Consider the following 57,671-nt stretch of genomic DNA (forward strand, 5'->3'; position numbering starts at 1 on the left):
TCTCCTTACGTCGAAATGACATACTTTGTCTTGAGTTATTTAAGCTTAATTTCCTTTTTTTCGATTTTCAAACATACTCATATACAAAAAAGTGCTCATTTTTCTGGCGCGTCTTTTGAGAGTATCAGCATTTTCGCCTTCAAAATATTCATCAATGGTCTGAAACCAGTGATTTAGCCAGATCCCAAATTCATTAGAGGTAATTCTGCCATCAAAATGAGCATCAACTTCATTATGGACAGTCAGTGGATTTCCATTATATTTTTTTGCTCCAAATAAATTCATCTCCCAGAAATCAGTCAGCTTTTCGAGATGTGCGTCCCAGTCTTTTATTATATCATTAAAATAAAAGCCGATTGCTGAATCGGCTCTTATTTTAGCATAGAACTGATGCACTAAAAGAGTAATGTCATCTCTATCTTCTATTTGTTTTTTCACAGAAAAAGGGTGTTTATTAAAATGAATAATACACTTAAAATTGAACTCAGAATTAAAAGATTAAAAACAACTTTGTGTTTCATTTGAGCCAAAATTGAAGTATTTACAAAGATACAAGCTAAAACAACTATAGCCAATTGAATCATTTGCGGAATTGAAGTTCCGTTAGCCAAAACATACATAGCTGCAGCACCTCCTAAACAGCTTTGTCCAATTACTGCCATTGCAGCAGAACCCATATAGTTTTTATTGAAAATGTCGAATGTTGTTTGATATAGTGTCATGATATTGAGTTTTTTATATCAACAAAGGTACATGCACAATACCGCTGCATTTTATGACTTAAATCATAAAACGAAAACTTTTTTATCGGTATACTTTTCTGTTTATAATTTTCAATTCGCCTTTTTTCTCCAGTGCTTTTATGGTTCTGATGATGGTTTCGACACGTAAACCTGTTAGATCTCCAATTTGCTGTCTGGTGAAATTGATGAGATAGCCATTTTTATCTTTTTGAAAATTGAAATAAGCGATACCATGATCGATTAATTTCAAAACTCTGTGCTCTGGTTCCTGGGTAGAGATTTCAGCAGCCATAACCGATTTATAATACAGTCGCTGTGCCAGATTTTCGATTATTTTAATGCTGATTTTTGAGTTTTCTTCCAGAAGTTTCCAGAAGTTTGACTTTGAAAGAAGAAAAATTTCGCTGTTTTCAACTGCAATAGCATTGGCAGGGTATTTTTGATTCAGGAACAACGGAGGTTCTCCAAAAGATTGTTCTTTATAAAATATTCCCTGGATGAACTCTCGTCCATCATCATTATAATTACTCATTTTTATTTCGCCTGAAATAATTTGATAATAATAAGCAGGTAGATTTCCTTCGTCAAAAATGACTTCGTTTTTATTGAAGAATTTCTTCAGAGCACCATATTTTTCTAATAATTCAGCTGTAATCATAATTGTTTCATTTGTTGAACTAACGCCATTACACAAATATAATTCATTCAAATAGTTCTTCTGCATTAAAAAACTTTTACTTTTACGGCTGTTATGCAGCAAAAATTACTCAACATACACCAACAAATTTTGAAGGCTAAAAAAGAGGGGCAGAAATTACTGGCTATTCTTTTAGATCCTGATAAAATTGTATGGAAAAATTTAAATCATTTATTAGATAAAATAAACCAGTCTCCCGCAACCCATATTTTTGTAGGAGGCAGCATTGTTCAGGCTACAATTTTAGAAGATTTAATTAGACAGTTAAAACAAAAAACAAACTTGCCCGTTATTATATTTCCGGGAGATCCTTCGCAGATTTCACCTCAGGCTGATGCTATTTTGTTTCTGTCATTATTGTCTGGCAGAAATCCTGATTATTTAATAGAATATCAGGTTCAGGCAGCACCTATTCTCAAAAAAACCAATCTTGAAGTAATTTCAACAGGTTATATTTTAATTGAGAGCGGGAATGAAACAGCAGTAGCACGTGTTAGTAAAACAAAACCGCTTAATCGAAAAGATTTTGATTTAGTTTTGGCAACAGCCCAGGCCGGAGAAATGTTAGGGAATAAATTAATCTATTTAGAAGCCGGAAGCGGAGCAAAGAATGCAGTGCCCTTGGAAATGATTCAGCTAATTGCCCAAAATATCCAAATACCTATAATTGTTGGTGGAGGAATCGTAAATTTAGAAGGAATTCAAAATGCTTATAATGCGGGTGCAGATTTAGTCGTAATTGGAACTGCTTTCGAAAACAATAGCCATTTTTTTGAACTATAAACAACCAGATACTAATCAAGATGATTGATTTTTTTTTAGACAGTTATAAAAATGCACCGCTATGGCATATGGCTTTAGAGTTTTTGGTGTTTGTCTGCGGAATATTGAGTGTTTGGTTTGCAAAAAAAGAGAATATCTGGGTATATCCAACTGGCTTAATAGCGACTGTAATTTCGGTTTATCTGTTGTATGTTGCCGGTTATATTGGGGATATGATTATCAACGGATATTTTTCTATTATGAGTATTTATGGATGGTATGTTTGGGCAAAGGGAGGAACTGTTGAAGATAATTTACCCATTACAAGAACAAATGATAATGAAAAAATCATAGGAATTTTATTGTTTTTTGTAACCATTTTTGTAGTTTTCGGTATTTATAAATATTTTGATTATGAGATTAAAAATGACAACTATGTCGATATGATTTCGTCAGGAATATTTTTTGCCGGAATGTGGTATATGGCCAAGAAAAAAATCGAAAACTGGACACTTTGGATTATTGGTGATATTATTGTTGTGCCACTTTATGCCTACAGAGGATTAGGAATGTTGTCACTTCAGTATTTAATTTTTACAATTTTAGCTATTTCAGCTTATTTAGAATGGAGAAAAATCTTAGACAGCAAAAAACAAATATTATAAAAATTGCCTTATTTGGACCTGAAAGCACAGGGAAAACCACATTGGCAAAACAGCTCGCGGATTATTATGAAACGGAGTGGGTTCCTGAGTTCGCACGTGATTATTTGCAGATAAAATGGGAAGAAAATAAGCAGATTTGTACTGAAGGAGATATGATGCCAATTGCGTATGGACAAGTAGCATTAGAAAATGAAAAACTGGAAACTGCTCAAAAATATCTGTTTTGCGATACTAATTTAATGGTGACCAAAGTCTTTTCTGAGGTCTATTATGGTGTCTGTAATCCACTTTTAAATGAAGCTGCCTTAGCACATGAGTACGATTTATTTTTTCTGACAGATATTGATGTTCCCTGGGAAAAAGACGATATTCGCGACAATCCAAATAAAAGAGAAACTGTTTTTTCTGTCTTTAAGCAAACTTTAATTGATAATAAAAAGCCATTTATTACTATTTCCGGTGATAGAGAAAGTCGTTTAGTAAAAGCGACTGCGATTATCGATAATCTTACAATTGCTAAAAAAAGAGGGTTTTCATCTGCTGATTTTGTGGAAATTTATAATCATGGAATACCTTTCGAAAAAATACTAAAACAACTTAATATTTTTAAAAAAGGGATTTCTAAAAGCAATTTAATAAGTCCAGCAACATTGGATAACGGAATTTTAAGTTTGTCAACTGCTGATTTTGAAGAAAAAGCAAGTTTTTTTGATATTCATAAGGAGAATTTTAAAATATGTAAATTTATTCCCGCTTCAGGTGCAGCAACCCGGATGTTTAAATTTTTAATTGCTTTTTTGAATACTTATGATATCGAAAAAGAAGCAATTAACTCTTATATTAATAGAAAAAAAGATAAAGATTTGTCTATTTTTATTGTTGCAATGGATAAGTTTCCTTTTTTTGATGCTGTTTATAAACAACTAAAAGTAATTTATCCCAATTTTGATACTTTAGACAGGGATTATAAAAATTATTATTTCATAAAAATATTATTATCTCCTGATTATTTTGATTTTGCAAATAAACCAAAAGCGGTGTTGCCTTTCCATAAATATAAAACGCATATTGCAAATCCAATAGAAGAACATTTAAACGAATGTGTGCATTATGCTGCGACAAATAATACTTCTAATTTACATTTTACAGTTTCAGAAGCACATCAGGAACTATTTGAAAAAGCTATTGCAGAAGTAAAAGAAAAAATCGAGTCAGAATCAGGTACTCAAATCAATATTAGTTTCTCTTACCAAAACAAACGTACAGACTCTATTGCGGTTGATGTAAAGGATAATGTTTTCAGAAGTCAAACAGGATCATTCATTTTTAGGCCTGGAGGACACGGAGCATTGATTGAAAATCTTAATAAAATTGATGCGGATATTATTTTCATAAAAAACATAGACAATGTTATCCAGAATAATATTGATAAAACGACACTCTGTAAAAAAGGGCTGGCAGGAGTTTTAATAGCAACACAACAAAAAGTTTTTGGTTATTTGAATGCTATAGAAAAGGAGCAGATTAAAGAAGAGGATATTGACAAGATAGTTGAGTTTTTAATGCAAAATCTCAGCATCGAAATGACTAACGATTTTAATAAGTTTACTTATGAAAATAAAATAAGTAAAATAAAAGAACTTCTCGACAGACCAATTCGGGTTTGTGGAATGGTTAAAAATGAAGGTGAAGCAGGTGGAGGGCCTTTTTGGATCAGAAATGACAAAGGAGATGTTTCACTGCAAATTGTAGAAAGTTCACAAGTTGATTTAACCAACAAAAAACAAAAATCAATTTTAGAGGATGCAACCCATTTTAACCCGGTGGATTTAGTTTGCGGGACTAAAAATTACAAAGGAGAGCAGTTTAATCTGGCAGATTTTGTAGATCATAATACAGGATTCATTGTAGAAAAAAGCGCCGAAGGTAAAATAGTTAAAAATTATGAGTTACCGGGATTATGGAACGGTGGAATGTCAAACTGGCTAACTATTTTTGTTGCGGTTCCGTTGATTACTTTTAATCCGGTTAAAACGGTAAATGATTTATTAAAGCCAGCACATCAACCACAATAATGGATTTAGAAAAAATCATATCAGAATTAAGCTTTAAAGCCATAAGAAGCAGTGGGGCAGGTGGCCAAAACGTAAATAAAGTTTCCTCAAAAATTGTACTGACTTTTAATTTGAATGATTCTCAGGCTTTATCCGATGATGAAAAAATACTTTTAAAAGAGAATATATCGACAAGATTAACTTCTGAAAATATTCTAATCTTAAATTGTGATGAAGACCGAAGCCAGTTTAAAAATAAAGAGATTGTTACGAAACGATTTGTAGAAATCATCAAAAAGGGATTATTTGTTCCTAAGGTTCGAAAGGAAACTAAAATTCCTAAATCGGTGATTAAAAAGAGAATTAAAGACAAGAAAAATATTTCTGAAATAAAACAATCACGAAAGAAACCAAAATTGGATTAAATTCCAAAAACATTCTTTCTCGGTCGTTTTGGAATTTGGAATTTCTTTTTTGGAGTTTTAAATATTTTAACATTACATTTGCACCGTCTCAAAGGGGTGCTCTAAATAACGAGCTGAGATCATACCCAAAGAACCTGAGCAAGTAATGTTGCTAAGGGAAAAACGACAATTTTAGTTTGCATTATATTTTGTCGGAAACACATTTATTAATTTAACCAAAAGAATAATTCCCCCTTTTATTCGTAATTATTTACGGATGAAAACCTATTTAAGTCTCAAAGCTGCAAAGTTTCAAAGCTGCAAAGTTTTTAAAAGCCAAAAATTGGCAAATTACAAGTCTATTTTCTTTTTTCTATTTTCTTTTTTCTATTCTCTTTTTTCTATCGCACAAGAGCAGGATTCAACCAAAGTTAATCAATTGGATAATGTATTGGTTTCGGCAGTTCGTGTCACTACAAAAACGCCGGTGAGTTTTAGTAATCTAGACAAAAAAGACATAAAAACCAGAAATCTGGGTCAGGATATTCCAATTTTGATGAACTATCTGCCATCAGTAGTAACGACTTCTGATGCCGGAAACGGAATGGGCTACACAGGAATTCGTGTACGTGGAAGCGATGCTACAAGAGTGAATATTACCATAAACGGAATTCCATATAACGATGCCGAAAGTCAGGGAACATTTTGGGTAAACATGCCCGATTTTGCTTCATCAGTAGAAAGTTTGCAATTGCAGCGTGGTGTTGGAACATCAACAAATGGTTCGGGCGCTTTTGGCGCCAGTTTGAACATGCTGACAGATAATTATGCTACAAAAGCAAATGGTGAAATCTCAAGTTCTTATGGAAGTTTTAATTCGAATAAAAATACTGTGAAATTCAGCACAGGTTTGCTAAACGATCATTTTGAATTGGCCGGACGTTTATCAACTATTAAATCTGATGGATACGTTGACAGAGCAAGTTCTGATTTAAAATCGTATTTTTTACAGGGAACCTATGTTGGTAAAACAACTTTAATTAAAGCATTGGTTTTTGGCGGAACTGAAAAGACATATCAATCCTGGAACGGAATTGATGCCGTAACTTTAAAAAAGGACAGAACTTTTAATTCGATAGGTCAAAAATACAATGACACAGGTGTTCCCGAAGGTTTTTATGAAAATCAAACTGATAATTACCAGCAGGATCATTATCAGCTGCATTGGAGTGAATCATTTTCGGACAAATGGAGCACCAATTTGGCTTTTCATTACACAAAAGGAAAAGGTTATTATGAAGAATATGCAGATGATTGGTATTTTCAAAATGTATTGTTTAGTAACGAAACCTCATTTGATTTTTTAGGATTTACTCCAATAACAGTTGATGGAAAACAAGTAAATTCAACTGATTTAATTCGACAAAAATGGCTGGACAATGATTTTTATGGAACCACCTTTTCAGTAAAATACAAAGAAGAAAAGCTGGATATTATCTTTGGTGGAGGCTGGAACAAATATGAAGGGGATCATTTTGGAAAAATAATCTGGGCAAGATATGCAACCCAAAGTGAACAAGGAGATATTTATTATAATGATTTTTCAACAAAAAAGGATGGGAATATTTTTGCAAAAGCAAATTATCAGTTAACAGACAAATTAAGTTTCTATGGAGATTTACAATACAGAAGAGTGACTTACAAAGCCAATAGTTCTGATACAGGATTAGTAGATGATAAATTCAATTTCTTTAATCCTAAAGCAGGTTTCAACTTTCAAATCAATTCAAAAAACACATTGTATTTCTCTTATGCAAGAGCTAATCGCGAACCAAATAGAGACGATTATGAAGGCGGAAATGTAAGACCGGAAAAATTAAATGATTTTGAGTTAGGATGGAGATTCAATTCAGACAACTTTCAACTCAATACCAATTTCTATTATATGGGATACAAAGACCAGTTGGTTTTAACGGGAGAATTAAACGATGTCGGTTCTCCTCTTCGTGCCAATAGTGGTGACAGTTACAGAGCAGGAATTGAGATTGATGCAACACTAAAGCTTTCAGAAAAATGGTTTTTACAGCCTAATGTTACTTTAAGTCAAAACAAAAATAAAGACTTTTATTTTACAAGAGATGGTGTTTTGCAAAATTTGGGAGAAACCAATATCGCTTTTTCTCCTAATATAATTGCCGGGAATCGTTTGACTTTTATGCCAGTTAAAAGCTTGCAATTATCGTTATTATCTAAATTTGTGGGTGAACAATTTATGGGGAATATAGATTCGGAACTTTCAAAGCTGGACAGTTATTTTGTAAATGATTTTAATGCATCGTTTGAATTCAAAACAAATAAAGTTTTCAAATCAATAATGATATCGGCTTTAGTTAATAATATCTTTAATTTAAAGTACGAAAGTAATGGGTTTTTCTACACCTTCGATGATGATTACTCTAATCCTCCGGCAGTTAAGACTATGGAGGGTGTAGGTTATTATCCGCAGGCAGGAACTAACTTCTTAGTCGGATTGACATTGAAATTTTAAAAAACTAAAATATAAAAGCCTGAAAATTTAAAACTTTCAGGCTTTTATATTTTAGTTATAAACATGAATTATAGTTCCGCTTACTTCAACACGATACTGTATCAGAGGATATTCTTTTCCGCCTAAACCTGTAAACAAGCTGTATTCTGAATCATCACAGGAACAAACTGCATTAATGCCTTTAATAGTCATAGCATTACAAGAAGTTAAAGCCTGATTAGGACACGCTGCATCAAAAGCATTATACCCGCTTCCGGCATTAAAGATAATAACCCCTTTCGCACCATAGCTTGAAATAATAACGCCGTTACTGACATATTTTAGATTAGAGTAAGCCGGTAAGTTCATATCTATTGTAAAATTCACAGGATATTTTGGGATATAAGGATTTTTGTTGTTTATATCGTTATCACTGCAGGAAAAAAGTATAGAAATAAAAAGGATTAAAAGCCAGAGTTTTTTCATTGTTTTAAAGGGAATTAGTGAGACAAAAATAATTTATTTGCTTTTGAATTCTATATCATTAACATATAATTATGTACTGTAAAAAATAATAGTATATTTGTAATAAGAAAAATCCCGTCCTGATGGGATTTTTTGTATTTATATAAACGATGAAGTTATGAGTAAAGTATCTTATTATACAGCAGAAGGGTTAAAGAAATTAAAAGAGGAGTTGGAACACTTAAAAAGTGTGATGCGTCCAAAAGCATCTCAGGATATAGCAGAAGCAAGAGATAAGGGAGATTTATCTGAAAATGCCGAATATGATGCAGCAAAAGAAGCACAAGGTTTGTTGGAAATGAGAATTTCTAAACTCGAAGAAGTGTATTCTAATGCCCGATTAATTGATGAATCACAATTAGATGTTTCGAAAGCATTGGTTTTATCGAATGTAAAAATCAAAAATCAAAGCAACGGAATGGAAATGAAATATACGCTTGTTGCAGAAAGTGAAGCTGATTTAAAAACCGGCAAAATTTCAGTGACATCTCCTATCGGAAAAGGTTTACTTGGGAAATCTGTTGGAGAAGTAGCTGAAATTACAGTACCAAATGGTGTTTTGAAATTTGAAATCCTTGAAATTTCCAGAGATTAAACCTAAAACAATGAGTTCCATATTCACAAAAATAGTCAACGGAGAAATTCCGGCCTACAAAATTGCCGAAGACGATAATTTTCTTGCATTTTTAGATGTAAATCCAAATGCAAAAGGACACACTCTTTGTATACCAAAACAAGAAATAGATAAGATTTTTGACATAGAGGATGAATTGTATCTGGGTCTAATGAAATTTTCTAAGAAGATTGCAATTGCTTTAGAAAAAACAGTTCCCTGCAAAAGAGTGGGTATTGCAGTTGTTGGTTTAGAAGTTCCTCATGCGCACGTACATCTTATTCCGCTAAATGAAATGGATGAAATGCGCTTTGTGAATAAAGTTTCACTTTCTAAAGATGAATTTGAAGCTTTGGCAAAAAGGATTCAGGCAAATTTGTAATATAGAAAGAAATAAAAATTTAAAAAGTGCAGTTCACTGCACTTTTTTATTTAATGAAATCTGAAACGTAGTTCCTTTGCCAATTTCAGAATGTAAAACCTTAATTTTTCCACTGTGATATTCTTCAACGATTCTTTTGGTTAAAGAAAGTCCTAATCCCCAGCCGCGTTTTTTTGTTGTAAATCCGGGTTCAAAAATAGTTTTGAATTGTTTTTTAGAAATTCCGGTTCCGGAATCCTTTATGTTTATTTTTACATGATGATTGTCCTGCTCAATTTGGAGATCTAAAGTTCCCTTTCCTTTCATGGCATCAATGGCATTTTTTACCAGATTTTCAATAGTCCAGCTATGAAGTATTGGATTAATTAATGCAAAAATAGGTTTACCCGGAGTTTGATACGAAAAGGTAACCTGTTTTGAAAAACGTGATTGTAAATACTCAAAAGTTTGTAAGGTTTCTTGAACAACATCATGGTTTTCAAGAACAGGAACAGAACCAATTTTAGAGAAACGATCAGTAATTGTCTGCAAACGTTCAACATCTTTTTCAATTTCAGATGTGATTGTCTGATCAATTTCTTCAGTTTTTAATATTTCGACCCAACCAATTAAAGAAGAAAGAGGAGTTCCAATTTGATGAGCAGTTTCTTTAGCCATTCCTGCCCAAAGTTTATTTTGAGTAGCTATTTTGGTACTTCTGTAGAAATTATAAATTAAAGCGGCAAACAAAAAAATAATCAATAATAGAGCAATCGGGTAATATTTAAGTTTATTAAGTAATGCCGAATTTCCGTAATACAATTGTTGGTGTTTTCCCGGAGCGTATTCAAAAATAATAGGCTCATTTTCATTTTTTAATTTATTTAAATAGGACTTAAATTTTTCTTTATCATTTAGGATTTCATCAGGAACATTCTTGGAATTAATCACTTTGTCGTACATCACCAACATTACCGGTACTGAAGAATTACTGTTTGTAATTTCCAGCGGCAAATCAAGATCTGTATATTCATCGGCGTTGATGATTGTTTTTTGTGCATTGGCCAAAATATTCATTTTCAATCGCTCTTCATTTTTGAATATTTGAAAAAAGGTATAGGTATTCCAAAGTATCAGTGAAATGATTGAAAAGGAAATAAAAATAATAATCCAACGGGTCGTATTTCTGCTTTCAGAAAAATGCATAGGGTAATTTTTGAGCTATAAATATAACGAAATAAACACATTTAATATTTTGTGAATGTTTAAAGATTTTTGTTTTTAAGCCTAAAACTATTTCTTTGGCAGAAACGATTTCTATACTTTTGTATTTGCTGAAACGGGATTCAGTTAAAAAACAAAGAATATGATTAGCATTAATCCAAAAGAGATACCAACAGCAAAATTGCAAGGCTACCTGCAAAGTGCCATTGGCCCGAGACCAATTGCTTTTGCCAGTACAATTAGTGCAAAAGGAATTCCGAATTTATCGCCTTTTAGTTTTTTTAATGTGTTTAGTGCCAACCCGCCAATTTTGGTTTTTTCGCCTTCAAGACGTGTACGTGATAATACGATTAAACACACCTTGATCAATGCCGAAGCTACTGGTGAAGTCGTAATTAATGTGGTCAATTATGATTTGGTTCAGCAAACATCATTAGCCAGTACAGAATATGGCGAGGGAGTAAACGAATTTATAAAAGCAGGATTAACACAAATTCCTTCAGATTTGGTAAAACCGTATCGCGTAAAGGAATCTCCGGTACAGTTTGAATGCAAAGTCACGCAGATTATTCCGCTGGGATCAGAAGGAGGAGCAGGAAACCTGATTCTTTGTGAAGTGGTAAAAATTCATATTCACGAATCCGTTTTAGATGCAAACGGAGTCATTGATCAGCATAAAATAGATTTGGTTTCAAGATTAGGAAATAATTGGTATTCAAGATCGAATCAGGGACTTTTTGAAGTACAAAAACCACTGACAACTTTAGGTGTTGGTGTGGATGTAATTCCAGGTTTCATCAGGGAAAGCCCTGTTTTCAACGGAAATGATCTTGGAAAATTAGGCAATATTGAAGCCTTGCCTACAACAGAAGAAGTTAGTATATTTGTGAAAGAAAATTTTTCTGTTAAGGGAGTTTTAAGCTCCGATGATCAGGAAAAAATACATTTAGAAGCCAAAAAATACCTGAATAATGACGATGTTGAATCGGCTTGGAAAGTGCTTTTAGCAAAGAAATAAGAAACGAAATAATAAATTAATATAGAAGAAGATGGAAGTTATAGGAAAAGTAAAAGTAGTTAATCCGGAACAGCAGGTTAGTGCGTCATTCAAAAAAAGAGAATTGGTCGTGACTACAGATGAGCAGTATCCACAGCATATTTTAGTCGAATTTACACAAGATAAATGCGATTTATTAAGCAGCTACAAGCAAGGTGAGGCTGTGAAAGTTTCTATCAATTTAAGAGGAAGAGAATGGGTTAATCCACAAGGAGAAACCAGATATTTCAATAGTATTCAAGGTTGGAGAATTGAAAGATTAGCACCTGAAAGTCCTGGGCAAACGCCTCCAATGCCAGCTGCAGAAGCTTTTGCTCCGGCAACAAATTTAAACGAAGACGAACCGGACGATTTACCTTTCTAAAAAAGGTTAAATACTAATAATTAAATTCCAAATTCCAAATCATGAATGTGTATTTGGGATTTGGAATTTTATTTTTGAGTTAGTTTTGTCATTTCGACTAAAATGAGAAATAGCACAAGTAACTTCACAAAGAAAGATTATGGAAGTTTGAAATTGCTATTGTTATTGAAATTGATTTTTTAAAATGTATTACGTAGATAAAGATTTATTTTTTCCACCGGTTTCTGAAGCTGATAAAGATGGTATTCTGGCAATTGGCGGAGATTTAAATTCGGAAAGATTACAGTTAGCTTACAAAAGCGGAATTTTTCCATGGTTCAATGAAGGTGAACCCATTCTGTGGTGGTCTCCTGATCCAAGAATGGTTTTGTTTTTAGATGAATTGGTTGTTTCGAAAAGTATGCGTACTATTTTGAAGCGAAATCAGTTTAAAGTTACTTTTAATCAGAACTTTGCAGATGTTATTTCAAATTGCCAAAAGATAAAACGTGATGGACAAACCGGAACGTGGATTTCAAACGAAATGATCGATGCCTATTGCAAATTAAACAAAGAAGGAATTGCAAAATCGGTAGAGGTTTGGCAGGATGATATTTTAGTTGGAGGTTTATACGGAATCGATTTGGGCCATGTTTTCTGTGGTGAAAGTATGTTTTCTAAAGTTTCAAATGCTTCTAAAGTAGCTTTTATAGTTTTGGCGAATTATTTAAAAACAGAAAAGTATAAGTTATTAGACTGTCAGGTTTATAATCCCCATTTAGAGAGTTTAGGATGCCGCGAAATTGATCGTGACGATTTTATGTCTATTTTAAAAAGTAAATAAATGAGTGCTGTTTACATTGTAAAAGAAATTTATATTTATCCGATAAAAAGCCTTGCCGGAATTAGCTGTCAGCAAGCTTTTGCTGAAGAAATGGGTTTTGAAAATGATCGAAGATGGATGCTCATTGACACAGATAATCAACTTATAACTCAAAGAGAATATCCTGTTTTGAGCCAGTTTTATCCTCAAATCTCAGACGGAAAAATCAAGATTACTTTTCAGGATTATGAACATGAATTCTCAATCAGTGAACATTTAGACGACCAGATTTATACTAAAGTGTGGGATGATAAAAGTTTTGTTTTTGAAGTAAATAAAACGACTTCAAAATGGTTTAGCGAGCATTTGGGATTTGGATGCAAATTGGTAAAAATCATTAAAGCAGGAGATCGCAAACATGAAAGTTCAAGGTCGAAAGAAACATATAATGTGAGTTTTGCAGATGCTTATCCATATTTACTAATCGGGACAAAAAGTTTGGATTTTTTGAATAATAAATTAGAAGAAAAAATAACTGTAAAAAGATTTCGTCCTAATATTGTTATTAGTACTCAAACCCCTCACGAGGAAGATAATTTTGAGCAGTTTAAAATTGGAAAAATTCAGTTTAAAAATGTAAAACCCTGCGGAAGATGTATTATGGTTAACAATGATCCGCAGAATGGTGTTGTAAAAAAAGAACCTCTAAAAACTTTGAGTAAATATAGAAATGTTAATAATTCTGTTTTATTCGGAATCAACATTGTTGGTTTGAATCCCGGAATAATTCAGGTTGGCGATGAAGTTGTTTACTAAAAATTCAATTTTGTAAAGCTATAATTCAAAGTATTAAAAAGTACCAGTTCATTTTTTAAGGTTGGTAATTCCAAAATTAATTTTAGTGTTTCGTGTGCCATCATCGTACCAATAATTCCGGGTAAAGTTCCTAAAACTCCGTTGAGGTTGCAATTCGGAACATCTTTTGGATTTGGCATTTCAGGAAATAAATCACGTAGATTTTTACTTCCGTTATGGTTAAAAACAGCTACTTGTCCTTCGAATTTTAAAATACTTCCATAAACTAAAGGTTTTTGAAGTTCAACACAAGTATCGTTTATCAAATAACGAGTCGTAAAATTATCAGAGCCATCAACCACAATGTCATATTGCTGGATAATTTTTGATGCATTTTCAGGTGTTAATTTTTCACGAATTGCTTCAACTATTATTAAAGGATTCAGTTTCGAAATAACATTTTTGGCTACAATAGCTTTTTCCTGGCCAATTTCGTTCTCAGTATATAAAATTTGTCGATGTAAATTGTGAATTTCGATAATATCAAAATCCATTATTCCAACAAAGCCTACTCCGGCCGTTGCTATATATTGTAGGATTGGACAGCCTAAACCGCCTGCACCAATTACTAAAACCCGTGCCTTTTTGAGTTTTTCCTGACCTTCATCGCCAATTTCAGGAAGAATCGTTTGTCGGTTATAACGTAAAAATTCTTGTATGATACTCATTATTTGTAAGTCTAAAGTTGAAAGTTAAATTTGGGATAAAAAGATGTGAAAATAAAATAACTGAAAAGAGTCGATTAGATGCTTTTAGACTTTATGACTTTCGACTTTCGGACTAAAATTTTTATCCCAATCCTTCCAAACAGGTTCATAACCTTTTTTAGTAATGACTTCGGCAATTTCTCTTGCAGAACGTTCGTCACTAATTTCAAATTGTTCCAGCGATTGAGGGTCAACAACATACCCCCCGGGATTGGTTTTAGATCCTGCGCTCATGCTTGTTACGCCAATCGGAATAATATTGTTTCTGAATTTTTCGTTTTCACGAGTCGAAATAGAAATTTCAAGATCTTCATTCCATAAACGATAAGCGCAGATTAACTGTGTCAGATCTTTATCATCCATAATAAAATTGGGTTCGATAATTCCTTCAGCAGGGCGAAGTCTCGGAAATGAAACTGAATACTTGGTCTGCCAATATTTCTTTTGAAGATAATCAAGATGTAATGCATTAAAAAAACTATCTGTACGCCAATCTTCCAAACCTAATAAAACGCCCAAACCAATTTTATGAATTCCGGCAGTTCCAATTCGGTCAGGAGTTTCAAGCCTGAAATCAAAATTGGATTTTTTACCTTTTGTATGGTATTTTTTGTATACTTCCTGATGATACGTTTCCTGATAAACCAAAACAGAATAAACCCCTGCTTCATGCAAACGTTGGTATTCTTCAGTAGAAAGAGGCTGAACTTCTACAGAAATAATAGAAAATTGCTCTCTGATTAAATCAATTGCATTCAGAAAGTAATTAATATTGACAGTGTAATTAGCTTCACCAGTAACCAATAAAACATGATCAAAACCAAGATTTTTCAAGGCCTCAACTTCGAGTTTTATCTCAGAGTCCAAAAGTGTTTTTCGCTTGATTTTATTATCTAAACTAAAACCGCAATACGTACAGATATTTTGACATTCGTTACTTAAATAAAGAGGAGCATACATTTGAATGGTTTTGCCAAAACGTTTTTTAGTAATTTCATGGCATTCCTGTGCCATTTGCTCTAAATAATTTTGTGCTGCTGGAGAAATCAGAACTAAAAAATCATCAAGATTACGTTTGGTTTTGGACAAGGAATACGCAACATCTTTTGATGAGGTCTGATATATTTTAGATTGAATGGTTTCCCAATCATAATTTTCAAAAACAGATTTGAATGTTTTCATTGTATTGTTTTAGTCATATAAAAAAGCAGTCAACGGACTAGAAGCAACTGCATAATTTTGCTGATTAGCGACTTTAGCCTCAAATGCTTTTCTTCCGGCGATTACAGCTTCTTTAAAAGCTTCTGCCATTAGTTTCGGATTACCGGAGACAGCAATTGCAGTATTAACTAAAACGGCATCTGCACCAATTTCCATAGCTTTTGCAGCATCAGATGGAGCGCCTATTCCGGCATCTACAATTACAGGAACATTACTTTGGTCGATAATAATTTCTAAAAAATCAATTGTTTTTAAACCTTTGTTGCTTCCAATTGGTGAACCTAAAGGCATAACTGCTGTAGTTCCTGCATTTTCCAGATGTTTGCATAAAACCGGGTCAGCATGAATATACGGCAAAACAAAAAAACCAAGTTTAGCAAGTTCTTCAGTAGCTTTTAAAGTTTCAATTGGATCCGGCATCAAATATTTTGGATCCGGATGAATTTCAAGTTTTACCCAGTTGGTTTGGAGTGCTTCACGTGCTAATTGTGAAGCAAAAACAGCTTCTTTTGCATTTCTGGCACCTGATGTATTGGGTAGTAAATTAATATTAGGATGTTGTAAATGTGATAGAATTGCATCAGTATCGGTTTCGAGATCGATGCGTTTTAAGGCTACCGTTACCAATTCGCTTTCTGAAGCTAAAATTGCTTCTTCCATTTGCAGGTTAGAACCGAATTTCCCTGTTCCCAAAAATAAGCGAGAGGTAAGGGTTTTATCTCCAATTTTAAATAATGACGTTTGCATATAATTTGTCGTTAAGTTGTTGAACCAGTTTTACTTTTTCAAGGCTTTTTGTAATCATTCCGGAAACGGCAATGCCATGAATACCTGTTTTTACAAGAATCTTTATGTTTTCTAAAGTGATTCCGCCAATCGCATAAACGGGTGTCAAAATGTTTTGAGTTTTCATTTTATTCAGAATTGAAACATAACCTTCAGCACCTAAAATCGGGCTTAATTTTTCTTTAGTTTCCGTAAACTGAAAAGGCCCTAAGCCAATATAATCGCAGCCGTTTTTAGACTGGATGAGGACATCTTCAAAAGTATTTGCGGTTGCACCAATAATTTTTCTGTTTCCTAAAATAGCTCTTGCTCCTGGAATACTCATATCTGTTAGACCTAAATGCACACCATCTGCTCCAATTTTCTGGGCGAGTATAACATCATCATTAACAATGAAATTTGCCAGGTATTCTTCGCATAAAACTTTTACTGCTTCAGCTAAAACAAATCGTTTTTCAGGAGTTTGATTCTTGAATCGCATTTGTATCCAGTCACAGCCTGCATCCAGAGCCTGATGAATGTTGTATAATTGCTTTTCGGCCGTTTCGCCTTGTGAGATATATTGTAATTTGTTAAACATAATGATGGCCAATTAGAGTTGATGAGGAATTTAAATACTTTTCGATATATACTTTAGCTTCTAAACATGAGGTTTTTAAGTCATAACCCAAAGCTAAATTTGCAGCAATTGCTGAAGACAGAACACAGCCTGATCCATGTTTTGGTTGGAAATTAATCTTAGTGGGCGAGAGTTCTATCAGATTGCTTTTCATAAATAAATAATCAGTGCCCAAAGCTGTGTGATTGTGACCGCCTTTCAATAAAATAGCAGTTGGAAGTTCATTTTTTACCCAAAGTTTTTCAGAAATAAAATTGGGATAAAGCTGAAGTATTTCCTCATAATTGGGTGTTATTAAATCAATTTTTGACAATGTTTTTTGTAAATCTGCTTGGTTTTCAATTGTTAAAAACTCAAATTCCGTCGAGGATTTTAATACAGTATCCCAAACAATAACTGTACTCGGATTTAATTTTTTAATTAAGGAAACAACTTCATTTAAATAAAAAAAGGAAGGAACAATGCCAATTTTAACCGATTTTATTGAATAGTTTTTGAATAACTTTTTTATAGAGCGTAATACAAAATCAAGTGATGTCCATTCAATTTCGTAGAATTTACAGTCGGTTTGAATTGTATTTGCTGTACTTATAGCTAATCCCTGTACCTGATGCTGTTCAAAAGTTTTAGTATCGGCTAAAATTCCGGCTCCTCCAGAAGGATCTAAACCTGCTATGCTGAGAGCGAAAGGACGATTTTTTGACATAGTTTAAAATTTTTGATTGGATTGGGACTATTCCAGATGGTACCTAAAAGAGCAACATTATCAAAACCATTTTGAAGAGGCTGCTCAATATTACCCGAATAAATTCCGCCTAAAGCAACTATTTTGGTATTAAAATTTTCTCTCTGTTTTATTGCTTCAAAAAGATTGGTTTGTGAACTGTAATTTTTCTTTGAAATACTAGGAAATGCAGGACTCAAAAAAGCATATTCAAAAATGTTTTTCAAAGCATTGAAATCTTCAATCGAATGCGTTGAAGTTGACAAGACGAAATCAGATAGCTCAGTAAAATTGATCATTTTTTTTCTTTCTGTTTCTGAAAAATGAATTCTGTTAATCCCAAAGTCAGCTGCAATTTGATGATGATGATGCAAAACCAGATTTTCCCGATATTGATGTTTTATCTGATGAATAAATTTTGCTGTTTCTACTTCTGAAAAATTAGGTTTCCGAATATGAAGCAAAGACAATCCTTCCTCAAATAAAGAATCAATAATCCCTATTTCATCTGCAACAGCAGAAGGATTTGTAATTACAATCATATTTCGTAAAATGTTTTCTGTGAGATGTAAAATGTGAAAATGAATTCCTTTCACATTTTACAAATATCATCTCACATTATATGTAAATCTCTTTCCCTTGTTCAATAAATTCTTCTGATTTCTCCTGCATCCCTTTTTCGGCGGCAGCCACATCACGAATCTCCTGAGATATTTTCATAGAGCAGAATTTTGGTCCGCACATCGAACAGAAATGGGCGACTTTTGCACCATCAGCAGGAAGTGTTTCATCATGAAATTCTCTTGCAGTATCCGGATCTAATGACAAATTAAACTGATCTTCCCAGCGGAATTCAAAACGCGCTTTACTTAAGGCATTGTCGCGATATTGTGCTCCCGGATGCCCTTTTGCCAAATCAGCGGCATGTGCGGAAATTTTATAAGTGATAACACCATCTTTAACGTCTTTTTTGTTGGGCAAGCCAAGATGCTCTTTAGGTGTAACATAACATAACATCGCACAGCCGTACCAACCAATCATGGCAGCTCCAATTGCTGATGTAATATGGTCGTAACCCGGTGCAATATCAGTTGTCAATGGTCCAAGAGTGTAAAACGGAGCTTCATGGCAATGTTCTAATTGCTTATCCATATTTTCCTTAATCATGTGCATCGGAACGTGTCCGGGGCCTTCAATAAAAACCTGCACATCATGTTTCCATGCAATTTTTGTCAATTCTCCCAGCGTTTCCAATTCTGCAAATTGAGCTGCATCATTAGCATCTGCAATCGAGCCAGGACGTAAACCGTCACCAAGAGAAAAAGCGACATCATACTGTTTCATGATTTCGCAGATTTCCTCGAAATGGGTGTATAAAAAGTTTTCTTTATGATGAAATAAGCACCATTTTGCCATTATTGATCCGCCTCGGGAAACGATTCCAGTTACGCGGTTGGCTGTTAAATGAATATAGCCAAGTAAAACACCAGCATGAATCGTAAAGTATGAAACGCCTTGTTCCGCTTGTTCAATCAGTGTATCTCTGAAAATTTCCCAGGTTAAATCTTCAGCAATTCCTTTTACTTTTTCCAAAGCCTGATAAATTGGAACCGTACCAATTGGAACCGGCGAATTACGAATAATCCATTCTCTGGTTTCGTGAATGTTTTTCCCTGTTGATAAATCCATTATCGTGTCAGCTCCCCAACGGCAGGCCCAAACTGCTTTTTCAACTTCTTCTTCGATGCTGGAAGTCACGGCACTGTTGCCAATATTGGCATTTATTTTTACCAAAAAGTTACGTCCCACAATCATAGGTTCGCTTTCAGGATGATTGATGTTGTTTGGGATAATGGCTCTTCCACAGGCAACTTCTGAGCGTACAAATTCGGGTGTGATTTTGCTTTTTGGGGTATTGGCACCAAAACTGTGTCCGTGGTGCTGACATTTCATCGCTTTGGTTTGTTCATTTAAAAGTTCGATTCTTTGGTTTTCACGAATCGCAATATATTCCATTTCAGGAGTGATGACACCTTGTTTGGCGTAATACAATTGTGTTACGTTTGCGCCTTTTTTTGCACGTTTTGGCTGATGTAAATATTCAAAACGCAGATGATTAAGGCTTTCGTCTTTTAGACGGGTTTGTCCGTAATCTGAGGTTATTTCGTTTAGGATTTCGACATCGTTTCGTTCTAAAATCCAATTTTCACGCAGTCGCGGAAGCCCTTTTCGAATGTCGATTTCAATATTTGGGTCGGTGTAAGGTCCTGAAGTATCGTAAACGGTTACGGGTGGATTTTTTTCAATTCCGCCATTTGAAAGTTTCGTATCGCTTAGGATTACCTCGCGCATGGCGACTTTTATGGGATGAATTTCACCATTTATGTATATTTTCTTAGAGTTCGGAAATGGAGTTCTGGATATTTGTTCTTCCTGATTCATTCTTTTTAGATTTGAATTACTATTGTTATTTTGATTGAAAATTTAAATTTCTCTTAGCCGTTTTCTGCCAGGGATAGAAGTGTAAAGCCCGTAAAGGAGAAAACCGTAAAAAACAAGGAGTAAAAAAGCGACCAGCGGAAGCTTTTTTATGACTATGTTTTTGTGGTTGACGACTGCGGACTTGTAATGGATAGCCCGTTCGTGCAGCCCAATTATCCTCCCTGAGTGGCAGAAATAATCAGGATTTCGTCAGTTTCGGATACAAAGTGTTGACTCCAGTTTATTTTTGGAACAACGGTATTGTTAATGGCAACGGCGATTCCGTTTTGTTTGTTTGGAATTTCGAGATCGAGCAATGATTGAACGCTAAGCGATTCAGCATTGAATTGTTTGATTTGTTGGTTGATTTTTAGTTCCATTCCTTTTGAATTTAGTGTATAGTGACACGTTAGGAATGGCTGCAATTTCGCATAAAAATGCGTGAAGAAGTCATCTTACTTTTCCCTACGCTAGTATGAACTAGATCAGGTTCAGAGGGTAAAATCTCAGCCTGCGCGATGCAGACACCCCTAAAGTGTGAAGCAAATATAGTTTTTTTTTGTTTGAAAGTTTAAAAAAGTTTCAAGTTTCAGGTTTCATGTTGTTTATGTAAACTGAAAATTTTGATGTTTTATTTTGTTCTTGTCCAGCAATCTTCGGCGTGATCATTTACCATTCCGGTGGCCTGCATGTGTGCATAAACTACTGTTGAGCCTACAAATTTAAAGCCTCTTTTTTTTAAATCTTTACTGATTTCGTCAGAAAGCGGAGTAGTAGCGGGAACGTCTTTTGAGGTTTTTGAATGGTTTATGATTGGTTTTCCGTTAGTAAATTTCCAGATATATTCTGAGAAACTTCCAAATTCATACTGAACTTTTATAAATGCCTGTGCGTTTGAAACGGCCGCTTTTATCTTCAGTTTATTTCGGATTATTCCGGTATTCTGCAGTAATTCTTCGATTTTTTCTTCAGAATAATCGGCAATTTTTTTATAGTCAAAATGATCAAAAGCGATTCTGAAATTTTCTCTTTTGTTTAAAATGGTTATCCAGCTTAATCCAGCCTGAAAAGTTTCAAGAATTAAAAATTCGAATAGAGTAGGGTCATCGTAAACGGGAACGCCCCATTCTTCGTCATGGTATTTTTTATATAAATCGCTGGAAGTGCACCAGCTGCATCTTAGAGGATTTTGTGTAACCATTGTTATTAATTTGGAACATTTTTGTTTTCGTCTTTTTCCAGATATTTTTTAATCAAATGATGTCCAAGATAAATTAAGGGAGTTAGTAACACGGCAACTGAAAGTTTAAAAACATAACCCGTTAATCCTGAAGAAATGTAAGTGTCAAAATCAATTTTTCCCGGAAGCCAAAAAGCGATTCCAAGTACTATAAAAGAGTCAAATAACTGTGAAATTACTGTTGATCCGGTTGCTCTAAGCCATATTTTTTTTTCTCCGGTTTTTCTTTTAAAAAACCAAAATATCCAAACGTCTATTAATTGAGATACCATAAAGGCTATTAAACTACCGACAATAATCCACATACTTTGCCCAAAAACTGCTTGAAATTGTTCATCATTTACCGGACTTATTCCTTTTGCAGCGGGAATTACTATAGCCATAAATAATATTAGAAAGGCATAAGCTATTAAGCAGGCTGTTATGAAAGAAAGTTTTTTAACGCCTTTTTCGCCAAAATATTCATTGATTAGATCTGTGGTTAGAAAAACAATTGGCCAGGGTAAAATCCCGATGCTCATTACGAATGGTCCAATCTGAATTAATTTTCCTCCAATAAGCTCAGCTACAACAGCATTAGTTATAAAAATTCCTGCCAGAATTACAAAAACGATCTCTTTTTTGGTTTTAAACATAAACTTATTATATAGATTCAGATTATCAAAGTTACTTATTTAAGTGAAATTAATTTAATATCCTTCATCAAGAATTATTTCGTTTGTTGTTTTTTCTTTTTCAAAGCTTGCTCTCGGATGATTTACATTTAAGAATTCATTAATAATCATCTCATACTTTTTTTCTAGTTCATCTTCATCATTTATAAAAATCATATTGAATGCTTTAAAAGCCAATGGGTTTATTTTTTTATTTTCGTTTATGAAGGCTATTGTATACAATTGTTTTTTTTGTAATTCAATTTCATTGCTTTTTCTTTTGATTTCATAAAAATAAAATGAAATTTCGTGATTGTTCTTTTCAATTATTTTGTTTTCTAATAAGGAAATAGAATCATTTTTAGATAAATTTTGAAAATTTACAACTGCAGATTTCGAAATTTCTTCCTCTGTAAAATTTATTTGGTCTTTTTTATTTTGATTTAACAACAAATTGATGGTTGCAAATTGTGTTTTGGGGTTTTTCAAAAACGCTTCAATTTCTGAATTGCTTAATTTGTTATGAATGATTCCTAATCTGGCTAATTCTATATTTAATTCCGGAATATCAAGTTTTTTTATTTTTTTAATGACTTCTTTTACAGCATTGTCGTCAGCATAATTGTATATTAAATTGGTATAATTTATTAAATCAGCTAATGACTCTGTAGGCTCAGTGTAGTCGATTAGCTCTTCGGATTCTAAAGCATCATCATTTACCTTGTTTTTTTGATTCCAGCTTGCAACTCTTTTGTATTCGAGTTTTGTGTTGGTGAGGATTATTTTTTTGAATGCCTTTATTTTATTGACAGATATTAATTTCTTTTCCAATAGTAAATTGCAGAAATCAATGATGGGTTTATTATATTCTTTTATACTGTAATACTGAAAAATTTCAGGAAACAATTCCTTACTGTTTTCGGGGTCACTTTGAAAGAAATAAAAAAGACTTGTTATTTCGTATTGATTATCTGAAACAGGCAAATCATATTCTAGCAATTCATTTATTTTTTTGTATCCTGCTTTTGATTTTTGAAGTGCAATGCTTTTTAGAATACTAATCTGTACATCAGTTTTGGTTGATTCTTTTTTATAATAATTTTCAAGAAAAGGAATCACTCTGTTATCATTTATCTCACCTAATTTTTCTACAAGTGCAGCAATAGCATCTGCTTCATTTTCTTTAAAATTAAAAGTGTTTATGAAATTAGTAATGTTTTCAAAATCATCTTTTGTAATGTCCAGATTGTTTATTGATTTTAGAGCAGAATAACGAATGGTATCTTTTTCGCTTTTGGCATCTTCTATAAAAAGCTTCACCTTGTCTTCATTAGCTTCACTTTTTATGTTTTTTGCTAAAGCCAGGGAATTAAAAGTCTTTTCTATGAATGAATCATCGTTTTTGTAGTTTTTTTCTACCAGCGTGCTTAGTAAGTAATAAGTATTGTTTTTATAAAGAGCCTTGTATTTAATAGCCTGAACCGCATCAGGTTTAGACACTAAAGCATTGATAATATAACTGTTTTCTTCTTTGTTAAAAGTGGTGTTTTCACTTATGAATTCATACTTATCTTTTTTGTCAGACAGTATTTTATCCCAAAGTGATTTTGAAAACCCTTTCTTTTCATATAATTCAGTTTTTAATAATGAATTTGTATTTGCGTATGCTTCATCTTCATCTTGATCATAATAATCTTCGTCATAGTTACTTTCAAATTGTTTTAAGAACTCTTTTTTAAGCTTATTTTGGATAGAATCAATGGGTAAGTTACGTTCATATTTGTGGTATTTGTAATATTGAAGATTTATTTTTTTACCGGTTTCGGAGTTGAAAACCTGAAATTGATTCACTTCTCTAAAAGCATTTTTTGCTTCATATTTTTTTGCATTTAGTTTTAAAAACAAATTTTCATTTTCTTTTTCAGGAATTTCTATTGTATAATTTGCGGTGGAATCGATTAATATTTTTGTTTTTGATTTATAATCAAAAGGTTTGATCAAAAACGAATTAAAGAATCGGTTTGTATTTGTCTCTGATGCATTTACCGTTCCCAGTAAATAATATTTATTTCCCGCAACTAATGTTTTTAATTTTAGATTTCTTTCTCCAATTTTAGCCGAAGAAACAAAAGAGTTATCGATTTTATTATAATGAGTGTTCGTAGAATCCTGATTATGCTGTAAATAAAACTGGTAATGGATCTGTTTTTGTTCGTACTCGGAATTTTCTAATATATGAGTGTCGTTTAAAGTTTTTTCCTTTAAAAAATAATACCCTTTTTCCTGATTATCATATCCCTGAATATCAACATTGGTTCCTTTTTCGACACTATTTCCAAAAACAGAATTAAAAAAAGGAACTTCTATTTCAAATCCGCCTTTTACCGCTTTTATCTTCTCCCATTCATTTTTAAAAGGTTTTATCTTTATATTATCAAAAACTTCATTTTCATATTGACGAACATAATTTGCAGGACCTGTCATAGAAACAGAAATAATTTCTAATGGAGTTATGTAAAATTTTGAATGCTGGCTATTGCCCGTTTTAGTAATATTTTTTATATCATATCCTGAATAATTCGTTTGTTCAAAATATTTTTTCTCAATAATATCTCCGGCTATTTTTTCGAAAAACAAACTGTCCAATGACTTAGCGTTGTATCGAATGTCATCACTTTTCAGGAAATAATTTAATGGAATTCTTTTAATTGTTACAGCGCCGCCATTAGTAAAATCCGGAGATTCTAAAATTTCATTTTCTTCTATTGTAGTTTTGTATAAAGGCATTTGCACCATTTTGTCCCTTGTATTCGAAGAAACAAAATTAGGGTTGGGAAAATAGGCTTCAATTGTCTTTTTCTGATTTTTCCCATTATCCGTAAAAATGTCTATTATGGGTTTTACTGTGTAGCCTTTGAGTCTTAAAAGCTCAATAATGCCATCATTTCCTGCCAGATGCGCTGCTCCTACAGCAGAAAATAAACTTCCTGTTTTGGCAATAGAATCTATACTGTTGGTCATGATTTTATTGCGGTTTACAATAAGCGCATCGTGGGCTTTTTTTGAAAACATCAATTTATAGATAGAATCCAGCATCACAATATCTTTTTCTCTGTAGTACTCCTTAAGAACCTCTGTCGGGTTTCTGTTTTTTAGAATTTTTGTTAAGGCGACTTTATTCTCTTCTTTTGGTTTTGCATCTTCATCAGCTATCTGAAGAATAGAAAGCATGGATTCTTTTGCATTTTCCAGACCCACAATTCTTTTTTTGTATTTTTTACCGGTTTGAAATATAAACATATCTAAGACTGTATTTTCTTGAAAATCGGCTTGTTCTCCTTCTACACCAGACAGCATGCTTCTGAAAAAGCGAGCATTATCATTATTAAAAATGGTTTTTATATCCTCTTTTGTTGTTGGCAATAAATAGAATTCTGTATAAAATTTGGTATACAGATTATAATTATTATCGTTTTTCATCAGGCTATTCAGATCAGTCCAAGTCTCGGGATTGCTCTCATTAGCGACAATATCAGAACCTAAAAGATTTTTGAAAAAGGAGTCAGACAAATGAAAAGAGACTTTATCATTAACATGCATTGTGCCATATAAGTAAGAGTTTTTACTTAATCCGTTGCCGGATATTTCCCAAAATAAGCTTTTGTTTTGAGCCTGAACAAATGAAGTTGTCAATAATAAAATAAAAAGTAATTTTTTCAATGGGATAGGTTTAATGGTTTTGATAAACAAATATAGAATAGAATAAGGGCAAATTGTTTATGCATTTAATTTTTTCTATCTTTAATAGAATTGATTTCTTAAAACTAAAAGGATTTTTGCGGATGTTAAAAATCACTTCGGATTGGTAAATTTTGGATACTTTTGAAGTATTACTAATTCAAAATAACAATATGAAAAAATTAATATCAATTTTTCTCATGGGAACAGCTTTTTTTGCGATAAATGCACAAAACAAAGGAGATAATCCTTTGCTTAAAAAATGGACAGGACCTTACGGAGGTGTACCAGCTTTTAATGAATACAAGGTTTCGGATTTTAAACAGGCAATTGAATTTGCTATTCAGGAAAAATTAAATGAAATTGATGCCATTGCCAATAATCCAAAAGCACCGACTTTTGATAATACAATTGCGGCCTTAGAGCGTTCGGGAAAAACGATGGATCAGGTTTCTACTGTTTATGGGATTTACAGATCGAATTTAAGCAGTACTGAATTTAGTGCTATCGACAGAGAAATGTCACCTAAATTTTCTGAGTTTAGTGACAAAATTAATCAGAATAAAAAATTATTTACAAGAGTTGAAACGCTTTACAATGCTAAAGAAAGTAAAAAATTAACTAGTGAACAACAGCGTTTAATTTGGTTGTATTATACCAATCTTGTTCGTCAGGGAGCAAAATTAAACGATCAGGATAAAGAGAAAGTAGCGGCAACAAACAAAGAACTCGCATCGCTTTTTACCCGTTTTAGTCAAAATTTATTAGCAGAAGAGCAAAATCAATACGTAGCACTGAAAACAGAAGCTGATTTTGACGGTTTGCCAAATGAAGTAAAAAATGCCGCTATTGCTGAAGCAAAAGAAAGAAAAATAGATGCTTTAGGATGTGTAGCGAACACACGTTCTTCAATTGAGCCGTTTTTGACTTTTTCTACTCGCAGAGATTTAAGAGAAAAAGCATTCGATATTTTCGTAAAAAGAGGAGATAACGGAAACGCTAATGATAATAATACAACCTTGGTTTCTATTTTAGAATTAAGAACTCAAAAAGCAAAACTACTTGGTTTTCCAACTTTTGCTCACTGGAGTTTATCAAATAAAATGGCAAAAGATCCTCAAAAAACGTTGGATTTAATGATGTCAGTTTGGGAACCGGCTGTAGAAAAAGTACATCAGGATGTTGCTGAAATGCAGAAAATCGTAGATGCTGAAGGAGGCAAATTCAAAATTCAGCCATGGGATTACCGTTATTATGCTGAAAAAGTCAGAAAAGCAAAATATGATTTGGATCAAAATGAGGTTAAGCCTTATTTGCAGTTAGAAAATCTGCGAGAAGGTATGTTTTGGGTTGCCGGTGAATTATTTGATTTAAATTTCAAACAAATTACAAATGTACCTGTTTATCATCCGGATGTACGTGTTTGGGAAGTAAGTAATAAAACTACAGGTAAAATAGTTGGGTTATGGTATTTTGATCCGTATGCTCGTGCGGGAAAGCGTTCTGGTGCCTGGATGAATGCATATCGTAATCAACAAAGATTAGATGGTGATGTACTGACAATTGTATCGAATAATTGTAATTTTATAAAAGGAGCCGAAAACGAGCCAATTTTAATTTCATGGGATGATGCTTCGACTTTATTTCATGAATTTGGCCATGCGCTTCACGGATTATGTTCAAATGTAACCTATCCAAGTTTGGCAGGAACAGCTGTGGCAAGAGACTACGTTGAATTTCCATCTCAATTGTTAGAACATTGGTTGGCTACTCCTGAAGTATTGAACAAATTTGCATTGCACTATAAAACAAATCAGCCATTGCCTAAGGCTTTAGTAGACAGAATTGAAAAAGCGGCTAATTTTGGTGAAGGATTTGCTACTGTAGAGACGATTTCAAGTTCTTTAATAGATATGAAACTGCATTTAGCTACAACAACTATCGATCCTCATAAATTTGAAAAAGAAACGTTAGATGCACTTCATATGCCGTCAGAAATTGTAATGCGTCACCGCATTCCGCAATTCGGGCATATTTTTTCAGGAGATGGTTATTCTGCGGGATATTATAGTTATTTATGGGCAGATGTCATCAATGCTGATGCGTGGGAGGCTTTTACTGAAGGAAAAGGAGCTTACGATAAAGAAATAGCTAAAAGACTTTATGATACTGTTTTTAGTGTAGGAAATACTATTGATCAGGAAAAAGCTTATGAAAACTTTAGAGGGAGAGCTCCTAAGTCAGATGCTTTAATGCGAGCCAGAAGTTTTCCTCTTATTGGTAAAAAGTAAAGTATAAATTGTCAAAAATAAAAACGGTCCGAATGAAAATACGGACCGTTTTTGTTAAAATTCTCTAAGTTGTACGTTATTAGGCAATTCTCCAATATTTTGTAATTTAATACCTGCAAGTTCCTGGGCTGTATTTATGCATTCCGGTAGTTCTTTCCCTTTTAGTTTGCTATACAAAAAGCCAGTCCAGAATGCATCACCGGCACCTGTAGTGTCTTTTATATTTTCGACTAAATTGGCTTTTTTAGTAATGATTCCTAATTTTGAATCAAATATCACTACTCCGTTTTTTCCTTTTGTTAAGCAAATAGTGGATGCACCCTGTTTCTGAAAATAATCAAAAATGTAATCATCACTTTTGATTTCATTAAACCATCGAAAACAATCATCATCACTTAATTTCATTAACGGGTTTGTACTTAAATATTCTTTGATAATCTCTTTGGCTTCGGCTCTCTCAGGCCATATTTTGTCTGAATAATTAAGATCAATACTGGTTTGCAAACCCAGTTGATATGCTTTTTTAGCTTTTTTCAAAATTGTTTCACGAGCCGGATTTTTACTGAGTGCAAAACAAGTGGTATGAAAAATTTTAGACTGTTGAAGTAAGCTATCCGGAAGCTGCGCTTCGGTTATATGATAATCTGCTTGCCTGTATGGAATAAATTCTGGTGTTTCATTTGATTTAGAGACAAAAATAACAGATGAAGACTGGTCATCAATTTTATGTATGCAGGTAGTGATAACCTGGTTTTCGTTTAATTTTTCTAACATGAAATGCCCTAATCCATCGTTGCCACAACTGGCGACTAAGGCTGTCTTTAATCCTAATTTTGAGCCATATATACTTACATTCGTGGGCGAACCACCTAAAAAACGGCCGTAATTTTCTGTTTTAGAAATAGGAGTGTTTAGTTCATAGCCAATAAAGTCAATGAGTAATTCTCCGATACATATAATGTCGATTGTCTTTTTCATTTTAAACAAGTAATTTGAAATTTGTCGTAATACCCTGATTTAACAAAACGGCTGCTGCTGCACTCCACGTACAAAATGGAACTCCATTTGGTTTTTCGGTTTGGGTATTAAAGTTTTCGTAAAAGCTAAAGTCCTCTTTTTGATTTGCTGTATTTATTGCGTTTAGAAGCTTTTTAGCTTCCTCTTTTTGTTCTTTGGCGAGTAATGCTAAACCATAAAATCCATTAACCATTGGCCAGCTGCCTCCGTTATGAAACTCATTGGGGTAATTTCTGAATTCATATTTGAAATTGTTTTTTAATAAATTCCAGTCGCTATCTGTTTCCTCAATAGGAGGCCAAAAGGCAGGGACTAATTTTAATGGTCTTTGATTTCTTATTTTCTCAGCATACTGAATTATTTTTTCCTGAAACGAAACCGGACCAATGTTTAAAAGCAACGCCAGTGCATTTGCAAATGCATCAAATTGTGTTTTGTATCCTGCCGGGGAAAAGGAACATGGCATGTAATCATCAAAGTGAAGTTCATAATAGGCTCTTTCATGGTATTTTTCTCCCTGAGAATTGGGGATAAAATTTATTTCAATTTGTTGTGTTATTTTTTCAATTTTAGAAGTGATTGCATTTTTTTTCACAAAATAATTATAGGATCTCAGTGCCCAAATACGCAACAGCTGATCGTATAAAACATAGCCGTCAGTAATGTACTCATCAGCCCAGTTTCCTGAAAGCGGAACATACATCAAGTGTTTGTTGTTGAATTCCCAGGCTTCCATCTGACTTAAACATTGCTCAATGTTTTTTTTGTGATTTTCAACAAAGGAAGGGTCTTTTTGGTAAAATGCATATTGACAAATTCCAATAATAAACCATGAGACAGCATCGACTCTTCCTGCTAAGCCACCGTAACTCACTTCGGTACTGTTGTCGTTTGTCATAACGTTAGAAGGTATCGTACCGTTGTCATGTTGGTTTTTTGCCAGTGTTTCCAGCGTTTTTCTGAAAGTTTCAATCAAGTTATTGTCTCCTGATGCTAAAGCAGCTAATCCGCAGATTACACCATCCCGTGCCCAGACTCTTTTGTAATTTGAAATGTTTTGCGCACTTGCTAAAAAACCTTCAGATGAGGAGGAATTGTGTAATAATTCAATTGCTTTTGTATAATTGCTATCAGTACTCATAATATTACTGTTTTTTTACTTTAATTAATAATGTACTTAGGGAGCCCAATAGTAATAATGTACCTGCAAAAGTTATGGCTAAACGGGGATCATTATTTAGAAAATATTTTAATACAAACCCAAAGGAAACATTTTGAATGATCATTGGAATTACAATCATCATGTTAATGATTCCCATATAAACTCCGTAGCGTTCTTTGGGAATATTGGAAACCACCATGAGATAAGGAATTCCCATCATGCTCGCCCAGGCAATCCCGTAACCAATTATTACTGCAAAAAAAAGATACTGATTTTGAATGACCGGAAAGAATAAAAAAGAAATAGCTCCAAAAAGAAGACAAATAAAATGCACCATTTTAGGACTGTGCTTTTTTGCCAGTTTTGCCAAATAAAAAGCTACCGAAAAGGTTACAATAAATCCAAATGCACCAATCAATCCCATCCATTCTACAGCTTTTTCATAACCCATTTTATCAGCTGGAGTAGTGTTCCAAACGGATAGCGCAATACTTTTTGAATTGTTTTGCCAAAAACACATTAAAGCATACCATTGGAATAAATACACTAAAAAGAGTTGCCACATTACTTTTGGCATTTCTAATACAGCATGATAGATATCGACAAAAGGTGAAAAGACATTCAACGGCTCTGATTTCATCTTTTCAATCTCTGTAGCAGTTGGCGGAATCTCTTTTGTTTTCTTCATACTCCACCAAATTGATGTTACTGAAAGCACTGCTCCTAAAAAGAAAGAGGCATAGATCCAGTTAGGTAATTGCCCCGTATAGCCAATAAAAATAATTGGGAAAAGAAATAGCGAAATGTAGGATAAGAATTGTCCAAACCCGGTAAAAAAACTTTGTGCCTGAAACCCGATTGGTTGCTGATCTTCATTGAGCGTGTCGGCTATAAAAGCACGATACGGTTCCATGGCGGTATTGTTACCAACATCTAAAATCCAAAGCAAACCAGCCGCCATCCATAATGAACTACTAAATGGAAAAAGAAATAAGGCAATGCTACAAATAATAGCACCAATAAAAAAATATGGTTTTCTGCGTCCCCATCTTGGATGCCAGGTTTTGTCGCTCATTGCTCCAATTATCGGTTGAATCAATAGTCCTGTTAGTGGTCCTGCTAAATTTAATAGCGGAATTTGATCCGGGCTTGCGTGTAAAAAATCATAAATAGGATTTACAGCACTTTGTTGCAGACCAAAACTATATTGGATGCCAAAAAAGCCGACATTCATATTGATAATTTGCCAAAAATTAAGCTTGGGTTTAGAGAATGCCATGATTGCTTTTTTAAGTTTTAAAATCAATTCCTGTACAATAAAAGTACAGGAATTGGTAACCAACTAAATTTATAAAACAACTAATTAAAATTTGTATGATAGAGCCATTGAGATTGATCTTCCTGTCATTGATCTTGCTCTAACATAATTTACTGTGTTTTCTGTGATGCTTCCTTCTTCGGCTTCAGTAATTGCTAAGGTGTTCAATAGGTTGTTTCCAGAAACATTAACAGATAATCCTTTTGCAATGCCTACTTCAACAAATCCATTTACAATTACAAACCCATTCATAACTAATTGATTTGAATCTTGTGCATACGCTTTGGTTTGACCAATAAAACTTAAACCAAGTGTGTTTTTATTATCCATGAATTTATAAGTTGGTAAAAAACTGTACATTAATTTAGGTTGTCTTCTTGGTTGATTACCATTGTTATCACCTGAAGTAATTTCTGCTTTTGTGTACGTTAATGAACCTCTTACATCTAAATTATCAGTAACATTATAAGCAGTTTCTAACTCTACACCCATAGATTTGTAATTGTTTTTAATGATACTGTTTGAAGTTGCTTCAAAACCACCTTGTTCATCTGTTTTAGAATGAAATGCTGTAGCATAAACATATCCTTTGTCGAATTTTTGTTTGAACCCAATTTCTGCCTGAGTTAAAAAGTCTAAAGCATTGATTTTATTTCCGTCTAAATAATCTAATCCACTAAATAAAATTCTGTCCGCTTTAGCTGAAGCACCTCTGCTTATTCTGGCAAATACAGATTGTCTGCTTGCTAAAAGTAAGTTTGCTCCTAAAGTATAAGAATAATAATCGTAATCATAGTTTACAGCTGTTGGATTAGCATTGTCAATTGCAAATACATTTTGTTCCGGTACAGAAATTTCACCATCATTATTAATATCATAAGTAGTAGAGACACCTCCTGCAAATGAACCTGTTACTTTTCCTTTGTCATAACGTAAACCTCCTTCAAATGATAAATTTTCAGTTGCATCAACAGATATATTAACATAAGGGGCAGAAACATTGTATTGCGTATCATAATTTCGGGCTAAATTCCCCCAGGCTGGTGTTCCGTAAGCATATAATCCATTTTCAGATAAAGAATTTCCGCCAGCATCATTAACATTAATTAAACGAGGGTTATCATCTGAAACTTCTTGCAGATATGAATTCCATAACCATGACATAGATACATTTTGCATAGATTTAAATAAACCGGCTGTAATGCCTATTTTATCAAATTTTTTCGTCAAACGTAGATCGTTCATGAAATTCCCCATATTGTTTAATTGAGTGTCAAACATGTGAATCCTTGCTACTAACCCATTTGGTGTATTAAAAGTAGCTCCGTTATCTGCGTAGCTTAAAGTTGATCCAGCTCCAAAAGAGTTTGCAATTGTCGAAGCAGATGCCAGTTCAGCAGGAAACGGCGAGATAAAACCACCTGAATTAGATGAGAATCTAATGTTATCGGTAATTTTCCAATTGTTTTCTAAATTAAAGGAAACATTTGCACCAATTGATTTTGAAACAGGATGCATTCCGTTAGACACAGCTTCTCTGCGCACATTTCCGTCAGGTCCCAATCCAACACTATGAGTCAAATAAATAGATTGTAAGGCACCAGTTGTAGCATCATAGCCATCAACACTTTTCCAATTTGGGTCAGCATTTGTGCCTGAAACAGCTACAGGCATAGGCATATAAGCTACGGCTCTGTCATTTAAGAATTTAGCATAGACTGTAATAGAACCATTCTCAAATTCTTTAGTAATGTTGAATTTTACTTGGCCTCCATTATTGCTGTTGAATCCTGTTTTTCTTACTCCTTCACCAGTTCTGAAAAAACCACCTACATGAAAATACAATCCGTCTCCAATTTTTGATCCATAATCTAAATCGGTTCTAAAATTTCCGTAGTCTAATCCAAATGATGTACTGATGTTACCTCCTTCAGTTTTACCGGTTTTACTGATAAAGTTGATAATTCCACCTGGTGAATTTGAAGATAAAGTAGATGCTGATCCACCACGAATGGCTTCAATTTTAGCTATGTTTCCGTCAAATCGTGTAAAGATATCTGCTGTTGCAAATGCAATATCACCAAATAATAATACTGGAAGTCCATCTTCTTGAAGTTGTAGATATTTAGAACCACCTGAAGAAATTGGCACACCACGTACAGAGATATTTGAATTTCCTTCACCTCCAGAAGATTCAGAACGAATACCAGGAATGGTTCTGAAGATCTCAGCAGTTGATCTTGGTGCTGATTGTGTAATCTGCTCTGTTCCTAGGGTAGTGATTGAAACGCTGGATTTGATTTTGGTTTTAGGGTTTACTACTCCAGTAACTACTACATCGTCTAAAACATTTGCATCTTCAACTAATGAAATGTTTTGAATAGTATTGCCATTTATTTGAATGTTCATTTCAGTTGTTTTGTATCCGATGTAAGTAGCAATAATAGTTACTGTTTCGTTTCTTAGATTTGTAAAAACATATTTTCCATCAAAGTCTGTAGCGGTTGCTTTGTCAGAATTTTTTATTGTAATATTTACTCCCGGAATTCCAGCTCCTGTTGCATCAGTAACAGTTCCTGATAAAGTTGAATTTTGAGAAAAAGTGATGTTAAATAGTAATAATGTTATAATTATTCCTATTTTTTTAAATAATGAATTTTTTGTTTTCATGTTGGTTTATTTGTTTAGTTAGTAATTTATTTAGTCATTTTTTATCAAATGTATATTTTATCATAAAAAATAAAATGCTTTTTTTGTACGAAAACGTTTTCGATTTTTCCGAAAACGTTTTCGATTTGACTAGTTTTTTTTTGCGATATTTGTTTAATGAGAGAAACTACTTTAAAAGAAATAGCTTCAGCTTTAGGTATATCTATTACCACTGTTTCGAAAGCATTAAAAAATTATCCAGATGTTAGTGATAAAACTAAGAAAGCTGTTGTTGCTTTGGCTAAAGAGCTTGATTATACGCCCAATAGTTTTGCCGTGAATTTGAGGACTAAAGAATCAAAAACAATTGGTCTTATTATACCTGAAGTAGTACATCATTTTTTTTCAGGCGTTGTAAATGGTATTATTGCTGAAGCGGAGAAAAATGGTTATTTGGTAATTATTCTTCAGTCTAATGAATCTTTAGAATTAGAAAAAAAGCAAGTAGCACTTTTGATTAATAAAAGAGTAGATGGGATTCTCATGTCGCTTTCTAATGAATCTAATGACGATGTTCATATCAAAGATATTCTTAAAAAAGAAATTCCTTTTGTCCAGTTTGATAAAATTTCTAAATTGATCCCTAGTTCAAAAGTTATTATTAATGACCAAAAAGCAGCTATGGATGCGGTGCAGCATTTAATTGACATGGGTTGCAAAAGAATTGCTCATATTCGGGGGCTTGAAAATCCTCAAAATGCTATTGATCGTTTTTTGGGGTACAAAAAAGCTTTAGAAAAAAATGGAATTTCTTTTGATCCTGCATTGGTTTATTCTTGTCAAAGCATCACTTTTGAGCAAGGTGTTGAATTTGCTAAACAAATTCTAGAAGAAGAAGACAAGGGGATTGATGGGATTTTTGTTATTACAGATTTGGTTGCAGTAGGTGTTTTGGCGCATTTTAATGAGAAAGGTATTCAAGTGCCCAATCAATTTGCGGTAATTGGTTTTAGTAATTGGTTTGTATCGCAGGTAATTACCCCAAAATTAAGTACTGTTGATCAACCCAATTATGAGATGGGAGTAGAGGCTTTTAATTTGTTATTGGAAGAGATAGTTTGTCGTAAAGAGGTGAGAGTGTTTGAGCCCAAGACAATTGAGCTAAAAACAACGGTTGTTGTGCGAGAATCTACGATGAAAAATAAATGATAAAAAAAAAGAGCGATTTGAAAATTTCCAAATCGCTCTTTTGTATTTTAAAAACGATTCCAAGTAAACCTAAAGTAACTTTTTTTGAAACCGGTAATTTCAACGTTGTATCCTTATAATACAATATAATACAATTTCTTTTTGGTTTTAAAACATATTTAGGAGCTAAATGATATATCAGATTTAAGATGCTTCTATATAATTTCATGAATTGAAGAATTAAATTAAAAATTCGTTATAACGGTGTGGCTGTTAAATTTTTATTACAATTAGTGATTTTTGGTTGTTTTTGAAACAATAAGCTTTGTTTTTTAAAATTGCAAATTATCATAATGAAAAAAATAATATCAATTATTATTATGAGTACAACCTTTTTTGCAGCTACTGCACAAAACAATTCGGATAATCCGTTATTAAAAGCATGGCAAGGGTCTTACGGAGGAGTTCCTGCTTTTAATGAGTACAAAGTTTCTGATTTTAAACCGGCAATTGAATTTGCGATTCAGGAAAAACTAAACGAAATCGATGCTATTGCAACTCATCCAAAAGCCCCGACTTTTGATAATACAATTGCAGCTTTAGAACGTTGAGGAAAGACAATAAAAAGAATATCTGCCGTCTACGGAATTTACAGATCTAATTTAAGTAGTCCGGAATTTAACGCAGTAGATACTGAAATGTCTCCTAAATTTTCTGAATTTACAGATAAAATTAACCAAAATAAAAAGCTTTTCGAAAGAATTCAAACTTTGTATAACTCAAAAGAAAGTAAACAATTAACGAGTGAACAGCAACGTTTGATCTGGAAGTATTACACTAATTTTGTGCGGGAGGGAGCAAAATTGAATGAGATTGATAAAGCAAAGGTTGCTAAAATCAATTCAGAATTGGCAACACTTTTTACTCGTTTTAGTCAAAATTTATTAGCTGAAGAGCATAATCAATATGTTGAATTAAATACAGAAGCTGATTTTGAGGGGCTTCCTCTTGAAGTTAAAAATGCGGCAATAGCCGAAGCAAAAGAAAGAAGTTTGAATATTTTAGGTTGTATTGCAAATACACGCTCTTCTATTGAACCATTTTTAACTTTTTCAACCCGCAAGGATTTAAGAGAAAAAGCTTTCCATATTTTTATAAAACGAGGCGATAACGGAAATGCATACGACAATAATGAAATTTTAATTTCTATCCTGAAATTAAGAACAGAAAAAGCAAAAATTCTCGGATTTCCTACATTTGCTCATTGGAGTTTGTCTAATAAAATGGCAAAAGATCCTCAAAAAACATTAGATTTAATGATGTCAGTTTGGAAACCTGCAGTTGAAAAAGTACAGCAGGATGTTGTCGAAATGCAAAAGATTGTGGATGCTGAAGGAGGTAAATTTAAAATTCAGCCTTGGGATTACCGATATTATGCAGAGAAAGTCAGAAAAGCTCAATATGATTTAGATCAAAATGAAGTTAAACCTTATTTCCAATTAGAAAACTTGCGTGAAGGAATGTTTTGGGTCGCAGGCGAATTGTTTGATCTGGATTTTAAACAAATTACAAATGTTTACGTTTATCACCAGGATGTCTGTGTTTGGGAAGTGAGTAATAAAATTACCGGAAAACTTGTTGGATTATGGTATTTTGATCCTTATGCACGTGCAGGAAAACGTTCCGGTGCGTGGATGAATGCTTATCGTGATCAGCAAAAGTTAGATCATGAGGTTCTTACAATCGTGTCTAATAATTGTAATTTTATTAAAGGAACTGCCGACGAACCTATTTTAATTTCATGGGATGATGCCAGTACATTATTTCATGAATTCGGGCACGCACTTCATGGATTGTGTTCGAATGTAACCCTATCCAGGTTTAGCAGGAACTTCTGTTGCCAGAGATTATGTTGAATTTCCATCACAATTGCTGGAACACTGGCTGGCCACTCCTGAAGTGTTAAATAAATTTGCCCTGCATTATAAAACAGGTAAACCGCTTCCTCAAATTTTAGTAGACAGAATAGAAAAGGCAGCCAATTTTGGTGAAGGTTTTACTACTGTAGAAACAATTTCAAGTTCTTTGGTTGATATGAAACTTCACCTGGCGACTGATAAAATTGATCCTCATGAATTTGAAAAAGAAACATTAAGGACTCTTAAAATGCCTTCAGAAATAGTAATGCGGCATAGGATTCCACAATTTGGACATATTTTTTCAAGTGATGGCTATGCGGCAGGATATTATAGTTACCTATGGGCGGATGTTATAAATGCAGATGCCTGGGAAGCGTTCCTAGAAGGAAAAGGACCTTATGATAAGAAGTATCAAGAAGGCTTTATGACAATGTATTTAGTATAGGAAACACTAGAGATGAGGAAAAAGCATATGAGAGTTTTAGAGGCAGATCCCCTAAATCAAATGCTTTAATGAGAGCTAGAAATTTCCCTGTTGCAGATAAAAAATAAAAAGATAAAATAAAATAATATAATATAATATAATATATTAAGCTAACAGCTCTTTTTGATCTCTAAAAAGTACGATTTGTCGTTATGCAACTATCTTGTATTTAGGTTAATAGATTGGTTTTGCAACGTTAGCTTTGTTTACTATGTAAGACATTAGCCAAGCTACTTGTCCTTGTCTTGCAAAATAAATTTTTTTCTTTTGTATGTTCGGAATATTTTCTAACATGGATACTAAAATATTATTAGCCGAAATAAGTTGTTCTTGAGAGTAAACTTCAAGTACTTTCTTCATTTCTGTATTAGTCATAGATAAAGCTTTAATTTTATTAAAGTTATTCTCAATCACATTTTTATTTGTGACAATATCTTCAAAATTAATCAGCGTAAAATTCTCTAAAGGAATATTGCCCTCGTTAAAAAGAGTGTAAAATGCCCAGACCGCCCCTCCAGATAAATATATATTTTCTTTTTTTAAGGATTCTGCTCCAGCTGTATACATTTTTGCAAAATTATTTCTCAAAACAGGAAGGTATTCAAAAGATCGTTCGTTGAATTCTGTAATAGATATTTTTTTTTCTTTTTCACGTATTTTTTCCGTTAAGGTTACTGTTCCAATGTTTAAAGACAATGGAACAAAAACATAGTTACCGCCATTAAAAGCATTTATATAGCCTCCTTTTGTATTACCGGAGCCTATGTCTAAAATCATTGAGTTTAAATATTTTTTTGGAGGGATACATCCTTCTAATAACATTTTTCCTTCTTGTTGTGATGTTATAATAGGTAAATCTTTGTTGGTTTTTGCTTTTATCATCATAATCAGATCATCGGTGTTTTTTGCCATACCAACACCTGAGGAGGCAACGATGAAAATATTTTCATTTTTGATTTTAAAACGCTCTAACATTACTTTATGGTTTTTTAAAACTATATCTGTTGCAATTTCCATATCAGGCTTAGCAAGGTTTCCATTAATAGATATTCCTGTAACGATGGCTGCGTTTTCTGTCCAGTACTCTTTTATTTGGTACAAGCCTTTTTTTGCATTTTCTACATTAATAATTGTCATTTTAATACCTTTGCTTCCTATTTCAATTCCTCCATAAAGAGTTTGAGAGTTTATAGTAAAGGATGTTAAAAACAGAAATAAAAACAAGTAGTTTTTTTTGCTTAAAATATTTTTCATAACTAATGAGAATAATAATTAATGTTTGACATTCAAAAAAAGCAAAATGTTTTTTTGGATATTCTGAAATGTTTGGTTGGTGAAAATCGGATGAAAACCAGAGTTAATTCCCAGTTAAATATTGTCAATAAAAGAGGGTATAAGCATAAAAAACATTAAACATTAAATATTTAATGTTTTTTATTGAATTACTGCTTTAAATTATAGTTTTTTAGTAATCTCTTTTTTGTATTTGTTAAGTAATGCTTTGGTCATCCCTAAATTTGCTTTAGTAGAATCAACTGCCAGATAGATAAAATATTCGTTATTATCTGCTACATCAATAATGTGTATTTGAGATGATAGGTTAATCATAATATCATCAATAGTTTCGTTTAAACCTAGTGCACTTATTGCGTTAAGTTTTGCTTTTACAACTTCAAGATTAAAAGCAGATGCCAATTCCGGGTCAAAACTCGCAACAGCTGAATTGGAATAATACGAAATTCCACTTTTTATTTCGGTTACAGCAACAGCTATGTAACCTGGTACATTTTTTTTAAGATCTTCTCCGAATTGTTTTAAATAGTCTGACATAATTGTTTTTTTTTAGTTAAAAATTTTCTTGGGACAAATATATTTTGATTTTTCGGATTTTCGGCGAATATCCTTGTAGATAGAAATCTACATTTTTTTTAAGAAAAATCTCTTTTTTAAGCTAATTTATCCTCATGAATATGTTAAATTTTGATAAAAAAATATTAATTTGATAAAGTCAAAAAACTATTTTATACCTTTGCATAACTTCGAATGGACTGGAATTATTTATGAAAATTTTATTCTAGTAATCGATTTTTGCATTAAAAAAATCAAAATATAAGCCTAAAAACACATAAGGCGAAGTTTTCAGAAATTGAACAAACTATCATGCTCTTGAAAAAAAAGACAAAAATGAACTTAAAATCTAAATCTGTTTTAATTATTGCTTTCCTCTTCGGGCTAAAAATTGTTTTGATTTATTTAATTTTTGTTCAATTGAATAACAATAATAAGCTAATAACATATATTGATGCCGACAATGAAAACCATACAGTTTTAAGAGATCTAACACTGTTAAAAGATAAAATAAAAACCAGCCAAATTGTTTTTAGTCAATATTTATGTAGTCAGGAGGCAAAGGATTTGAAAGACTATGACTCCATTATTGCTATTGTTGCTTGTGATTTAAGCCACGTTCAAAATAAATATATAAACACCATTATTTATGGTGAAATTTCAAAAAACAAGTTGTTAGTTGACAAACGAATAACTTTAAAATCTGATTCTCTTTTGTTGAGTTTTGATAAAAATTTCAGGCAATTGTGTCAATTATCAAAGATTCAATCCATTCCGGTATCTTTTGATTATAGTGATGTTTTGCAAGGTATTGAACTCGAAACTGACAAACAGGTTGATACTGTAAAAAACAAAGTCTTATTTTCTAAAATTGAAAACACTCTTAAAGGAAGAACCGACTTGAATAATGAAACCAGTAACTCTATCTTAAAATTTCGATTTGGTAAACAAGTGGTTACTGATGCTATATCTAAACAGTTTGAGCATGTACTATTAGCATCCCAAAAACATTACAATAATCAGTTTAGTAAAATGAAAGGGAGTCTTGAAGACATTAAGGTTACAGAAGGACAACTTATAGCACAAAACCAAAAAATTACAAGATTATTAACTGATTTGTTGAGTCAATTTGAAAGTATAGTAAGTAAAACTACAGTTGATATAAGTCAAAAACTTTTAAATCAGCGAATTAAGGATGTTAAAACAAGGAATCTCCTTGTTAGTTTTGTTGTTTTTTTGATTTTACTTTTTTTCTTGCTTCTGTTTAGATACATCTACGAAATATTTTACTTGGAGAAAAAGTTAAAAGAGGCTAATGATCAAATTCAAGAAGATTTAATGTTAAAAAACAAAATAATATCACTTTTGACTCATGAAATCAAAACGCCTATAAATGTAATTAGAATGTCGAGTTATTTGGTTTCAGAGAAAATACAAGATCAAGAAGTTAAAGAGATATTTAATTCTATTGAATACACTTCCAGTGCACTAGCTCTAATTGCAAACCATGCTTTGGAGGTAGTGAAATTAGGGAATTATGAAGAATTAATATTTGACATTTCTGAATTTGACATTAGCTTCGAAATTAAAAAAATTATTAAATCACTTCAGGTAATAGCTCATTCTATAAATGTTGATTTGATACTACACACGAATATAGATCAATCCTTTATGATTAACTATGATAGAGTAAGGCTGTACGAATTGCTTTGTAATGTAATAGGGAATGCATTAAAATTTGCTAATACCAGGATTGATATTAGCGTTGAAAAAAACAATCAAACTATATTTTTTGAGATTTTAGATGATGGATGTGGTGTTAAAGAAGAAGATTTAAATCATATTTTCGATTTAAATTATCAAGGTAAAAAATCCCATAGACGAGACACCCTGAGCATGGGGCTTGGGTTGTATTTATGCAAAAGAATAATCGAAAAATCCAATGGAACTATAGAGGTTAGTAACTCAGGTTCATCAGGTTTAAAAGTGGTTTTTTCGATTGATTTAACGGTTTTTAAAGCACTTTGAAAACAAAATAACTCTTTATTATGAATTGTCTTATTGCAGATGACCATTGGATTGTTAGAAGGGGTATGATGTCGATTATGGAAAATCATTTTTCTGATTTGTATTTTGATCAGGCTGGCAGAATTAGTGAGATATCTTCTATGTTAGAAAAAAAGAGTTATCATTTGCTTATTTTAGATTTTTTTTATGCAGACGGAACACTAAAAAACTCAATTTCCAACATTAAATTAATTTCTAATAATACCAGAATAATAGTATTATCGTCCTCTATCACTTATTTTGATTATTTAGAAATCAAAGATCATGTCAATGCAATACTTTGTAAGCAAAGTTCACAAGCGGCTATAATTAATTGTGTACAAAAGGTATTGTTCGAAGGTACTTATATCAATAATTATCATCAACTTTTTTTTGATAAAGTAGCTTCGCTGTCGAGTCGGGAACTGGAAATTGTGAAATTAATTATAAACGGCTATGGCAATAAAGAAATAGTAAATAAACTTGATCTTAAAGAAAATACAATTTCTACTTTACGAAAAAGAGCATTCGATAAATTAGAAATAGAGAATAACGTAGAGTTGATTAATTTGTTTATGCTAAGTGTTTTGTAGAATCATTAAAAAAAAGATATATAAATGCCTATAAAATAGTCTGGACTGTAGTATAATTTTAAATTATTATAACAATAACAATAACAATAATAAAATAGCAATTAAAATGATAAAAAAATACTTAGAGAACTATAAAAATTTTCCCAGAGAAATTTGGGTAATTACTATTATTAGTTTTATAAACAGAGCAGGAACAATGGTAGTGCCGTTTTTGTCTAAATACATGAAAGAGTCTCTAGGGTTTTCGTATTCGCAAGTGGGGTGGGTGATGATGTGTTTCGGCGTGGGTTCGCTTGTAGGAACTTTTGTAAGTGGTAAACTGGTGGACAAATATAGCGCCTACAAAGTAATGGTTTTTAGTTTGTTTTTTAGCGGACTCATTTTTATAGGAATACAGTTTGTTAGTAGCTTTGAGGGTTTGTGTTTTTCAATATTTTTGCTAACCACAATTGCTGATATGTTTCGACCTGCAATGATGATAACAATTAATAATTATGTAACCAAAAACAATAGGGTAAAAGCACTTGCTTTGGTGCGATCTGCGACAAATGTTGGTTTTATGTTTGGCCCGTTACTAGGAGGTTTGTTGATTTCTATTTGGAACTACAATGTCTTGTTTATAGTTGACGGTTTGAGTTGTATCGTTTCTATTTTGATTTTCGTCTATTTGGTAACAGAAAAACAAGTTTTGTATAAACTTAAATTCCAGCATTTAGAGGTTGATAAATTAGCCCCGTTAAAGGATAAATCGTTCTTAATTCACTGGGTAATAACTATGATTACAGCCGTTTTGTTTTTTCAAATTTTCACAGTCTTGCCTATTTATCATAAAGAGCAATTTGGATTGAGCGAGTTTCAAAGTGGTTTGCTTTTGAGTTTTTATGGCGTGCTGCTGTTGTTGTTTGAGCTGCCGGTTGTAAGTTTTGTTGAGAATAGAAAGTATAAAAAAACACTGATTATATTAGTAGGATTGGCTTGTATAGGATTTAGTTATTTATTACTTTCTCTAATAAATATGCCAATAGTTTTGATTGTTTCGACTTTTTTTATGGGTCTAGGTAGTATGTTAACCTTTTCGTTTGCAAGTAGTTTTGTTTCTGGTAGAAGCTTCAAAAATCAAGAAGGCTTGTTTATGTCAATGTTTCAAATGAGTTATGGCTTTGCTCACGTTTTTAGTGCGAAAACTGGTTTGACAATTGTAGATTTATATGGTTTTAAAGCCAATTGGCTATTCAATTTTGGATTGGCAATTGTAGGTGTTTTGTTGTCGTTTTATTTATACAAGGTGGTAAAAAATAACCTTAGGCAAACAAAAGAAAATATTATCAACTCTATCTTCAAAACTTCTTAAATAGGTATTACTTGAATCAATCAGTCAATAGCAATTTTAGTATTGTTGAAATTAAACCTGGTCAATTTAATTCAATTGAAGGGCTTATACGTGAATCGAAATTAATAGACGACATGTTAAGCATTAATCATGCTATTGGGTTTATAAAAAGCAAGTTGGAAAGAAACAAGGTCAAAATTTTTGCATGCCAAAACGAAGTAAATAATTACATAGCTTTTGTAGTTTTAGTAGCTAAAATAAACCCGCATTTTTTTGTAAAATACAACTGGCACATCTCTTATCTCTATGTTAAAAAGGAGTGCCGAAGAGAAAAAATTGCTTATCGATTAATGCAAAAAACTATAGAGTATGCTTGTTTTACAAATGTAGAATTTCTGAGCTTGAATGTTGGTATTGATAATCTATCGGCACAAAACCTATATCAATCCTTATATTTTGAAAGAAAATATTTCTTGGCAAATTACTATTATTATGAGCTGAATATCTCTGATTTGATAAATAAAGATGATAAAAAATAAAAAAACCCGAATAAATTAATATTCGGGCTTCAATATTGAAATAATATATTAACCTAAAGTAACTCTTTTGAAACCTGTAATTTCAACATTGAATCCTTTAACATAATCACCAACTTTTTTACTGTCATCTTTGATGAAGTTTTGATCCAATAAAGCTTTCTCTTGATCTAAAGTAGTATTGTCAGAGATGAAACGTTGAACTTTTCCTGGAATAATTTTATCCCAAATTTGTTCTGGTTTACCTTCAGCTTTTAATTCAGCTTTAGCATCTTCTTCAGCTTGTTTTAAAACTTCTTCAGTTAATTGAGAGAAAGAAATATATTTAGGAACATTTTTTAAAGTTTTTCCTAAACGTTTAGCTTCTTCATTATCCTTTTCGATTACAGCAATACGAGCAGCAAGTTCAGATTCAACGAAAGCAGGATCAAAATCTTTGTAAGATAATGTATCAGCTCCCATAGAAGCAACTTGCATAGAAACATCTTTAGTTAAAACGTCAGCGTTAGGAATTGCAGCAGAAATTGCGGTTAAAGCAGCAATTTTGTTAACGTGAACATAAGATCCAACGAAAGCACCTTCTAAAATTTCAAAACCACCGATTTCGATTTTTTCACCGATAACACCAGTTTGCTCGATTAATTTCTCAGCAACAGTAATTCCGTTGAAGTCTGAAGCTAAAAATTCTTCTTTAGTAGAGAAGTTAATAGCTCTTTCAACTAAATCTTTAGCTAAAGTTACGAAAGCTTCGTTTTTACCTACGAAATCTGTCTCACAGTTTAAAGTGATGATAGCTCCTTTAGTTTTGTCATCATTAACAAAAGAAACAGCAGCTCCTTCAGAAGACTCACGGTCAGAACGGTTAGCAGCAACTTTTTGTCCTTTTTCTCTAAGAACTTGTATAGCTTTATCGAAATCTCCATCAGCTTCAACTAAAGCTTTTTTACAGTCCATCATTCCGGCACCTGTAGATTGTCTTAATTTATTTACGTCTGCAGCAGTAATTGTTGCCATAATATTTTGAATTTTAATGTTAAAAGTAAAAATTCCATTTTCTAAATCCCAGACTCCAATTTTATTAAATTATCAACATAACGTTTTTAATTTTGTATTTGGAATTTGGAATTTAAAATTTGGAATTTAAAATTTGATTTATTCTTCAGTTGCTGGTGCAGTCTCTACAGCAGGAGCAGCTTCTTCTGTAAATACTTCAGTTTCTTTTTCAGAACCTCTGTCAGAAAGACCTTCGATTACGGCAGCAGTTACTAAAGATAAAATTTTGTCAATTGATTTAGAAGCATCATCATTTGCTGGAATTACGTAATCAACCTCTCTTGGGTCAGAATTCGTATCAACCATTGCGAAAACTGGAATGTTTAATTTTTGTGCTTCTTTTATTGCGATGTGTTCAGCTTTGATATCTACTACGAACAATGCAGCTGGTAGTCTTGACATGTCAGCGATTGAACCTAAGTTTTTTTCTAATTTAGCACGAAGACGATCAACTTGTAAACGCTCTTTTTTAGAAAGTGTCATGAAAGTACCATCTTTCTTCATTTTATCAATAGAAGACATTTTTTTAACTGCCTTTCTGATAGTTACAAAGTTAGTTAGCATTCCACCAGGCCATCTTTCAGTGATGTAAGGCATGTTTGCAGCCTTTGCTTTTTCAGCAACGATGTCTTTTGCTTGTTTTTTGGTAGCTACGAATAAGATTTTTCTACCTGATGCAGCGATTTTTTTCAAAGCTTCATTAGCTTCTTCAATTTTTGCTGCAGTTTTATATAGATTGATAATGTGAATACCATTACGCTCCATATAAATGTAAGGGGCCATGTTTGGATCCCATTTTCTAGTCATGTGTCCAAAGTGAACACCTGCTTCTAGTAAGTCTTTTACTTCTATTTTGTTTGCCATTTTTGTACTAGTTTACGTTCTGTTGATTAGCAATGCATAAATGGCGGTTTCCCAGGCTTTATACATTTAGATGCTAAACTATTTCCTACCTCGATAGGAGAGCAACAACAACTGTGTTTTTTAATTTCAATAAATAATTGATCATGTCTTGTCCTAATTGAACAAGACAGGTAATATTAACGTTTAGAGAATTGGAATCTCTTACGAGCTTTCTTCTGACCGAATTTCTTACGTTCAACCATTCTTGGGTCTCTTGTTAATAAACCTTCTGGTTTTAAGATAGCTCTGTTTTCAGCATTTACTTCACACATAACGCGTGCTAATGCCATTCTTACAGCTTCTGCCTGACCAGTTGAACCACCTCCGTAAACGTTTACTTTTACGTCAAAGTTACTTGCGTTTTCTGTCATAGAAAGCGGTTGTAAAACTTTGTACTGTAAAGTTGCAGTAGGAAAGTAAGTTGCGAATTCTTTTTTGTTTACAGTGATTTGTCCTGTTCCTTCAGAAACATAAACACGTGCAACAGCGGTTTTTCTTCTACCGATTTTGTGAATAACTCCCATTACTTAAGATCGTTAAGGTTAACAGTTCTAGGTTTTTGAGCTCCGTGAGTATGCTCAGCACCTACAACAACATTTAGATTTCTAAAAAGTTCAGCTCCTAATTTGTTTTTAGGTAACATTCCTTTTACAGCTTTTTCTACTAATAATGCAGGGTTTTTAGATTGCAATACTTTAGCAGTTAAAGTTCTTTGTCCTCCTGGGTAACCTGTATGACGCATGTAAATTTTGTCATTCATTTTTGTACCTGTAAGGTTAATTTTTTCTGAGTTGATAACAATTACGTTATCTCCACAGTCAACGTGTGGTGTGTAACTTGGCTTGTACTTACCTCTTAAGATCATCGCAACCTTTGAAGCAAGACGTCCTAAGTTATGACCATCAGCGTCAACAACAATCCACTCTTTAGTTACAGTGCCTTTGTTTGCTGAAACTGTTTTGTAGCTTAATGCGTCCATAATATTATTTTAATTAAACATTCCATCCCCAATAAAGGGGATGCAAAAGTACAATTAATTATTTTAAATCCAAATACCTGAAAAGATTATTTTATCTGCTGAAAATCAGGGGGTCAGTTTTGAAATTAAAACGATAAAAATATTGATTATAATATTTATGTTTAGATGACCTAATTTTTTTATTTTTTTTAAAAATGTTTATCAGGTTAAAGTTTTTATGTAGTAAAGTTTAGAGCAGCCTAATTGTTTTGTGTGTTAGTTTTGGGAAAGACCTTGATAATTTTAATAAGTGGTAGGGCTTTTTTGTTTTATTTTAGGCAATTCTATTATATTTGTATTAATTACATAAAAATTCAATCGAATGAAAGCTAAAGCAACTCTAAAACAAATAGCAAAAGAACTTGGTGTTTCTGTATCGACAGTTTCTAAGGCATTAAATGATAGTCCTGAAATTAGTGAGCAAACAAAGGTTAAAATTAAGGAGTATGCTAAACTCAAAAATTATAAGCCTAATGTTATTGGTTTGAACTTAAAGAATCGTAAGACCAAAACAATTGGTGTAATTATACCTAATATATTAAACTCTTTTTTTGCAAAAGTTTTTAGTGGTATTGAAAAAGTAGCTGATAAAAAAGGATATAATGTAATTACTTGTATTTCAAATGAATCATTAGAGAAGGAGATTCATACGCTTGAAATGCTGAGCAATGGAACTATTGACGGATTCATTCTTTCTGTTTCGCAAGAGGCACAAAATTTAGAAGAGTATAGTCATTTTTCTGAAATCATTAATGACGGAACTCCAATTGTAATGTTTGATCGAATTGCTGACGGGGTTGAATGTGATAAAGTTGTGGTTGATGATTTTGATTCAGCTTTAAATTCTACGAAGCATTTAATTAATTTAGGATGTAAAAATATAGCCTTGATTTCTTCGGTAGACAATTTGAGTGTAGGAAAACTGAGAGCTGATGGGTATTTAAAAGCCTTAAAGGATAATAATATTCCGGTAAACGAAAAGATAATTCTTCGTACTAATTCAGAAGATGATATGAAAAGTAAAATTGAAGCGATTTTTGATCATAAAATTGACGGAATTTTTGCTTTGGATGAAAATGATTCAGTTGCTGCTTTAAGAGTAAGTTTGAAAAAAGGGTATAAAGTGCCTGAAGATATTTCGATAATTGGTTTTGCAGACGGAATTTTGGCATCAAGGCGTTTATCTCCAAGTTTAACAACTGTAAGTCAGCACGGAATTGAAATTGGAGAAGTTGCGGCTAAGCGATTAATTTCAAGGCTTGAGGAAGAAGAAGGTGAAACTTCCGATTATGAAACAATTGTTATTAAAACAAAATTGAAAGAAAGAGAGTCGACCAGAAAATCTAAATAAAAAAAGAAAACCATTTTAATTTTAAAATGGTTTTCTTTTTTTATTTGTTTTTTAAATTTTAAATGTTATAACGGGTCTTGCTGCATGATTTACCAAGCCTTCGCTAATACTGCCGTTAAAGAAGTGAGCGAAGCCTGTTCTTCCATGTGTACACATTCCGATAATGTCTGCATTAATGCTATTTGAAAAATTAATAATTCCTTTTTCAATATTGGTGTCATTATATATGTGAGTTGAATAATTAGTAAGGTTAAATTCATTTACAAAATCTTTCATCGCTTTTTCAATAATATGAGTTGGTTTGAAGCTATTTGGTGTGCAAATAGTAACTAAGTGTATTTTTGAATCAAAGAGTTCTGTGAAGTTTAATAGTTTTTTAAAAGGTTTTTTGGATTCTTCTGTGAAATCTGAAGCAAAAACAATAGTAGATGCGTTAAAATTTGAAATATCTTTTTTAATAACCAAAACGGGAATATCAGAATTTCGAACTACTTTTTCAGTATTAGATCCAATTAGTAATTCCTCAACACCTGAAGAACCATGTGATCCCATTATGATTAAATCAATGTCGTTTTCTTTGCTGACTTGAGAAATTCCATGGAATGTTTTGTCAATTTTTAAGATTTCAGTTACAGTAAGGCCTTGAAGATAAGGTTTTTCAGTAATTTTATCCAACATCTCATTGGCTTTTCTCATAAATAACATTGTTTCGGGAATACTTGCTCCGCCGGTAATTGCGTCATTCATTTGGCTTGGTAATTCCAACATATGAAGCAGGATGATTTCTGAATTGTGTTTGTGTGCTATTTGTGCTGCAACTTTTAAGGCGTCTTCTGCATGTTCTGAGAAGTCAGTAGGGACTAAAATTCGTTTCATAATTTTTTGAGGTTAAATTATTGAATAATCCGTTATTTAATGCTCTTATAAAGATAAGGAATATTATTAGACCAATCTAATTATTTGATTTATAAAAAAAACACTATATTTGCACCGTTATTTATTAAAATCTAAATAATGAGGGGACTAAGTGTCCCCTCTTTTTATAAAATTATGACATTTAAAGAAAAAGTAAACACATTAATTACAGAGGCTCTTTTAGAAAAGCCATCAGTCTTTTTGATTGATTTAAGTATTTCTGATTCTTTTAAAATTAGTGTAGGTTTAGATGGGGATAATGGAGTAGCACTTCAGGATTGTATCGATATTAGTCGTGCAATCGAGAATAATCTGGATCGTGAAGAACAGGATTTTTCTCTTGAAGTTGCATCTGTTGGAGTAGGTTCGCCATTGAAATTTACAAGACAATACATAAAAAATATTGGTAGAACATTGATTGTTACTACAAATAGTGAAAAAATTGAAGCAGAGTTAGTGGAAGCTAACGATGTTTTTATAATTTTGTCTTGGGAAGCAAGAGAACCGAAAAAAGTAGGAAAAGGAAAAGAAACAGTTCAAAAAGAGCAACAAATACCTTATACAGAAATTAAAGAGGCAATTGTTACAGTAACATTTTAATTTAAAGAATTCGCATGGAAAATTTAGCATTAATCGATTCATTCTCAGAGTTTAAAGATAATAAACTTATTGATCGTGTAACGCTTATGGCAATTTTAGAAGACGTGTTTAGAAATGCACTAAAGAAAAAATACGGTTCTGATGATAACTTTGATATCATTATAAATCCTGACAAAGGAGATATGGAGATATGGAGAAGAAGAGTAATTGTTGCTGACGAAGATCTTGATTTTGAAAATGAAGAAATTACTTTGACTGAAGCAAGAATGATTGAAGCAGATTTTGAAATTGGCGAAGAGGTTTCTGAAGAAGTTAAATTAATTGATTTAGGAAGAAGAGCTATTTTGGCTTTGCGTCAAAACTTAATATCTAAAATTCACGAACACGATAATACTAATCTTTACAAGCAATTTAAAGATATTATTGGTGATATTTATACTGCAGAAGTGCATCACGTACGTCCTAGAGTAGTTATCTTAGTTGATGATGAAGGAAATGAAATTGTGCTTCCAAAGGAAAAACAAATTCCATCTGACTTTTTCCGTAAAGGAGATAACGTTCGTGGAATCATTGAAAGCGTTGAATTAAAAGGTAATAAACCTCAAATTATTATGTCTAGAACTTCTGAGAAGTTTTTAGAAAAATTATTTGAACAAGAAATTCCGGAAGTGTTCGACGGATTGATTACAGTTAAAAATGTAGTTCGTATTCCTGGTGAAAAAGCAAAAGTAGCGGTAGATTCTTATGATGACAGAATCGATCCGGTTGGAGCTTGTGTAGGTATGAAGGGATCTCGTATTCATGGAATTGTTCGTGAGTTAGGAAACGAAAACATTGATGTAATTAACTACACAAATAATATTCAATTGTTCATTACAAGAGCATTGAGTCCTGCTAAAGTTTCTTCGATCAAAATTGATGAAGAAAACAAAAGAGCTGAAGTTTTCTTGAAATTAGAAGAAGTTTCTAAAGCAATTGGTAGAGGAGGTCATAATATTAAATTGGCGGGTCAGTTAACGGGTTACGAATTAGATGTAATTCGTGAAGGAGATGTTGCCGGTGCAACTGCAGATGAAGATGATGTTGAATTAACAGAGTTTTCAGATGAAATTGAAGGTTGGGTAATAGAAGAATTTGCTAAAATAGGTTTAGATACTGCAAAAAGTATTTTAAAACAAGAAGTAGAAGATTTAGTAAGAAGAACAGATTTAGAAGAGGAAACAATTCTTGATGTTATGAAAATACTAAAAGAAGAGTTTGATAGCTAGTTGTATCTGCTCTAACAACACAACGAAAAAGGTAATAATAAAAAGGTTATATGTCTGAAGAGAGAGTAATAAGAATAAACAAGGTTTTAAGGGAATTAAATATTTCGTTAGAAAGAGCTGTTGATTATCTAAAAGATAAGGGAATTGCTATTGATGCAAATCCGAATGCAAAAATTTCTGATAGCGAATTTAATATCCTACAAAGCCAATTTGCGGGCGATAAGGGGAATAAGGAAGCTTCTAAAGAAGTTGGAGAAGAAAAAAGAAAAGAAAAAGAAGCACTTCGTGTAGAGCGTGAGAAAGAAATTGAAGACAAACGCAGACAAGATGAGGAGCGCCTAAAACAGCAAGAGATTATAAAAGCGAGAGCTGTTGTAACAGGCCCTGTTCAGGTTGGTAAAATTGATTTGAACCCCAAAAAACCTGCTGCTGTTTCGGTACCCGAAGAGACTGCTAAAGTTGAGGAACCAAAAGCTGTCGTTACTCCTCCTGTTCAAACAGAAAAACCAGTTCAGAAAGAGACTGTACAGTCAGAGCCAGTTTCTGATGCTGTAGTTTCTGAAGAGAAAAAGGTAGAAAAACCTATTATTACTGAGAAAAAAGAAGTAAAAGTTGATGTTTCTAAAACAGCTAAAGAACCAGTTGTTGCAACTGATCCAGAAACTGCAGAAGAGATTATCACTACACAATATCAAAAATTATCAGGAACGACTCTTACAGGACAAACAATTGATTTGTCTCAATTCAACAAACCGAAGAAAAAGAAAGAGGATCCAAAGATAACACCAAATAAACCGGGTGCTCCTGGAGCAAACAATAATGCTAATAAAAATAAGCGTAAGAGGATTGTTCCTAAACCAGGTACTCCTGGTACACCAAGACCTGCAACAGGGAATGCGCCAGGAACTCCAAATCCTAACAAAATAACACCAAATGCGGGTGGAACAGGAGGAGGTTTTAATGCTAACAGAAGTGCGAGACCTGGTTTTGTAAAAGGAAATCGCCCTGCTATTGTAGCTAAAGTAGAGCCTACTGAAGAGGAAGTAAAAAACCAAATTAGAGAAACTCTTGAAAAACTTCAAGGGAAAGGTGGTAAATCAAAAGCTGCTAAATATAGAAGAGATAAAAGAGATACGCACCGTCAGAAATCTGATGAAGAGCAAAGAGCACTTGATGAAGGAAGTAAAACTATTAAAGTTACTGAGTTTGTTACCGTAGGTGAAATTGCAATCATGATGGATGTGCCTATTACCAAGGTAATTGGAACTTGTATGTCACTTGGAATCATGGTTACCATGAACCAGCGTTTAGATGCTGAAACATTAACTATTGTAGCTGATGAATTTGGTTACGAAGTTGAGTTTATTACAGTTGATATCGAAGATGCGATTGAAGTAGTTGAAGATAAAGAAGAAGATTTAGTAGTTAGAGCACCGATTGTTACTGTAATGGGGCACGTCGATCACGGTAAAACATCTTTACTGGATTATATTCGTAAAGAAAATGTTATCGCTGGTGAGTCGGGTGGAATTACACAGCATATTGGAGCTTATGGAGTAACTTTGGATAATGGTCAAAAGATCGCATTCTTAGATACACCGGGTCACGAGGCGTTTACCGCTATGCGTGCACGTGGAGCTCAGGTTACCGATATCGCAATTATTGTTGTAGCGGCGGATGATGATATCATGCCACAAACAAAAGAGGCAATCTCTCACGCACAAGCTGCAGGAGTGCCAATTATATTTGCAATCAATAAAATTGATAAACCAAATGCGAATGTTGAGAAAATCAAAGAGCGTTTGGCTGGGATGAATTTACTTGTTGAAGATTGGGGTGGAAAAATTCAGTCACATGATATTTCTGCAAAAGTGGGAACAGGGGTAAAAGAATTATTGGAAAAAGTTTTATTAGAGGCTGAAATTTTAGATTTAAAATCGAATCCAAATAAAGCAGCACAGGGAACTGTAGTTGAGGCTTTCTTAGATAAAGGAAAAGGATATGTTTCTACAATCTTAGTTCAACATGGAACTTTAAAAGTTGGAGACTATATGTTAGCAGGTAAGCATCATGGTAAGATTAAAGCGATGCATGACGAACGTGGGCATATCGTAAAAGAGGCAGGACCTTCAACACCGGTATCAGTATTAGGTTTAGATGGTGCGGCCACTGCGGGTGATAAGTTTAACGTTTTTGAAGACGAAAAAGAAGCAAAACAAATTGCATCAAAACGTTCTCAATTAATGCGTGAACAATCAGTACGTACACAAAGACATATTACGCTTGACGAAATTGGTCGTCGTATTGCGCTTGGTCAGTTTAAAGAATTGAATGTGATCCTTAAAGGAGACGTTGATGGATCTGTTGAAGCATTATCAGATTCGTTCTCAAAACTTTCTACAGAAGAAGTTCAAATTAATATTATTCATAAAGGTGTTGGAGCAATTACTGAGACTGACGTTATGTTGGCTTCGGCTTCTGATGCGATTATTATCGGATTTAACGTTCGTCCTGCAGGAAATGCAAGACAGCTGGCTGATAAAGAAGAAATTGATATTCGTTACTATTCTATTATTTATGCTGCTATCGATGACTTGAAAGATGCGATGGAAGGAATGTTAGCTCCAGAGATGAAAGAAGAAATCTTAGGGACTGCTGAAATTCGTGAGATTTTCAAAATTTCTAAAGTGGGTTCAATTGCTGGTTGTATGGTAATGGATGGTAAGATTATGAGAACTTCTAAGATTAGAGTTATCAGAGAAGGAGTAGTAGTGCATACAGGTGAACTTGTAGCCTTGAAACGTTTTAAAGATGATGTGAAAGAAGTGTCTAAAGGTTATGATTGTGGTATTCAGATTAAAGGTTACAACGACATCGAAGAAAGAGATGTTATTGAAGCTTACCATGAAGTAGCAATCAAAAAGAAATTGAAATAAAATTTAATAATAAAATTAAAGTCCCAATGAAAATTGGGACTTTTTTATTGGTCTTATTGGGGGGTAAACCCCTTCAATTTATTAAAGTACTTTAGTAATGCGAAAAAATCTTTATCATTAGATTATGAGTACAGATCTAAGGAAAGGTTAGCACACAGTAAGCTGATTAACATTTCATGTTGTTTGGGTTACTAAATATAGGTTTAAAATTTTGAAAGGAGATATTCAAAAGCGTTGCCGTGATATCTTGATCCAAATCTGTCAAGCTGAAGGAATTGAAATTTTAAAAGGGGTGTTAGTTCAGACCATGTTCATATGCATATCGAATACGCTCCAAAGTATAATGTTAGCTCGATTTTTAAAAAAAAAATCAAAGGAAGAACTTCAAGAAAATTGCAGATAGAATTTCCTGAATTGAAGGGACGGTATTCTCTGTACTTTCAGTGTATAGTGGTTTAGTTCTCACCTGCAGATAAATGTTTCTTTATAGTTGTAAGACTGAAAACACTTCGTATTTATATTGTAAATTGTATAATATTTTTTTGATTTTTTAAGTAATAAAGCAATATGTATTAGGATTGATAGGTTATTAGAGAGTGAGAAATTATTAGTAAATCAATGAAAGCTGGTCTTCTCAAAATAGTGGCTTTAAAGAATTTGAAATTAAATATTATTGGATATAGGGAAGTGATATCACTTTGTGTAAAAGCACATTAAATTCTCGTTGTTTCTTGATTAGTTTTTAATTTCTTCAAAAATAAACTTTGAGATAATGTGGATAAAAAAAATAGTGCGAGTTTTAAAATGTAGCTAAAAAAATATTAATACTATTTATGTGTTATTTAGATAGAGAATGAAAATTGTTTAAAAGTAACAACTTACTAGCTAAAATTTTTAATTAAGGCGCTATGATTTATGGTTATGTCTGCTTTAAAAATTGTCTATTAGAAAGGTTTAAAAAATAATTTTAACATGTAAATGCAAGAATGAAATTAACATTCAAAAAAATTATAAATCAATCATGGGTGTTATAATATAAAGTTGTTATTTGAGTTTAATGTCAAAAAGGAGTATGTTTTATATATATAGAAAATTAAGAAAATTTAATGCTGAAATATACTTAATGGTTAGGCTTACTTGAATACGCAAAAAAAAGGATTACTGTTTAAGTAATCCTTTTTTTTTGAATTCTATTTGTTAGGTTTAACAAGGAAAACGCTTTTGTATTTTTTTTTAATTTCTTCCAAATTTCGTTCAGCTTCAATTCTGGTTTTGAAATTTCCAACTATAACTTTATAGTTAGGAGTATTGAAAATTATAGTGCCGTCAATTGGGTTAAATTCTTTTTTAAAATTCGATAATGTTTTTTTTGCTTCCTCGCTTTTGCCACTGAAAATTTGAATTCTGTATGTTTCGTTGGTACTAATTGTCGTGTTAATTTTACGCTTATCATTCAATAATTGCTCAAATTTAGAGTCTTGATTTAAGGTAATGTTTTGGTCTTGAGCATTAATATTATAGGTTAAACCAAACATGGATATTGATAGTAAAATCTTTTTTGAAGGGGTTAAAATTCTCATAATGTGATGGTTTTTATACAAAAGTAATATTTAAAGTTTATCTGTGAAATGTTCTTATTATTTAGAATTGATATAAATTGATATTTAAGACTATTTTAAGGTTTTGAGAATAGTACTTAAATTGTATTTTTGTCCAAGTTTTAAAAGAGGGTATTCGGTTTTTGCTTATTTAATACAGAAAAAACCATACCAAAAATTAGTAGATAATTATTATACTATATGAAAAAGGTGGGTAACCATAATTCGATCTCAAGAAAATTGCTGCTTAGCTTATCGCTAACCCTGATTTTCTCCCTAACTTCATTTGCTCAAGATCCGGCTGCAACTCCTGCGGCAACTGAAGCTGCGGCTGCTCCGGCTGCTGCATCTGGAAGTGGTGATCCGGTAAAAGGGAAAGAACTTTTTAATGCAAATTGCGCTGCATGTCACAAATTAGATGCTAAATCTACTGGTCCTGCTTTAAGAGGGGTTGCTGGTAAACATGACATGGCTTGGATTTACAAGTGGGTGCATAATAGTTCTGATATGATTAAATCAGGAGATGCAGTTGCTGTTAAGCTTTTTGAAGAAAATAACAAGTCTGTAATGACTTCTTTTCCTCAATTGTCTGAAGGTGATATTGATAATATTATAGCTTATACTTCTGAAGTTAAAGCTGAGCCGCCTGCTGGTACTCCTGGGACTGTTCCTCCTGGGGAAAAAGTTGAAGGAGGAGGGATATCTAATAATATTATTTTGGGAGCTCTTGCTTTAGTAATGGCTATTTTAGTTGTTATGTTGTTCATGGTGAACAAAGTATTAACTAAAGTTGCAAGTAGCAATGGAATTGTAGTTGGGCCTAAAGAGGCTAGAACTCCAATTTGGAAAGCATTTGCTAAAAATCAATTTTTAGTATTAGTTACTTCTATATTCCTGCTTTTAGCTAGTGGTTACTTTGTGTACGGATTCTTGATGCAAGTTGGTGTAGATCAAAACTACGAGCCAATTCAGCCAATTCACTACTCTCACAAAATTCACGCTGGCGATAATGAGATCAATTGTAAATATTGTCACTCGGCTGCTCGTGTAAGTAAAAATGCGGGTATTCCTTCTTTGAATGTTTGTATGAACTGTCATAAAAATATTTCTGAGGTTGCTGAGACTACTGCGACGCCTGAGTACAGTAAAGCGTTCTATGATGCTCAAATTCAAAAATTATACGATGCTGTTGGATGGGATAAGACAAAACAAGCTTATACTGGAAAAACACAGCCTGTTAAATGGGTTCGTATTCATAATTTACCTGATTTCGTGTATTTCAATCACTCACAACACGTAAATGTTGCAGGTGTTGAATGTCAAACTTGTCACGGTCCTGTTGAGGAGTTTGAAATCATGAAGCAATATTCTAAATTAACAATGGGATGGTGTGTTGATTGCCATAGAAAAACTGATGTTAAGATGGAAGGAAATGCATATTATGATAAAATTCATGCTGAACTTTCTAAAAAATACGGTGTAGAGAAATTGACTGCAGCGCAAATGGGAGGTTTAGAATGCGGTAAATGCCACTATTAATCGAATTATTAAGATTTTAATATTTATATACAATGTCATCAAACAAAAAATACTGGAAAAGTGTTGAAGAACTAGAAAATAGTTCTATTGTTGAGGCGCTTAGAAATAACGAATTTGTTGAAGAAATTCCTACTGATGAATTTTTAGGAAATGAAGATGCTTTAGCTACATCTGGAACTTCACGTCGTGACTTTTTAAAGTACGTAGGATTTAGTACTGCAGCCGTAACTCTTGCTGCATGCGAAGGTCCTGTTCACAAGTCTATCCCTTATGTGTTGCAACCGGAA

Annotated in this window: 54 protein-coding genes, 1 pseudogene and 1 riboswitch (1 of these 56 only partly in view); of the genes and pseudogenes, 27 read left to right on the plus strand and 28 right to left on the minus strand. The window is 32.8% G+C overall.

The features are described from left to right. Positions 1–45: 45 nt before the first annotated feature. The 3 genes from BXU10_RS10030 to BXU10_RS10040 form a co-directional block, all read right to left on the minus strand. Entirely contained in the window at positions 46–438 is a 393-nt protein-coding gene (locus BXU10_RS10030) for a group III truncated hemoglobin (RefSeq protein WP_078227209.1), read from the minus strand. Further along, a complete protein-coding gene (locus BXU10_RS10035; RefSeq protein WP_078227210.1) occupies positions 435–722 on the minus strand; it encodes a hypothetical protein in 288 nt (95 codons plus the stop codon). Before BXU10_RS10035 ends, BXU10_RS10030 begins: the two co-directional genes overlap by 4 nt. An 82-nt stretch (positions 723–804) precedes the next feature. Further along, positions 805–1,401, minus strand: coding sequence for a Crp/Fnr family transcriptional regulator (locus tag BXU10_RS10040; RefSeq protein WP_078227963.1), 597 nt, complete (start codon positions 1,399–1,401; stop codon positions 805–807). 93 nt (positions 1,402–1,494) lie between these two features. On the opposite strand from BXU10_RS10040, the gene BXU10_RS10045 reads away from it, so the two are divergent. From BXU10_RS10045 to BXU10_RS10065, 5 genes are all read left to right on the plus strand, one after another. Continuing rightward, a complete protein-coding gene (locus tag BXU10_RS10045; protein ID WP_078227211.1) occupies positions 1,495–2,223 on the plus strand; it encodes a geranylgeranylglyceryl/heptaprenylglyceryl phosphate synthase in 729 nt (242 codons plus the stop codon). Positions 2,224–2,243: 20 nt separating this feature from the next. Next, positions 2,244–2,867, plus strand: coding sequence for a nicotinamide riboside transporter PnuC (gene pnuC, locus BXU10_RS10050; protein ID WP_078227212.1), 624 nt, complete (start codon positions 2,244–2,246; stop codon positions 2,865–2,867). Continuing rightward, a complete protein-coding gene (locus BXU10_RS10055; protein ID WP_078227213.1) occupies positions 2,828–4,942 on the plus strand; it encodes a DUF4301 family protein in 2,115 nt (704 codons plus the stop codon). Before pnuC ends, BXU10_RS10055 begins: the two co-directional genes overlap by 40 nt. Further along, entirely contained in the window at positions 4,942–5,346 is a 405-nt protein-coding gene (gene arfB, locus BXU10_RS10060; protein ID WP_078227214.1) for an alternative ribosome rescue aminoacyl-tRNA hydrolase ArfB, read from the plus strand. Before BXU10_RS10055 ends, arfB begins: the two co-directional genes overlap by 1 nt. 256 nt (positions 5,347–5,602) lie before the next feature. Then, positions 5,603–7,873 carry a TonB-dependent receptor gene (locus BXU10_RS10065; RefSeq protein WP_078227215.1) on the plus strand — a complete coding sequence of 757 codons (2,271 nt, stop codon included), beginning with the start codon at positions 5,603–5,605 and terminating at the stop codon, positions 7,871–7,873. A 51-nt stretch (positions 7,874–7,924) separates the two neighbouring features. On the opposite strand, the gene BXU10_RS10070 is transcribed toward BXU10_RS10065, so the two are convergent. Beyond that, on the minus strand, positions 7,925–8,338 hold the full coding sequence (locus BXU10_RS10070; protein ID WP_078227216.1) for a hypothetical protein: 414 nt from the start codon (positions 8,336–8,338) through the stop codon (positions 7,925–7,927). Between the two features lie 157 nt (positions 8,339–8,495). Here BXU10_RS10070 and greA point away from each other — a divergent pair, with 157 nt between their 5' ends. Together greA and BXU10_RS10080 are read left to right on the plus strand one after the other, a co-directional pair. Next, positions 8,496–8,972 (plus strand): transcription elongation factor GreA, encoded by a 477-nt coding sequence (gene greA, locus BXU10_RS10075; protein WP_031454382.1) that lies wholly within the window; start codon positions 8,496–8,498, stop codon positions 8,970–8,972. A 10-nt stretch (positions 8,973–8,982) separates the two neighbouring features. Further along, the gene (locus BXU10_RS10080; protein WP_078227964.1) at positions 8,983–9,372 is read left to right on the plus strand and encodes an HIT family protein; all 390 of its coding nucleotides are present in this window, start codon (positions 8,983–8,985) and stop codon (positions 9,370–9,372) included. Between the two features lie 33 nt (positions 9,373–9,405). Here BXU10_RS10080 and BXU10_RS10085 read toward each other — a convergent pair whose 3' ends face one another. Beyond that, positions 9,406–10,557 carry a PAS domain-containing sensor histidine kinase gene (locus BXU10_RS10085; protein ID WP_078227217.1) on the minus strand — a complete coding sequence of 384 codons (1,152 nt, stop codon included), beginning with the start codon at positions 10,555–10,557 and terminating at the stop codon, positions 9,406–9,408. A gap of 160 nt (positions 10,558–10,717) precedes the next feature. Between BXU10_RS10085 and BXU10_RS10090 the strand changes: the two genes are divergently transcribed. The 4 genes from BXU10_RS10090 (at position 10,718) to BXU10_RS10105 (ending at position 13,614) form a co-directional block, all read left to right on the plus strand. Then, entirely contained in the window at positions 10,718–11,593 is an 876-nt protein-coding gene (locus BXU10_RS10090; protein ID WP_078227218.1) for a flavin reductase family protein, read from the plus strand. A 31-nt stretch (positions 11,594–11,624) separates the two neighbouring features. Then, entirely contained in the window at positions 11,625–11,996 is a 372-nt protein-coding gene (locus tag BXU10_RS10095; RefSeq protein ID WP_078227219.1) for a DUF3127 domain-containing protein, read from the plus strand. Positions 11,997–12,180: 184 nt separating this feature from the next. Further along, the gene (gene aat / locus BXU10_RS10100) at positions 12,181–12,819 is read left to right on the plus strand and encodes a leucyl/phenylalanyl-tRNA--protein transferase (protein ID WP_078227220.1); all 639 of its coding nucleotides are present in this window, start codon (positions 12,181–12,183) and stop codon (positions 12,817–12,819) included. Then, complete coding sequence (locus BXU10_RS10105; RefSeq protein ID WP_078227221.1) at positions 12,820–13,614, plus strand: MOSC domain-containing protein; 795 nt, start codon at positions 12,820–12,822, stop codon at positions 13,612–13,614. Here BXU10_RS10105 and BXU10_RS10110 read toward each other — a convergent pair. The 11 genes from BXU10_RS10110 to BXU10_RS10160 all read right to left on the minus strand — a co-directional run bounded on the left by BXU10_RS10110 (position 13,611) and on the right by BXU10_RS10160 (position 25,804). After that, positions 13,611–14,321, minus strand: a complete 711-nt coding sequence (locus BXU10_RS10110) for a HesA/MoeB/ThiF family protein (RefSeq protein WP_078227222.1) — start codon at positions 14,319–14,321, stop codon at positions 13,611–13,613. The two genes, BXU10_RS10105 and BXU10_RS10110, sit on opposite strands and share 4 nt — an antisense overlap. An 84-nt stretch (positions 14,322–14,405) precedes the next feature. After that, positions 14,406–15,542: a 2-iminoacetate synthase ThiH gene (thiH, locus tag BXU10_RS10115; RefSeq protein ID WP_078227223.1), complete on the minus strand. Its 1,137-nt coding sequence runs from the start codon at positions 15,540–15,542 to the stop codon at positions 14,406–14,408. A gap of 9 nt (positions 15,543–15,551) precedes the next feature. After that, on the minus strand, positions 15,552–16,328 hold the full coding sequence (locus BXU10_RS10120; protein WP_078227224.1) for a thiazole synthase: 777 nt from the start codon (positions 16,326–16,328) through the stop codon (positions 15,552–15,554). Continuing rightward, entirely contained in the window at positions 16,309–16,947 is a 639-nt protein-coding gene (locus BXU10_RS10125) for a thiamine phosphate synthase (protein WP_078227225.1), read from the minus strand. The genes BXU10_RS10120 and BXU10_RS10125 overlap by 20 nt, the downstream gene beginning before the upstream one ends. Continuing rightward, positions 16,940–17,692: a hydroxymethylpyrimidine/phosphomethylpyrimidine kinase gene (locus tag BXU10_RS10130; RefSeq protein ID WP_078227226.1), complete on the minus strand. Its 753-nt coding sequence runs from the start codon at positions 17,690–17,692 to the stop codon at positions 16,940–16,942. Before BXU10_RS10130 ends, BXU10_RS10125 begins: the two co-directional genes overlap by 8 nt. Beyond that, positions 17,659–18,252 (minus strand): thiamine phosphate synthase, encoded by a 594-nt coding sequence (locus tag BXU10_RS10135; protein ID WP_078227227.1) that lies wholly within the window; start codon positions 18,250–18,252, stop codon positions 17,659–17,661. Before BXU10_RS10135 ends, BXU10_RS10130 begins: the two co-directional genes overlap by 34 nt. 76 nt (positions 18,253–18,328) lie before the next feature. Beyond that, the gene (gene thiC / locus BXU10_RS10140; RefSeq protein ID WP_078227228.1) at positions 18,329–20,152 is read right to left on the minus strand and encodes a phosphomethylpyrimidine synthase ThiC; all 1,824 of its coding nucleotides are present in this window, start codon (positions 20,150–20,152) and stop codon (positions 18,329–18,331) included. Positions 20,153–20,364: 212 nt separating this feature from the next. Then, positions 20,365–20,571, minus strand: a complete 207-nt coding sequence (thiS, locus tag BXU10_RS10145; protein WP_078227229.1) for a sulfur carrier protein ThiS — start codon at positions 20,569–20,571, stop codon at positions 20,365–20,367. 65 nt (positions 20,572–20,636) lie between these two features. After that, a riboswitch (TPP riboswitch) is annotated at positions 20,637–20,733 on the minus strand. Positions 20,734–20,822: 89 nt separating this feature from the next. Beyond that, on the minus strand, positions 20,823–21,392 hold the full coding sequence (locus tag BXU10_RS10150) for a DNA-3-methyladenine glycosylase I (protein WP_078227230.1): 570 nt from the start codon (positions 21,390–21,392) through the stop codon (positions 20,823–20,825). Positions 21,393–21,397: 5 nt separating this feature from the next. Further along, positions 21,398–22,066 (minus strand): queuosine precursor transporter, encoded by a 669-nt coding sequence (locus tag BXU10_RS10155; RefSeq protein WP_078227231.1) that lies wholly within the window; start codon positions 22,064–22,066, stop codon positions 21,398–21,400. A 54-nt stretch (positions 22,067–22,120) separates the two neighbouring features. After that, positions 22,121–25,804, minus strand: coding sequence for a TraB/GumN family protein (locus BXU10_RS10160; RefSeq protein WP_189328078.1), 3,684 nt, complete (start codon positions 25,802–25,804; stop codon positions 22,121–22,123). A 191-nt stretch (positions 25,805–25,995) separates the two neighbouring features. Here BXU10_RS10160 and BXU10_RS10165 point away from each other — a divergent pair, with 191 nt between their 5' ends. Then, positions 25,996–28,113: a M3 family metallopeptidase gene (locus BXU10_RS10165; RefSeq protein WP_078227965.1), complete on the plus strand. Its 2,118-nt coding sequence runs from the start codon at positions 25,996–25,998 to the stop codon at positions 28,111–28,113. Between the two features lie 54 nt (positions 28,114–28,167). On the opposite strand, the gene BXU10_RS10170 is transcribed toward BXU10_RS10165, so the two are convergent. The 4 genes from BXU10_RS10170 to BXU10_RS10185 all read right to left on the minus strand — a co-directional run bounded on the left by BXU10_RS10170 (position 28,168) and on the right by BXU10_RS10185 (position 34,280). After that, on the minus strand, positions 28,168–29,091 hold the full coding sequence (locus tag BXU10_RS10170; protein ID WP_078227966.1) for a carbohydrate kinase family protein: 924 nt from the start codon (positions 29,089–29,091) through the stop codon (positions 28,168–28,170). Position 29,092: 1 nt separating this feature from the next. Then, the gene (locus tag BXU10_RS10175) at positions 29,093–30,271 is read right to left on the minus strand and encodes a glycoside hydrolase 100 family protein (RefSeq protein WP_078227233.1); all 1,179 of its coding nucleotides are present in this window, start codon (positions 30,269–30,271) and stop codon (positions 29,093–29,095) included. Between the two features lie 4 nt (positions 30,272–30,275). After that, complete coding sequence (locus BXU10_RS10180; RefSeq protein ID WP_078227967.1) at positions 30,276–31,571, minus strand: MFS transporter; 1,296 nt, start codon at positions 31,569–31,571, stop codon at positions 30,276–30,278. A gap of 84 nt (positions 31,572–31,655) precedes the next feature. Beyond that, positions 31,656–34,280 (minus strand): TonB-dependent receptor domain-containing protein, encoded by a 2,625-nt coding sequence (locus tag BXU10_RS10185; protein ID WP_078227234.1) that lies wholly within the window; start codon positions 34,278–34,280, stop codon positions 31,656–31,658. A 156-nt stretch (positions 34,281–34,436) separates the two neighbouring features. Here BXU10_RS10185 and BXU10_RS10190 point away from each other — a divergent pair, with 156 nt between their 5' ends. From BXU10_RS10190 to BXU10_RS25605, 4 genes are all read left to right on the plus strand, one after another. After that, on the plus strand, positions 34,437–35,468 hold the full coding sequence (locus BXU10_RS10190) for a LacI family DNA-binding transcriptional regulator (RefSeq protein ID WP_078227235.1): 1,032 nt from the start codon (positions 34,437–34,439) through the stop codon (positions 35,466–35,468). 332 nt (positions 35,469–35,800) lie between these two features. Beyond that, entirely contained in the window at positions 35,801–36,058 is a 258-nt protein-coding gene (locus tag BXU10_RS25245) for a hypothetical protein (RefSeq protein WP_223255417.1), read from the plus strand. Between the two features lie 87 nt (positions 36,059–36,145). Then, on the plus strand, positions 36,146–37,363 hold the full coding sequence (locus BXU10_RS10200; RefSeq protein ID WP_255406055.1) for a M3 family metallopeptidase: 1,218 nt from the start codon (positions 36,146–36,148) through the stop codon (positions 37,361–37,363). Between the two features lie 13 nt (positions 37,364–37,376). Next, a complete protein-coding gene (locus tag BXU10_RS25605) occupies positions 37,377–37,811 on the plus strand; it encodes a M3 family metallopeptidase (RefSeq protein ID WP_255406057.1) in 435 nt (144 codons plus the stop codon). A 213-nt stretch (positions 37,812–38,024) separates the two neighbouring features. Here the strand turns inward: BXU10_RS25605 and BXU10_RS10205 are convergent, their stop codons facing one another. Together BXU10_RS10205 and BXU10_RS10210 are read right to left on the minus strand one after the other, a co-directional pair. Further along, on the minus strand, positions 38,025–39,104 hold the full coding sequence (locus BXU10_RS10205) for an exopolyphosphatase (RefSeq protein WP_078227237.1): 1,080 nt from the start codon (positions 39,102–39,104) through the stop codon (positions 38,025–38,027). A gap of 201 nt (positions 39,105–39,305) precedes the next feature. Beyond that, positions 39,306–39,680, minus strand: a complete 375-nt coding sequence (locus tag BXU10_RS10210; RefSeq protein ID WP_078227238.1) for a hypothetical protein — start codon at positions 39,678–39,680, stop codon at positions 39,306–39,308. Between the two features lie 354 nt (positions 39,681–40,034). Here BXU10_RS10210 and BXU10_RS10215 point away from each other — a divergent pair, with 354 nt between their 5' ends. From BXU10_RS10215 to BXU10_RS10230, 4 genes are all read left to right on the plus strand, one after another. Then, positions 40,035–41,726 (plus strand): sensor histidine kinase KdpD, encoded by a 1,692-nt coding sequence (locus tag BXU10_RS10215; RefSeq protein ID WP_189328079.1) that lies wholly within the window; start codon positions 40,035–40,037, stop codon positions 41,724–41,726. A gap of 20 nt (positions 41,727–41,746) precedes the next feature. Then, positions 41,747–42,337, plus strand: a complete 591-nt coding sequence (locus BXU10_RS10220) for a response regulator transcription factor (protein WP_078227240.1) — start codon at positions 41,747–41,749, stop codon at positions 42,335–42,337. Positions 42,338–42,443: 106 nt separating this feature from the next. Next, entirely contained in the window at positions 42,444–43,688 is a 1,245-nt protein-coding gene (locus BXU10_RS10225; protein WP_123921974.1) for an MFS transporter, read from the plus strand. Positions 43,689–43,699: 11 nt separating this feature from the next. Beyond that, positions 43,700–44,206, plus strand: coding sequence for an N-acetyltransferase (locus BXU10_RS10230; protein ID WP_078227242.1), 507 nt, complete (start codon positions 43,700–43,702; stop codon positions 44,204–44,206). Between the two features lie 48 nt (positions 44,207–44,254). On the opposite strand, the gene tsf is transcribed toward BXU10_RS10230, so the two are convergent. From tsf to rplM, 4 genes are all read right to left on the minus strand, one after another. Next, entirely contained in the window at positions 44,255–45,217 is a 963-nt protein-coding gene (gene tsf / locus BXU10_RS10235; RefSeq protein ID WP_078227243.1) for a translation elongation factor Ts, read from the minus strand. 138 nt (positions 45,218–45,355) lie between these two features. After that, a complete protein-coding gene (rpsB, locus tag BXU10_RS10240) occupies positions 45,356–46,120 on the minus strand; it encodes a 30S ribosomal protein S2 (protein ID WP_078227244.1) in 765 nt (254 codons plus the stop codon). A 176-nt stretch (positions 46,121–46,296) separates the two neighbouring features. Further along, the gene (gene rpsI / locus BXU10_RS10245; RefSeq protein WP_078227245.1) at positions 46,297–46,683 is read right to left on the minus strand and encodes a 30S ribosomal protein S9; all 387 of its coding nucleotides are present in this window, start codon (positions 46,681–46,683) and stop codon (positions 46,297–46,299) included. After that, a complete protein-coding gene (rplM, locus tag BXU10_RS10250) occupies positions 46,683–47,138 on the minus strand; it encodes a 50S ribosomal protein L13 (protein ID WP_031454410.1) in 456 nt (151 codons plus the stop codon). The genes rpsI and rplM overlap by 1 nt, the downstream gene beginning before the upstream one ends. Before the next feature lie 361 nt (positions 47,139–47,499). Here rplM and BXU10_RS10255 point away from each other — a divergent pair, with 361 nt between their 5' ends. Further along, positions 47,500–48,528, plus strand: coding sequence for a LacI family DNA-binding transcriptional regulator (locus BXU10_RS10255; protein ID WP_078227246.1), 1,029 nt, complete (start codon positions 47,500–47,502; stop codon positions 48,526–48,528). A 51-nt stretch (positions 48,529–48,579) separates the two neighbouring features. On the opposite strand, the gene BXU10_RS10260 is transcribed toward BXU10_RS10255, so the two are convergent. Beyond that, complete coding sequence (locus BXU10_RS10260; protein WP_078227247.1) at positions 48,580–49,404, minus strand: universal stress protein; 825 nt, start codon at positions 49,402–49,404, stop codon at positions 48,580–48,582. Positions 49,405–49,578: 174 nt separating this feature from the next. On the opposite strand from BXU10_RS10260, the gene rimP reads away from it, so the two are divergent. From rimP to tnpA, 4 genes and pseudogenes are all read left to right on the plus strand, one after another. Continuing rightward, positions 49,579–50,043 carry a ribosome assembly cofactor RimP gene (gene rimP, locus BXU10_RS10265; RefSeq protein WP_180908387.1) on the plus strand — a complete coding sequence of 155 codons (465 nt, stop codon included), beginning with the start codon at positions 49,579–49,581 and terminating at the stop codon, positions 50,041–50,043. A gap of 14 nt (positions 50,044–50,057) precedes the next feature. After that, positions 50,058–51,311 (plus strand): transcription termination factor NusA, encoded by a 1,254-nt coding sequence (gene nusA / locus BXU10_RS10270; protein WP_017498147.1) that lies wholly within the window; start codon positions 50,058–50,060, stop codon positions 51,309–51,311. 50 nt (positions 51,312–51,361) lie between these two features. After that, complete coding sequence (gene infB / locus BXU10_RS10275) at positions 51,362–54,247, plus strand: translation initiation factor IF-2 (RefSeq protein WP_078227249.1); 2,886 nt, start codon at positions 51,362–51,364, stop codon at positions 54,245–54,247. 166 nt (positions 54,248–54,413) lie between these two features. Further along, positions 54,414–54,676: pseudogene (gene tnpA / locus BXU10_RS10280) on the plus strand (IS200/IS605 family transposase); the annotation flags it as partial. A gap of 761 nt (positions 54,677–55,437) precedes the next feature. Here tnpA and BXU10_RS10285 read toward each other — a convergent pair. Beyond that, on the minus strand, positions 55,438–55,827 hold the full coding sequence (locus BXU10_RS10285) for an SPOR domain-containing protein (protein ID WP_078227250.1): 390 nt from the start codon (positions 55,825–55,827) through the stop codon (positions 55,438–55,440). 219 nt (positions 55,828–56,046) lie between these two features. Between BXU10_RS10285 and BXU10_RS10290 the strand changes: the two genes are divergently transcribed. Next, positions 56,047–57,384: a c-type cytochrome gene (locus tag BXU10_RS10290; RefSeq protein WP_078227251.1), complete on the plus strand. Its 1,338-nt coding sequence runs from the start codon at positions 56,047–56,049 to the stop codon at positions 57,382–57,384. 32 nt (positions 57,385–57,416) lie between these two features. Next, positions 57,417–57,671, plus strand: the 5' portion of a protein-coding gene (locus tag BXU10_RS10295; protein WP_078227252.1) for a TAT-variant-translocated molybdopterin oxidoreductase. It continues 2,796 nt past the right edge of the window; only the first 255 of its 3,051 coding nucleotides appear in the window; its start codon is at positions 57,417–57,419; its stop codon lies beyond the right edge, outside the window.

It is taken from the genome of Flavobacterium sp. LM4 (assembly GCF_002017935.1).
Taxonomy (GTDB): domain Bacteria; phylum Bacteroidota; class Bacteroidia; order Flavobacteriales; family Flavobacteriaceae; genus Flavobacterium; species Flavobacterium chungangense.

What these genes read in the sequence shown, in the direction of transcription:
- BXU10_RS10035 (WP_078227210.1), bottom strand. Translation starts at nt 722, where the DNA reads ATGACACTATATCAAACAACATTCGACATTTTCAATAAAAACTATATG.
- BXU10_RS10040 (WP_078227963.1), bottom strand. Translation starts at nt 1,401, where the DNA reads ATGATTACAGCTGAATTATTAGAAAAATATGGTGCTCTGAAGAAATTC.
- BXU10_RS10045 (WP_078227211.1), top strand. Translation starts at nt 1,495, where the DNA reads ATGCAGCAAAAATTACTCAACATACACCAACAAATTTTGAAGGCTAAA.
- pnuC (WP_078227212.1), top strand. Translation starts at nt 2,244, where the DNA reads ATGATTGATTTTTTTTTAGACAGTTATAAAAATGCACCGCTATGGCAT.
- BXU10_RS10055 (WP_078227213.1), top strand. Translation starts at nt 2,828, where the DNA reads ATGGAGAAAAATCTTAGACAGCAAAAAACAAATATTATAAAAATTGCC.
- arfB (WP_078227214.1), top strand. Translation starts at nt 4,942, where the DNA reads ATGGATTTAGAAAAAATCATATCAGAATTAAGCTTTAAAGCCATAAGA.
- BXU10_RS10065 (WP_078227215.1), top strand. Translation starts at nt 5,603, where the DNA reads ATGAAAACCTATTTAAGTCTCAAAGCTGCAAAGTTTCAAAGCTGCAAA.
- BXU10_RS10070 (WP_078227216.1), bottom strand. Translation starts at nt 8,338, where the DNA reads ATGAAAAAACTCTGGCTTTTAATCCTTTTTATTTCTATACTTTTTTCC.
- greA (WP_031454382.1), top strand. Translation starts at nt 8,496, where the DNA reads ATGAGTAAAGTATCTTATTATACAGCAGAAGGGTTAAAGAAATTAAAA.
- BXU10_RS10080 (WP_078227964.1), top strand. Translation starts at nt 8,983, where the DNA reads ATGAGTTCCATATTCACAAAAATAGTCAACGGAGAAATTCCGGCCTAC.
- BXU10_RS10085 (WP_078227217.1), bottom strand. Translation starts at nt 10,557, where the DNA reads ATGCATTTTTCTGAAAGCAGAAATACGACCCGTTGGATTATTATTTTT.
- BXU10_RS10090 (WP_078227218.1), top strand. Translation starts at nt 10,718, where the DNA reads ATGATTAGCATTAATCCAAAAGAGATACCAACAGCAAAATTGCAAGGC.
- BXU10_RS10095 (WP_078227219.1), top strand. Translation starts at nt 11,625, where the DNA reads ATGGAAGTTATAGGAAAAGTAAAAGTAGTTAATCCGGAACAGCAGGTT.
- aat (WP_078227220.1), top strand. Translation starts at nt 12,181, where the DNA reads ATGTATTACGTAGATAAAGATTTATTTTTTCCACCGGTTTCTGAAGCT.
- BXU10_RS10105 (WP_078227221.1), top strand. Translation starts at nt 12,820, where the DNA reads ATGAGTGCTGTTTACATTGTAAAAGAAATTTATATTTATCCGATAAAA.
- BXU10_RS10110 (WP_078227222.1), bottom strand. Translation starts at nt 14,321, where the DNA reads ATGAGTATCATACAAGAATTTTTACGTTATAACCGACAAACGATTCTT.
- thiH (WP_078227223.1), bottom strand. Translation starts at nt 15,542, where the DNA reads ATGAAAACATTCAAATCTGTTTTTGAAAATTATGATTGGGAAACCATT.
- BXU10_RS10120 (WP_078227224.1), bottom strand. Translation starts at nt 16,328, where the DNA reads ATGCAAACGTCATTATTTAAAATTGGAGATAAAACCCTTACCTCTCGC.
- BXU10_RS10125 (WP_078227225.1), bottom strand. Translation starts at nt 16,947, where the DNA reads ATGTTTAACAAATTACAATATATCTCACAAGGCGAAACGGCCGAAAAG.
- BXU10_RS10130 (WP_078227226.1), bottom strand. Translation starts at nt 17,692, where the DNA reads ATGTCAAAAAATCGTCCTTTCGCTCTCAGCATAGCAGGTTTAGATCCT.
- BXU10_RS10135 (WP_078227227.1), bottom strand. Translation starts at nt 18,252, where the DNA reads ATGATTGTAATTACAAATCCTTCTGCTGTTGCAGATGAAATAGGGATT.
- thiC (WP_078227228.1), bottom strand. Translation starts at nt 20,152, where the DNA reads ATGAATCAGGAAGAACAAATATCCAGAACTCCATTTCCGAACTCTAAG.
- thiS (WP_078227229.1), bottom strand. Translation starts at nt 20,571, where the DNA reads ATGGAACTAAAAATCAACCAACAAATCAAACAATTCAATGCTGAATCG.
- BXU10_RS10150 (WP_078227230.1), bottom strand. Translation starts at nt 21,392, where the DNA reads ATGGTTACACAAAATCCTCTAAGATGCAGCTGGTGCACTTCCAGCGAT.
- BXU10_RS10155 (WP_078227231.1), bottom strand. Translation starts at nt 22,066, where the DNA reads ATGTTTAAAACCAAAAAAGAGATCGTTTTTGTAATTCTGGCAGGAATT.
- BXU10_RS10165 (WP_078227965.1), top strand. Translation starts at nt 25,996, where the DNA reads ATGAAAAAATTAATATCAATTTTTCTCATGGGAACAGCTTTTTTTGCG.
- BXU10_RS10170 (WP_078227966.1), bottom strand. Translation starts at nt 29,091, where the DNA reads ATGAAAAAGACAATCGACATTATATGTATCGGAGAATTACTCATTGAC.
- BXU10_RS10175 (WP_078227233.1), bottom strand. Translation starts at nt 30,271, where the DNA reads ATGAGTACTGATAGCAATTATACAAAAGCAATTGAATTATTACACAAT.
- BXU10_RS10180 (WP_078227967.1), bottom strand. Translation starts at nt 31,571, where the DNA reads ATGGCATTCTCTAAACCCAAGCTTAATTTTTGGCAAATTATCAATATG.
- BXU10_RS10185 (WP_078227234.1), bottom strand. Translation starts at nt 34,280, where the DNA reads ATGAAAACAAAAAATTCATTATTTAAAAAAATAGGAATAATTATAACA.
- BXU10_RS10190 (WP_078227235.1), top strand. Translation starts at nt 34,437, where the DNA reads ATGAGAGAAACTACTTTAAAAGAAATAGCTTCAGCTTTAGGTATATCT.
- BXU10_RS25245 (WP_223255417.1), top strand. Translation starts at nt 35,801, where the DNA reads ATGAAAAAAATAATATCAATTATTATTATGAGTACAACCTTTTTTGCA.
- BXU10_RS10200 (WP_255406055.1), top strand. Translation starts at nt 36,146, where the DNA reads ATGTCTCCTAAATTTTCTGAATTTACAGATAAAATTAACCAAAATAAA.
- BXU10_RS10205 (WP_078227237.1), bottom strand. Translation starts at nt 39,104, where the DNA reads ATGAAAAATATTTTAAGCAAAAAAAACTACTTGTTTTTATTTCTGTTT.
- BXU10_RS10210 (WP_078227238.1), bottom strand. Translation starts at nt 39,680, where the DNA reads ATGTCAGACTATTTAAAACAATTCGGAGAAGATCTTAAAAAAAATGTA.
- BXU10_RS10215 (WP_189328079.1), top strand. Translation starts at nt 40,035, where the DNA reads ATGAACTTAAAATCTAAATCTGTTTTAATTATTGCTTTCCTCTTCGGG.
- BXU10_RS10220 (WP_078227240.1), top strand. Translation starts at nt 41,747, where the DNA reads ATGAATTGTCTTATTGCAGATGACCATTGGATTGTTAGAAGGGGTATG.
- BXU10_RS10225 (WP_123921974.1), top strand. Translation starts at nt 42,444, where the DNA reads ATGATAAAAAAATACTTAGAGAACTATAAAAATTTTCCCAGAGAAATT.
- tsf (WP_078227243.1), bottom strand. Translation starts at nt 45,217, where the DNA reads ATGGCAACAATTACTGCTGCAGACGTAAATAAATTAAGACAATCTACA.
- rpsB (WP_078227244.1), bottom strand. Translation starts at nt 46,120, where the DNA reads ATGGCAAACAAAATAGAAGTAAAAGACTTACTAGAAGCAGGTGTTCAC.
- rpsI (WP_078227245.1), bottom strand. Translation starts at nt 46,683, where the DNA reads ATGGGAGTTATTCACAAAATCGGTAGAAGAAAAACCGCTGTTGCACGT.
- rplM (WP_031454410.1), bottom strand. Translation starts at nt 47,138, where the DNA reads ATGGACGCATTAAGCTACAAAACAGTTTCAGCAAACAAAGGCACTGTA.
- BXU10_RS10255 (WP_078227246.1), top strand. Translation starts at nt 47,500, where the DNA reads ATGAAAGCTAAAGCAACTCTAAAACAAATAGCAAAAGAACTTGGTGTT.
- BXU10_RS10260 (WP_078227247.1), bottom strand. Translation starts at nt 49,404, where the DNA reads ATGAAACGAATTTTAGTCCCTACTGACTTCTCAGAACATGCAGAAGAC.
- rimP (WP_180908387.1), top strand. Translation starts at nt 49,579, where the DNA reads ATGACATTTAAAGAAAAAGTAAACACATTAATTACAGAGGCTCTTTTA.
- nusA (WP_017498147.1), top strand. Translation starts at nt 50,058, where the DNA reads ATGGAAAATTTAGCATTAATCGATTCATTCTCAGAGTTTAAAGATAAT.
- infB (WP_078227249.1), top strand. Translation starts at nt 51,362, where the DNA reads ATGTCTGAAGAGAGAGTAATAAGAATAAACAAGGTTTTAAGGGAATTA.
- BXU10_RS10285 (WP_078227250.1), bottom strand. Translation starts at nt 55,827, where the DNA reads ATGAGAATTTTAACCCCTTCAAAAAAGATTTTACTATCAATATCCATG.
- BXU10_RS10290 (WP_078227251.1), top strand. Translation starts at nt 56,047, where the DNA reads ATGAAAAAGGTGGGTAACCATAATTCGATCTCAAGAAAATTGCTGCTT.